Origin of the sequence: Nocardioides sp. NPDC004968, from assembly GCF_040608935.1 — a bacterium.
Taxonomy (GTDB): Bacteria; Actinomycetota; Actinomycetes; order Propionibacteriales; family Nocardioidaceae; genus Nocardioides.
Genome location: NZ_JBEXJF010000025.1, coordinates 1 through 57,671, shown reverse-complemented (window position 1 = coordinate 57,671; position 57,671 = coordinate 1). Strand labels below are relative to the sequence as shown.

50 protein-coding genes (1 of these 50 running past the window's edge) are annotated in these 57,671 nt (G+C 69.5%); 29 read left to right on the top strand and 21 right to left on the bottom strand.

The window, feature by feature from the left end; translation table 11 throughout:
* On the bottom strand, positions 1-804 hold the 5' end (the start) of the coding sequence (locus ABZU72_RS20380; protein ID WP_355020643.1) for a Tex family protein. 1,632 nt of this gene lie to the left of the window's left edge; 804 of the gene's 2,436 nt are visible here — the first part of the coding sequence; its start codon is at positions 802-804; its stop codon lies off the left edge, out of view.
* Positions 805-916: 112 nt separating this feature from the next.
* On the opposite strand from ABZU72_RS20380, the gene ndk reads away from it, so the two are divergent.
* The 8 genes from ndk to ABZU72_RS20340 all read left to right on the top strand — a co-directional run bounded on the left by ndk (position 917) and on the right by ABZU72_RS20340 (position 10,884).
* The gene (gene ndk, locus ABZU72_RS20375) at positions 917-1,321 is read left to right on the top strand and encodes a nucleoside-diphosphate kinase (RefSeq protein WP_355020642.1); all 405 of its coding nucleotides are present in this window, start codon (positions 917-919) and stop codon (positions 1,319-1,321) included.
* Between the two features lie 275 nt (positions 1,322-1,596).
* Positions 1,597-2,622 carry a rod shape-determining protein gene (locus ABZU72_RS20370; protein ID WP_160024659.1) on the top strand — a complete coding sequence of 342 codons (1,026 nt, stop codon included), beginning with the start codon at positions 1,597-1,599 and terminating at the stop codon, positions 2,620-2,622.
* A gap of 73 nt (positions 2,623-2,695) precedes the next feature.
* On the top strand, positions 2,696-3,649 hold the full coding sequence (gene mreC, locus ABZU72_RS20365) for a rod shape-determining protein MreC (protein ID WP_355020641.1): 954 nt from the start codon (positions 2,696-2,698) through the stop codon (positions 3,647-3,649).
* Positions 3,646-4,200: a rod shape-determining protein MreD gene (gene mreD / locus ABZU72_RS20360; RefSeq protein WP_355020640.1), complete on the top strand. Its 555-nt coding sequence runs from the start codon at positions 3,646-3,648 to the stop codon at positions 4,198-4,200. Before mreC ends, mreD begins: the two co-directional genes overlap by 4 nt.
* Position 4,201: 1 nt before the next feature.
* Positions 4,202-6,289, top strand: a complete 2,088-nt coding sequence (gene mrdA / locus ABZU72_RS20355) for a penicillin-binding protein 2 (RefSeq protein ID WP_355020639.1) — start codon at positions 4,202-4,204, stop codon at positions 6,287-6,289.
* An 18-nt stretch (positions 6,290-6,307) separates the two neighbouring features.
* The gene (rodA, locus tag ABZU72_RS20350; RefSeq protein WP_355020638.1) at positions 6,308-7,531 is read left to right on the top strand and encodes a rod shape-determining protein RodA; all 1,224 of its coding nucleotides are present in this window, start codon (positions 6,308-6,310) and stop codon (positions 7,529-7,531) included.
* A 92-nt stretch (positions 7,532-7,623) separates the two neighbouring features.
* Positions 7,624-9,306: a S8 family peptidase gene (locus ABZU72_RS20345; RefSeq protein WP_355020637.1), complete on the top strand. Its 1,683-nt coding sequence runs from the start codon at positions 7,624-7,626 to the stop codon at positions 9,304-9,306.
* A 360-nt stretch (positions 9,307-9,666) separates the two neighbouring features.
* Complete coding sequence (locus ABZU72_RS20340; protein ID WP_355020636.1) at positions 9,667-10,884, top strand: S8 family peptidase; 1,218 nt, start codon at positions 9,667-9,669, stop codon at positions 10,882-10,884.
* Positions 10,885-10,954: 70 nt separating this feature from the next.
* On the opposite strand, the gene ABZU72_RS20335 is transcribed toward ABZU72_RS20340, so the two are convergent.
* Positions 10,955-11,629, bottom strand: a complete 675-nt coding sequence (locus tag ABZU72_RS20335) for a class I SAM-dependent methyltransferase (protein ID WP_355020635.1) — start codon at positions 11,627-11,629, stop codon at positions 10,955-10,957.
* A gap of 97 nt (positions 11,630-11,726) precedes the next feature.
* On the opposite strand from ABZU72_RS20335, the gene ABZU72_RS20330 reads away from it, so the two are divergent.
* Complete coding sequence (locus ABZU72_RS20330; RefSeq protein ID WP_355020634.1) at positions 11,727-13,697, top strand: TIGR03960 family B12-binding radical SAM protein; 1,971 nt, start codon at positions 11,727-11,729, stop codon at positions 13,695-13,697.
* Positions 13,698-13,713: 16 nt separating this feature from the next.
* Here the strand turns inward: ABZU72_RS20330 and ABZU72_RS20325 are convergent, their stop codons facing one another.
* From ABZU72_RS20325 to ABZU72_RS20315, 3 genes are all read right to left on the bottom strand, one after another.
* Positions 13,714-14,364: a septum formation family protein gene (locus ABZU72_RS20325; RefSeq protein WP_355020633.1), complete on the bottom strand. Its 651-nt coding sequence runs from the start codon at positions 14,362-14,364 to the stop codon at positions 13,714-13,716.
* 149 nt (positions 14,365-14,513) lie between these two features.
* Entirely contained in the window at positions 14,514-14,897 is a 384-nt protein-coding gene (locus tag ABZU72_RS20320; RefSeq protein WP_355020632.1) for a RidA family protein, read from the bottom strand.
* Positions 14,898-14,948: 51 nt separating this feature from the next.
* Positions 14,949-15,371, bottom strand: coding sequence for a GNAT family N-acetyltransferase (locus tag ABZU72_RS20315; protein ID WP_355020631.1), 423 nt, complete (start codon positions 15,369-15,371; stop codon positions 14,949-14,951).
* 48 nt (positions 15,372-15,419) lie between these two features.
* Here ABZU72_RS20315 and ABZU72_RS20310 point away from each other — a divergent pair, with 48 nt between their 5' ends.
* A complete protein-coding gene (locus ABZU72_RS20310; RefSeq protein ID WP_355020630.1) occupies positions 15,420-15,788 on the top strand; it encodes a nuclear transport factor 2 family protein in 369 nt (122 codons plus the stop codon).
* A 36-nt stretch (positions 15,789-15,824) separates the two neighbouring features.
* Here the strand turns inward: ABZU72_RS20310 and ABZU72_RS20305 are convergent, their stop codons facing one another.
* A complete protein-coding gene (locus ABZU72_RS20305; protein WP_355020629.1) occupies positions 15,825-16,817 on the bottom strand; it encodes an endonuclease/exonuclease/phosphatase family protein in 993 nt (330 codons plus the stop codon).
* A 99-nt stretch (positions 16,818-16,916) separates the two neighbouring features.
* On the opposite strand from ABZU72_RS20305, the gene ABZU72_RS20300 reads away from it, so the two are divergent.
* Together ABZU72_RS20300 and ABZU72_RS20295 are read left to right on the top strand one after the other, a co-directional pair.
* Positions 16,917-17,645, top strand: a complete 729-nt coding sequence (locus ABZU72_RS20300) for a TIGR03936 family radical SAM-associated protein (RefSeq protein WP_355020628.1) — start codon at positions 16,917-16,919, stop codon at positions 17,643-17,645.
* A gap of 24 nt (positions 17,646-17,669) precedes the next feature.
* Positions 17,670-18,866, top strand: a complete 1,197-nt coding sequence (locus tag ABZU72_RS20295) for a winged helix DNA-binding domain-containing protein (RefSeq protein WP_355020627.1) — start codon at positions 17,670-17,672, stop codon at positions 18,864-18,866.
* Between the two features lie 19 nt (positions 18,867-18,885).
* Here ABZU72_RS20295 and ABZU72_RS20290 read toward each other — a convergent pair whose 3' ends face one another.
* On the bottom strand, positions 18,886-19,611 hold the full coding sequence (locus tag ABZU72_RS20290) for a hypothetical protein (protein WP_355020626.1): 726 nt from the start codon (positions 19,609-19,611) through the stop codon (positions 18,886-18,888).
* Entirely contained in the window at positions 19,608-20,504 is an 897-nt protein-coding gene (locus ABZU72_RS20285; RefSeq protein WP_355020625.1) for an ABC transporter ATP-binding protein, read from the bottom strand. Before ABZU72_RS20285 ends, ABZU72_RS20290 begins: the two co-directional genes overlap by 4 nt.
* Positions 20,505-20,985: 481 nt before the next feature.
* On the opposite strand from ABZU72_RS20285, the gene ABZU72_RS20280 reads away from it, so the two are divergent.
* Positions 20,986-24,546: an Rne/Rng family ribonuclease gene (locus ABZU72_RS20280; protein WP_355020624.1), complete on the top strand. Its 3,561-nt coding sequence runs from the start codon at positions 20,986-20,988 to the stop codon at positions 24,544-24,546.
* A gap of 109 nt (positions 24,547-24,655) precedes the next feature.
* Here the strand turns inward: ABZU72_RS20280 and ABZU72_RS20275 are convergent, their stop codons facing one another.
* From ABZU72_RS20275 to ABZU72_RS20250, 6 genes are all read right to left on the bottom strand, one after another.
* Positions 24,656-25,558 (bottom strand): DUF559 domain-containing protein, encoded by a 903-nt coding sequence (locus ABZU72_RS20275; protein ID WP_355020623.1) that lies wholly within the window; start codon positions 25,556-25,558, stop codon positions 24,656-24,658.
* Between the two features lie 123 nt (positions 25,559-25,681).
* Positions 25,682-27,112 carry a mannitol dehydrogenase family protein gene (locus ABZU72_RS20270; protein WP_355020622.1) on the bottom strand — a complete coding sequence of 477 codons (1,431 nt, stop codon included), beginning with the start codon at positions 27,110-27,112 and terminating at the stop codon, positions 25,682-25,684.
* A gap of 41 nt (positions 27,113-27,153) precedes the next feature.
* A complete protein-coding gene (locus ABZU72_RS20265; RefSeq protein ID WP_355020621.1) occupies positions 27,154-27,990 on the bottom strand; it encodes a carbohydrate ABC transporter permease in 837 nt (278 codons plus the stop codon).
* The gene (locus ABZU72_RS20260) at positions 27,990-28,940 is read right to left on the bottom strand and encodes a sugar ABC transporter permease (RefSeq protein WP_355020620.1); all 951 of its coding nucleotides are present in this window, start codon (positions 28,938-28,940) and stop codon (positions 27,990-27,992) included. Before ABZU72_RS20260 ends, ABZU72_RS20265 begins: the two co-directional genes overlap by 1 nt.
* Positions 28,940-30,316, bottom strand: coding sequence for a sugar ABC transporter substrate-binding protein (locus tag ABZU72_RS20255; RefSeq protein WP_355020619.1), 1,377 nt, complete (start codon positions 30,314-30,316; stop codon positions 28,940-28,942). The genes ABZU72_RS20260 and ABZU72_RS20255 overlap by 1 nt, the downstream gene beginning before the upstream one ends.
* 121 nt (positions 30,317-30,437) lie before the next feature.
* Positions 30,438-31,220, bottom strand: coding sequence for a DeoR/GlpR family DNA-binding transcription regulator (locus ABZU72_RS20250; protein WP_355020618.1), 783 nt, complete (start codon positions 31,218-31,220; stop codon positions 30,438-30,440).
* 299 nt (positions 31,221-31,519) lie between these two features.
* Between ABZU72_RS20250 and rplU the strand changes: the two genes are divergently transcribed.
* Positions 31,520-31,822: a 50S ribosomal protein L21 gene (gene rplU / locus ABZU72_RS20245; protein WP_160024636.1), complete on the top strand. Its 303-nt coding sequence runs from the start codon at positions 31,520-31,522 to the stop codon at positions 31,820-31,822.
* 36 nt (positions 31,823-31,858) lie between these two features.
* A complete protein-coding gene (gene rpmA / locus ABZU72_RS20240) occupies positions 31,859-32,116 on the top strand; it encodes a 50S ribosomal protein L27 (RefSeq protein ID WP_141803598.1) in 258 nt (85 codons plus the stop codon).
* A gap of 65 nt (positions 32,117-32,181) precedes the next feature.
* Here rpmA and ABZU72_RS20235 read toward each other — a convergent pair whose 3' ends face one another.
* Positions 32,182-33,036: an LLM class flavin-dependent oxidoreductase gene (locus tag ABZU72_RS20235; protein WP_355020617.1), complete on the bottom strand. Its 855-nt coding sequence runs from the start codon at positions 33,034-33,036 to the stop codon at positions 32,182-32,184.
* Between the two features lie 77 nt (positions 33,037-33,113).
* On the opposite strand from ABZU72_RS20235, the gene obgE reads away from it, so the two are divergent.
* From obgE to ABZU72_RS20220, 3 genes are all read left to right on the top strand, one after another.
* Complete coding sequence (gene obgE / locus ABZU72_RS20230; protein WP_355020616.1) at positions 33,114-34,670, top strand: GTPase ObgE; 1,557 nt, start codon at positions 33,114-33,116, stop codon at positions 34,668-34,670.
* A gap of 99 nt (positions 34,671-34,769) precedes the next feature.
* A complete protein-coding gene (gene proB / locus ABZU72_RS20225) occupies positions 34,770-35,882 on the top strand; it encodes a glutamate 5-kinase (protein ID WP_355020615.1) in 1,113 nt (370 codons plus the stop codon).
* The gene (locus ABZU72_RS20220; protein ID WP_355020614.1) at positions 35,879-36,853 is read left to right on the top strand and encodes an endonuclease/exonuclease/phosphatase family protein; all 975 of its coding nucleotides are present in this window, start codon (positions 35,879-35,881) and stop codon (positions 36,851-36,853) included. Before proB ends, ABZU72_RS20220 begins: the two co-directional genes overlap by 4 nt.
* Positions 36,854-36,865: 12 nt before the next feature.
* Here the strand turns inward: ABZU72_RS20220 and ABZU72_RS20215 are convergent, their stop codons facing one another.
* On the bottom strand, positions 36,866-37,405 hold the full coding sequence (locus ABZU72_RS20215) for a GNAT family N-acetyltransferase (RefSeq protein WP_355020613.1): 540 nt from the start codon (positions 37,403-37,405) through the stop codon (positions 36,866-36,868).
* 450 nt (positions 37,406-37,855) lie between these two features.
* Here ABZU72_RS20215 and ABZU72_RS20210 point away from each other — a divergent pair, with 450 nt between their 5' ends.
* Positions 37,856-39,118: a DUF222 domain-containing protein gene (locus tag ABZU72_RS20210; protein ID WP_355020612.1), complete on the top strand. Its 1,263-nt coding sequence runs from the start codon at positions 37,856-37,858 to the stop codon at positions 39,116-39,118.
* A 631-nt stretch (positions 39,119-39,749) separates the two neighbouring features.
* Positions 39,750-40,565, top strand: coding sequence for a phosphotransferase (locus ABZU72_RS20205; RefSeq protein ID WP_355020611.1), 816 nt, complete (start codon positions 39,750-39,752; stop codon positions 40,563-40,565).
* Positions 40,566-40,569: 4 nt separating this feature from the next.
* On the opposite strand, the gene ppk2 is transcribed toward ABZU72_RS20205, so the two are convergent.
* Positions 40,570-41,460, bottom strand: a complete 891-nt coding sequence (ppk2, locus tag ABZU72_RS20200) for a polyphosphate kinase 2 (protein WP_355020610.1) — start codon at positions 41,458-41,460, stop codon at positions 40,570-40,572.
* 81 nt (positions 41,461-41,541) lie between these two features.
* On the opposite strand from ppk2, the gene ABZU72_RS20195 reads away from it, so the two are divergent.
* Genes ABZU72_RS20195 through ABZU72_RS20180 form a run of 4 tightly spaced genes read left to right on the top strand, consistent with a single transcriptional unit; the run spans position 41,542 to position 45,963 of the window.
* Positions 41,542-42,735, top strand: coding sequence for a cysteine desulfurase family protein (locus tag ABZU72_RS20195; protein ID WP_355020609.1), 1,194 nt, complete (start codon positions 41,542-41,544; stop codon positions 42,733-42,735).
* A 25-nt stretch (positions 42,736-42,760) separates the two neighbouring features.
* Complete coding sequence (gene mnmA / locus ABZU72_RS20190; protein WP_355020608.1) at positions 42,761-43,861, top strand: tRNA 2-thiouridine(34) synthase MnmA; 1,101 nt, start codon at positions 42,761-42,763, stop codon at positions 43,859-43,861.
* Positions 43,858-44,856 carry a methionine synthase gene (locus ABZU72_RS20185; RefSeq protein WP_355020607.1) on the top strand — a complete coding sequence of 333 codons (999 nt, stop codon included), beginning with the start codon at positions 43,858-43,860 and terminating at the stop codon, positions 44,854-44,856. The genes mnmA and ABZU72_RS20185 overlap by 4 nt, the downstream gene beginning before the upstream one ends.
* Positions 44,857-44,865: 9 nt before the next feature.
* Positions 44,866-45,963 carry a hypothetical protein gene (locus tag ABZU72_RS20180; RefSeq protein ID WP_355020606.1) on the top strand — a complete coding sequence of 366 codons (1,098 nt, stop codon included), beginning with the start codon at positions 44,866-44,868 and terminating at the stop codon, positions 45,961-45,963.
* Between the two features lie 6 nt (positions 45,964-45,969).
* Here ABZU72_RS20180 and ABZU72_RS20175 read toward each other — a convergent pair whose 3' ends face one another.
* Complete coding sequence (locus tag ABZU72_RS20175) at positions 45,970-47,385, bottom strand: hypothetical protein (protein ID WP_355020605.1); 1,416 nt, start codon at positions 47,383-47,385, stop codon at positions 45,970-45,972.
* A 243-nt stretch (positions 47,386-47,628) separates the two neighbouring features.
* Here ABZU72_RS20175 and ligA point away from each other — a divergent pair, with 243 nt between their 5' ends.
* Positions 47,629-49,734, top strand: coding sequence for an NAD-dependent DNA ligase LigA (gene ligA, locus ABZU72_RS20170; protein WP_355020604.1), 2,106 nt, complete (start codon positions 47,629-47,631; stop codon positions 49,732-49,734).
* A 25-nt stretch (positions 49,735-49,759) separates the two neighbouring features.
* Positions 49,760-52,027, top strand: a complete 2,268-nt coding sequence (locus tag ABZU72_RS20165) for a glycosyltransferase (protein ID WP_355020603.1) — start codon at positions 49,760-49,762, stop codon at positions 52,025-52,027.
* A gap of 4 nt (positions 52,028-52,031) precedes the next feature.
* Here ABZU72_RS20165 and ABZU72_RS20160 read toward each other — a convergent pair whose 3' ends face one another.
* From ABZU72_RS20160 to ABZU72_RS20150, 3 genes are read right to left on the bottom strand one after another with little or no spacing between them, the layout of a single operon-like run.
* Positions 52,032-52,832 (bottom strand): hypothetical protein, encoded by an 801-nt coding sequence (locus ABZU72_RS20160; protein WP_355020602.1) that lies wholly within the window; start codon positions 52,830-52,832, stop codon positions 52,032-52,034.
* A complete protein-coding gene (locus ABZU72_RS20155) occupies positions 52,829-53,611 on the bottom strand; it encodes an ABC transporter ATP-binding protein (protein WP_355020601.1) in 783 nt (260 codons plus the stop codon). The genes ABZU72_RS20160 and ABZU72_RS20155 overlap by 4 nt, the downstream gene beginning before the upstream one ends.
* Positions 53,608-54,192, bottom strand: a complete 585-nt coding sequence (locus ABZU72_RS20150; RefSeq protein WP_355020600.1) for a TetR family transcriptional regulator — start codon at positions 54,190-54,192, stop codon at positions 53,608-53,610. Before ABZU72_RS20150 ends, ABZU72_RS20155 begins: the two co-directional genes overlap by 4 nt.
* A 90-nt stretch (positions 54,193-54,282) precedes the next feature.
* On the opposite strand from ABZU72_RS20150, the gene gatC reads away from it, so the two are divergent.
* The 3 genes from gatC to gatB are packed head-to-tail and all read left to right on the top strand — an operon-like array spanning position 54,283 to position 57,580.
* A complete protein-coding gene (gene gatC, locus ABZU72_RS20145; protein ID WP_355020599.1) occupies positions 54,283-54,582 on the top strand; it encodes an Asp-tRNA(Asn)/Glu-tRNA(Gln) amidotransferase subunit GatC in 300 nt (99 codons plus the stop codon).
* On the top strand, positions 54,579-56,075 hold the full coding sequence (gene gatA, locus ABZU72_RS20140) for an Asp-tRNA(Asn)/Glu-tRNA(Gln) amidotransferase subunit GatA (protein WP_355020598.1): 1,497 nt from the start codon (positions 54,579-54,581) through the stop codon (positions 56,073-56,075). The genes gatC and gatA overlap by 4 nt, the downstream gene beginning before the upstream one ends.
* Positions 56,072-57,580, top strand: coding sequence for an Asp-tRNA(Asn)/Glu-tRNA(Gln) amidotransferase subunit GatB (gene gatB, locus ABZU72_RS20135; protein WP_355020597.1), 1,509 nt, complete (start codon positions 56,072-56,074; stop codon positions 57,578-57,580). Before gatA ends, gatB begins: the two co-directional genes overlap by 4 nt.
* Positions 57,581-57,671: the final 91 nt, after the last annotated feature.

Sequence of the window (57,671 nt, the reverse complement as noted above, 5' to 3'; positions counted from 1 at the left end):
CGAGCGCTCGTAGTCGGTCACCTCGCCTGGCTCCGGCTCCTCGGCGTAGGGGGAGAGGGTGACGTCGAGAACCTCCTCCTTCTCCGCGCGCAGGACGGCCAGGGTGCGGTGCGACGGAAGCGAAGCGTACGCCTCGGAGAACTCGAAGTAGTCGGAGAACTTCGCCGCCGCCGGATCGTTCTCGCGACCTTCCCGGACGCGGGTGACCAGCCGGCCGGCGGTCCACATCCGCTCCCGCAGCGTGCCGATCAGGTCGGCGTCCTCGCCGAACCGCTCGACCAGGATCGCGCGGGCCCCGTCGAGCGCGGCCTTCAGGTCGGGGACGTTCTCGCCGAGGAAGCCCTCGGCCACCACGGTCGGGTCCAGCGAGGGGTCGGCCAGCAGCCCGTCGGCCAGCGGCTCGAGCCCGTTCTCGCGGGCGATCATCGCCTTGGTGCGCCGCTTCGGCTTGAACGGCAGGTAGATGTCCTCCAGCCGCGCCTTGGTGTCGGCGGCGAGGATCGAGGCCTGCAGTTCCGGGGTGAGCTTGTCCTGCTTCGCGATCTCGGCGAGCACGGCGGCACGCCGCTCCTCCAGGTCGCGCAGGTAGCCGAGTCGCTCCTCCAACGTACGCAGCTGGGCGTCGTCGAGGCCGCCGGTCACCTCCTTGCGGTAGCGCGCGATGAACGGCACCGTCGAGCCCTCGTCGAGCAGGGCGACCGCTGCGGTCACCTGCGCCGGGCGCACCCCGAGATCTTCGGCGATGCGGGCCGGGATGGCGGCCATCGAGTCTGCGAGCGTCGGAGCTGATGGGGTTGTCGTCACGGGGCGCCATCCTGCCGCATCCCACCGACATGATCTCAACGTGGCCGACAGGTGCACGGCGGCGACCGGCCCGAACGTGCCCGGACGGGCCCTCCCCGATACGCTCGGCCCCATGACGCAGCGCACGTTCGTGATCCTGAAGCCCGACGCCGTCCGCCGGGGCCTGGTGGGGGAGATCCTGTCCCGCTACGAGGCCAAGGGCCTCTCGATCGTGAAACTGGAGCACCGCACCATCGACGCCGGCATGGCCGACGAGCACTACGCCGAGCACGTCGAGCAGCCGTGGTATCCGCCGCTGCGTGACTTCGTCACCTCCGGCCCGCTCGTCGCCGCCGTCCTCGAGGGCGACGAGGCGATCGAGGTCGTCCGCGCGCTCAACGGTGCCACCGACGGCCGCAAGGCCGCCCCGGGCACCATCCGCGGCGACTTCTCCCTCTCCAACCGCGAGAACCTCGTCCACGGCTCCGACTCGTCCGAGTCGGCCGACCGCGAGATCAAGCTCTGGTTCGGCGCCTGAGACGAGGGAAAAAGCCTGACCCGAGATCGCGCCGGTACCTCTACCGGCGCGATCTCTCATTCGCCCTGGAGGCCGCTTTCGCGGGCCTCTGTGAGCCGTTCCGCAACGCCCGGTGAACGCAGGCATCCCCTGGTTCGGCGGCGTGGATGCACCCCGTATCGTTGCGGTTTCGGCGAGCCTCTCCGGATTGAGGCTCGGACCTTCGTAGCCTCGTCGGGAGGCCCGCATCCTGCAGCACAGATCCCCGACGCGGCGCCCCGGGAACGCGAGGACGCATGGCGAGCATCATTGGACGTGACATGGCGGTGGACCTCGGCACCGCAAACACACTCGTCTACGTCCGCGGCAAGGGTGTCCTTGTCGATGAGCCGAGTGTGGTCGCGCTCAACAAGAACACCGGCGAGATGGTCGCCGTCGGCCATGAGGCCAAGAAGATGCTGGGACGTACGCCCGACGACATCGTCGCGCTGCGGCCGCTGAAGGACGGCGTGATCGCCGACTTCGAGGCGACCGAGCAGATGCTCCGCTACTTCATCCATCAGGTGCACCGCCGCCGCTACTTCGCCAAGCCGCGGATGGTCATCTGCGTCCCGTCCGGGATCACCGCGGTCGAGATCCGCGCGGTGAAGGAGGCGGGCTACCAGTCAGGTGCCCGGATGGTGAACATCATCGAGGAGCCGATGGCAGCCGCGATCGGCGCCGGGCTCCCGGTGCACCTGCCGACCGGCAACATGGTCGTCGACATCGGCGGCGGCACCACCGAGGTCGCGGTGATCAGCCTCGGCGGCATCGTCACCTCGCAGTCGATCAGGACCGCCGGCCACCAGCTCGACAACGCGATCATGACCTGGCTGAAGAAGGAGCACGCGCTGCTCCTGGGCGAGCGCACCGCCGAAGAGGTCAAGATGACCCTCGGTTCGGTCTGGCCGCTGCCCAACGAGCCCGAGGCCGAGATCAGGGGACGAGACCTGGTCAGCGGGCTGCCGCGCACCGTGACCGTCTCGAGCGCCGAGGTGCGCAAGGCGATCGAGGAGCCGCTGCACGACATCTTCGACGCGGTCCGGTCCACCCTCGACCAGACGCCGCCCGAGCTGGCCGGCGACATCATGGACCGCGGCATCGTGCTGACCGGCGGCGGCGCCCTCCTTCGCGGGCTCGACGAGCGCCTGCGCCACGAGACCGGCATGCCCGTCCACGTCGCCGAGTCCCCGCTGACCTCGGTCGCGATGGGCGCCGGCCGCTGCGTCGAGGACTACGACGTGCTCCGCCCCGTCCTGGTCAACGAGAACAGGAGATGGTGACGTGTCGTTGCTGAGCCCCCGCCCCAGCGAACGTCTGCGCAAAGGGCTGGAACAACGCAAAGGCCCCAAACCCATGGTCCGTAAGCCGCGGGAGAGGCTCAACCGCCGCGGCAGCCTCGAGACCAAGGCCGGCGGCGGTGGTCCGAAACGCTCCTGGCTGATCGCGCTCATCCTGTGCTGCGCGACGCTGGCCACACTCGACCAGACCCCCGTCCTCGAGCCGGCCCGCGCCGCCGTCGGTGAGGTGATGTCCCCGCTGGAGACCGGCGCGGCGCTGGTGGCCCGCCCGTTCACCGACATCCCGGAGTGGTTCGACACCCGCGACGAGCTGCGCGACCGGGTCGCGAAGCTCGAGGCCGAGAACTCCACCCTGCGCCGCCAGGTCGAGGTCACCGACTACGGCCGTGCCAAGCTCGCCGAGTACGAGTCGATCACCCGCGCTGCCGAGGACCTCGGCTACGCCATGGTGCCGGCGAGGGTCACCGCCTACGGCCCCGCCCAGACCTTCAACCGCACCGTCACCATCGACGCCGGCAGTGCCGCCGGGATCAGGTCCGACATGTCGGTCGTGACCGGCGATGGCCTGGTCGGCCGGGTGCTGCGGGTCACCAAGACCTCGGCGACGGTCCTGCTGATCGTCGATGCCGCCTCGGTCGTCGGCGGCCGCGTCGGCGGTGCCGACCGCGGCGACAAGAAGTCCGGCCAGGTCGGCATGGTCCGGGGCTCCGGCGCGGTCGCCGGAGGCGCCAACGCCGGTCTGCTGACCCTCGACCTCGTCGACCGGTCCACCACCCCGCTCAAGGGCGACACGGTCATCACCTGGGGTGATGGCCGGGCCGCTCCGTACGTCTCCGGGCTGCCGATCGGCGAGGTGACCGACAGCACCGAGAGCGTGCGTGACTCCTCGCAGACGGTCCGGATCAAGCCGTACGTCGACTTCGGCTCGCTCGACGTCGTCGGTGTGGTGGTGCCCAACGACACCATGAGCGACCGCGCCGTCATCACACCGGAAGGGGAGCTGCGATGACTGACATGCAAGCCCGTGCCTCAGGCGCCGCTCCGGTGCTGCGCAACGTGCTGGTCGGCATGCTGGTCGTCATCGCGGTCGTCCTCCAGTTGAGCGTGGCGCCGGCCTTCGCCATCCGCGGGATCACCCCCGACCTGGCGCTCCTGGTCGTCATCGCGGTCGCGCTCACCCGTGGCGGGCAGGCCGGCCTCGTGACCGGGTTCGCCGCCGGCGTGCTCCTCGATCTGGCGCCGCCCGCCGATCACACCGCGGGCCGCTGGGCGCTGGCGCTGCTGATCGTCGGCTACGTCGCCGGCCGTGTCCGCGAAGGCAGCATCGACGAGGGCAGCATCCACGGCGGCCGGGGCCGTCCCAACGCGATGACCGTGATGGCCACGGTGGCCACCTGCGCGTTCATCGGGGTCAGCATCTTCGCGGTCAGCGGCCTGATTCTCGGTGAGGCGCCGCTGACGCTGCTGCCGACCGTGGCGATCAGCGTGGGCTACGACCTGCTGCTGGCGCCGTTGCTGATCCCGGCATTGCTGTGGCTGATCGGCAAGGGGGACATCTGACATGGCGGCGAGCCGACTCTCCACCGCGCAGGTCAGCCGGTTGCGGCTGATCGTGATCCAGGCGCTCGTCTTCTCGCTGCTGGCCACGCTCGGGGTCAGGCTCTTCTACCTGCAGGTACGCCACGGCGACGCCTATCAGGCAGCCGCGGCCTCGCAGTCCAAGCGCGAGATCGTGCGCCAGCCGGTGCGCGGCATCATCGTCGACGCCCAGGGCCGGCCGCTGGTGACCAACCGCTCCGCCTGGGTGGTCAGCCTCGACCAGGGCGTGCTCGACGGGCTCGACGACGACGACAGGAAGACGCTGATGGCCCGCGTCGCCAAGGCCGTCGAGGTGTCCCCGAAGAAGCAGAACGAGGCGATCGCCAACTGGTCCGGCACCCGCTACCAGCCGGTCCCGATCGCCACCGACGTCTCCGAGTCGACCGCGCTGCGCATCCTCGAGCAGCCCGAGGACTTCCCCGGGGTGGTCGCGGAGAAGCAGACGCTGCGCTCCTACCCGAGCCCCTTCGGCATCAACGCCGCCGGCGTGCTCGGCTATCTCTCCCCGATCACCGAGGACGAGAACGACAACGCCAAGGAGCGTGGCGACGAGTCGCTCAACATCACCTCGATGGTGGGTCGCTCCGGTGTCGAGAAGGAGTACGACCAGTGGCTGCGCGGGATGCCCGGCTACGACACCGTCACCGTCGACTCGCTCGGCCGAGAGATCGGGCGCGGCGACTCGGTCGCCTCCCAGCCCGGCGACACGCTGGTGACCAGCATCGACGCCAAGGTGCAGGGCCGTGCCGAGAAGCTGCTCGCCGAGTCGATCGAGACCGCGCGCAACACGTTCGACAAGATCTCCGGCCGCAACTTCGAGGCCGACTCTGGCTCGGTCGTTGTCATGGAGGCGCAGACCGGCCGACTGGTCGCGATGGCCAACCAGCCGACGTACGACCCCGAGGAGTGGGTCGGCGGGATCACCCAGAAGCAGCTCGACAGGCTCTACTCCGAGAAGGCGGGCTACCCGCTGCTGCCACGGGCGACGCAGGGTCAGTTCGCGCCGGGTTCGACGTGGAAGCCGTTCATGACGGTCGGCGCGCTCAACAACGGCTACAGCCGCGACACCCTGCTCAACTGTTCCAGCGGGCTCCAGGTGGGCAACCGGGTGTTCAAGAACTACGAGTCGGGCGCCTACGGGTTCATCGACTTCGCCAAGGCGCTCCAGGTCTCCTGCAACACGTTCTTCTACCAGGTCGGGGTCCACTACTGGCAGAAGTACGGCGCCAACCCCGCCGACGTCAACGCCAAGGACCCGCTGGTGGAGACCGCCAAGGCCTTTGGCTTCGGCAAGCGCACCGGCATCGACCTGCCGGGGGAGTCGACGGGCCGGATCGCGGACCGGAAGTGGAAGGCCGAGTACTACCAGGCCATGAAGGGCTACTACTGCCGGATGGACGAGAAGAAGAACGCCCCCACCGACTTCCTGCAGCTCTTCGCCCACGAGTTCTGCATCGAGGGCAACTACTACCGCACCGGCGACGCGGTGAACTTCTCCATCGGCCAGGGCGACACCATGGTCACCCCGATCCAGCTCGCTCGGGCCTACGCGTCCCTGGCCAACGGCGGCACCCTCTACGAGCCCAGGATCGGGAAGGCGGTCGTCAGCGGCGACGGGACGGTGGTCGAGAAGATCGATCCCAAGGTCGCCGGCAAGGTGAAGATGTCGGCCAAGAGCATCGACTACGTCAACGAGGCGCTGCTCGGCACTCCCCAGTCGGGCTCCCTGGCCTGGAAGTTCGGCGGGTTCCCGCTCGACGAGGTGAAGGTGCGCGGCAAGACCGGCACCGCCGAGGTCACTGGCAAGCAGACGACCGGCTGGGTCGCGACGTACAACAAGAAGTACGTAGTCATCATGACGATCTCCCAGGGCGGCACCGGCTCGGGCTCGGTGGGCGATGCCGTACGCAAGCTGTGGGAGACGCTCTACGGAGTCGAGGAGGGCGGTGCCGAGGTGCGGCCCGGCAAGGCCGCGATCCGGGGCATCGACCCGCCGAGGAACCTGCCCGCGTTCGGTGCCGACGGCTCGATCGTCGCCCCGAAGGACTGAGGGGTTGAGGGGCAGAGCATGAAGAACGACGTGATGGCCTTCGTACGCCGCATCGACCTGGTCCTCCTGGGTGCGGTGCTGGTCCTGGTGTCGCTCTCGGTGCTGCTGGTCTGGTCCGCGACCATCCACCGCGACGCGATCACCGGCGGAGACACCACCGCCTACCTGCGCAAACAGGCGATCAACGTGGCGGCCGGGCTGGTGCTGATGGTGGGCGTGGTCGCGACCAACCACCGCTGGGTCCGGCTCCTGACGCCCGTGGCCTACCTGGCCGCGGTGGTCGGGCTGGTGCTGGTGCTCGTGATGGGCTCCACGGTCAACGGCTCGAAGTCGTGGGTGAATCTCGGGCCGGTCCAGGTCCAGCCCTCGGAGCTGGCCAAGCTGGCCGTGGTCATCGCGATGGCGCTGGTCCTGGCCGAGCGCAGCGAGGGCCGCTGGCGGGCACGGGTGTCGCTGGGCGACGTGGTCGCGATGATCCTGGTCGCGGCGGTGCCGATCGTCCTGGTCCTGCTCCAGCCCGACCTCGGCACCACGCTGGTGCTCGGCGTGACGGTCTTCTGCGTCCTCGCGGCCGCGGGGACACCGCGGCGATGGCTGGCGCTGCTGGCGTTGACCGGTGTCGCGGGCGCCACGACGGTGGTCGCGACCGGGGTGCTGAAGCAGTACCAGATCAACCGGTTCATGGCGTTCACCGATCCGTCGCTGGATCCTCGCGGGGCCGGCTACAACGTCCAGCAGGCGCGGATCGCGATCGGCGACGGCGGTATCTTCGGGCAGGGTCTGTTCCAGGGCTCGCAGGCCCGTGCGGGCTTCGTCCCCGAGCAGCACACCGACTTCATCTTCACCGTCGTGGGGGAGGAGCTCGGGCTGGTCGGCTCGCTGGTGGTGATCGGGCTGTTCGGTGTCGTGCTGTGGCGCGGACTGCGGATCGCGGCGCGCACCGACGACCTCTTCGGGCGCGTGGCGGCAGCCGGGATCGTGTGCTGGCTCGGCATCCAGAGCTTCCAGAACATCGGGATGTGCCTGGGCATCATGCCGGTCACCGGGGTCCCGCTACCTTTGATTTCCTACGGCGGTTCCTCGATGATCGCGGCGCTGCTGGCAGTGGGTCTGCTGCTCGGCATCTCGGCCCGTTCGCGGCGCACCGGTCTGGACCGGTCCGGACCACTTCAGGACCTCCGCTCGCGTGATCGCCTGCAGGTTGCTGCAGTGCGAAAAGATGTCGCGTTTCATCGAAATTAAACTCGATTACGTTCCCTCCCGGTGCCCCACAGGGCATCTGTTACCCCTTGCAGCCCTCATCCCGAGGCTGCTTGACGACGGGAGCAGTAACCGTGAACAGACCCCACAAAAACCAGCGCCTCGGCGCACTGGCAGCAGCGACGGTCACCGCCGTCGGTGCGGCTACCACCATCCTGGCCATGTCCGGTCCCGCCGGCGCAGCAGACAGCCCGGCACCGCTGATCGGTGCCGAGAAGTCGACGGCCATCGACAACTCCTACATCGTCGTGATGAAGGGCAACGGTGCGGCGGCCAAGGCCAACGCCGCCGACGCCCGGGCGCTCGCCAAGGAGAAGGGTGGCTCGGTGAAGTACGCCTACGACAAGGCGGTCACCGGATTCTCCGCGACACTCGACGCCGACGCGCTCGACGCGCTCCGTAGCAACCCCGACGTGGACTACGTCGAGGCCAACCAGGTCGTCAAGGCCAGCGGCGACCAGGCCAACCCGACCTGGGGGCTCAACCGGATCGACCAGCGCAACCTGCCGCTGAACTCGAACTACCACTACGACTACACCGGCTCGGGTGTGAAGGCGTACATCATCGACACCGGCATCCGTTCCGCGCACGCGGACTTCGGCGGCCGGGTGACCTCCGGCTACACCGCCATCGGGTCCAGCACCGAGGACGAGAACGGCCACGGCACCCACGTCGCCGGAACCGTCGGCGGATCGACGTACGGTGTCGCCAAGAACGTCACCCTCGTGCCCGTCCGTGTGCTCGACGCGTCCGGGTCCGGCACCACCGCCGGCGTGATCGCGGGTGTGAACTGGGTGACCTCCAACCACACCTCCGGTCCGGCGGTCGCCAACATGTCGCTCGGTGGCGGGGTCTCCTCGACCCTCGACTCCGCGGTCTCCAGCTCGATGGCGGACGGCGTCACCTACGCCGTGGCCGCGGGCAACGACTCCGGTGCGAACGCATGCAACGGCTCGCCCGCCCGGGTGGCCGGAGCCCTGACCGTCGGCTCGACGACCAACACCGACGCCCGGTCGAGCTTCTCCAACATCGGCTCGTGCGTCGACCTGTTCGCTCCGGGCTCGTCGATCACCTCGGCGTGGCACACCTCCAACACGGCGACCAACACGATCTCCGGTACGTCGATGGCGACCCCGCACGTCGCCGGAGTGGCAGCGCTCTACCTGCAGGCGAACCCGACGGCATCGGCCTCCGCCGTCGCCTCGGCGATCAACTCCAACGCCACCACCGGCGTGGTCACCTCGCCCGGGACCGGTTCACCCAACCGCCTCCTCTACTCGCTGTGGAGCGGTGGCACCGACCCGACGGACCCGCCGACCACGGGCAACCTGCTGACCAACCCGGGCTTCGAGTCCGGCGCGACCGGCTGGAGCGCATCCTCGGGCGTGATCGACAGCTCGAGCGGCGCTCCGGCTCGTACGGGCTCTTACAAGGCGTGGCTGAACGGCTATGGCACCGCCCGCACCGACACGCTGTCGCAGTCGGTCACCCTGCCCGCGACCGGTAAGACCCTGTCGTTCTACCTGCGAGTGATCACCAACGAGACGACCACGTCGACGGCCTACGACAAGCTGACCGTCAAGGTCGGGTCGACGACGCTGGCGACGTACTCCAACCTGAACGCGAGCTCGTCGTACTCGTTGAAGTCGTTCTCGCTCGGGTCCTTCGCCGGCAGCACCGTCACGCTGACGTTCACCGGTACCGAGGACTCCTCGCTCGGGACCAGCTTCCTGATCGACGACACCTCCGTCGCCTGATCTCGGGCGCTCATCTGATGGCCTGACCTGAGGCCTGACCACGCCGGGTCGCTCGCGTAATGCGGGCGGCCCGGTGTGTTGGTTACAGCCAATTTTCCTACCTTGTTTATGGCCTGTTTACAGGCGTTCACCTTTGGTATCTGCACGTTGCTGCAATGCGAAGAGTTGGGTCGTTACGGGTCCTACGTAACGTGATTACGTGGTTGACCGAACGCTTCGGGTTGCGGCCGTAGGGAGGGCGCAGGGCGTTCGGCCGGCACGTGTGAGGTCTGCGCGTGGGACCACCTACAGGCGGTTCCCAAGTCCGGTGCAATGAATGGTTGTGGCCCCATCGGGCCGCACGATGACGGGAGTCAGTTCGTGAACCGAACCATCAAGAACCGGGCCTTCAAGGCGCCGGCAGTCATCTCCGCCGTAGCTGTTGGAGCAGCAGCCTCGGCGATCGCCTTCACCGTCCCGGCCGGTGCCGCGGACAGTCCGGCACCGCTGCGCGGCGCGGACGCCTCGACCGCAATCGAGGGTGAGTACATCGTCGTGATGGAGAAGCAGGGCCGTAGCGACGTGGCCAAGTCTGAGGCCAAGTCGGTCCGCAGCGACGCCCGCGACGCCGGTGGAGACGTACGGGAGGTCTTCAACACGGCGTTCAACGGCTTCTCGGCCTCGCTCGACAAGGACGCGCTCGAAGAGGTCCGCTCCAACCCGGACGTCGCCTACGTGCAGGCCAACCACCGCTACACCACCCAGGGTGACCAGGCCGACCCGACCTGGGGCCTCGACCGGGTCGACCAGGCCGCGCTGCCGCTCGACAAGAACTACCACTACGAGCAGACCGGTGCCGGCGTGACCGCCTACATCATCGACACCGGCGTCGCGACCGACCACTCGGAGTTCAGCGGCCGGATCGGTGAGGGTTTCGACGCGGTTGACGGCGACACCGACCCGACCGACGGCAACGGCCACGGCACCCACGTCGCGGGCACCGTCGCCGGCACCACCTACGGTCTGGCCAAGGAGGCCACGATCGTTCCGGTCCGCGTCCTCGACGACCAGGGCTCCGGCACCACCGAGGGTGTCGTCGCGGGCATCGAGTGGGTCACCGAGAACCACACCGACGGCCCGGCCGTCGCCAACATGTCGCTCGGCGGTGGCAACGACGCCGCTCTCGATGCGGCCGTCCAGGCCTCGATCGCCGACGGCGTGACCTACGCCGTCGCGGCCGGCAACGAGAGCTCCGACGCCTGCGGTTCCTCGCCGGCGGCCGTTCCGGAGGCGATCACCGTCGGTGCCACCGACGACACCGACGCCGCCGCGGACTTCTCCAACACCGGTGAGTGCCTCGACATCTTCGCCCCCGGCGTCGACATCACCTCGGCCTGGAACGACGGCGCGACCAACACCATCTCCGGTACGTCGATGGCGACCCCCCACGTCGCCGGTGCCGCCGCGCTCTTCCTCGAGGCGAACCCCTCGGCCACCCCGGCCGACGTCGCCACGGGCCTGACCGGCGCCGCCACCCCCGACCTGGTCACCAACCCGGGCACCGGTTCGCCGAACCTGCTGCTCACCACGCTGTTCTGAGCCACCGGCTCTGAGCTCAGGGTGTTGGGGCCGTCCGGGAGGGGCGGCCCCAACACCTATTTCCGCTCCGCTACGACGGCTTGGTCCACTCGATGGTGTGCCGAAACCCGAGGCGGCGGCGGATCGAGGCGCCGGGCATGATTTCTCGGACCGTCTCGCGCAGGTCGTCGAAGGGCATCGTCGGGTCCTTGATCGGGACCGGGGTGACGGGTGTGCCGTCGGTCGACGGCCATGGATGCTTGACGTAGCCGATCACCGGGTTGGTCACGGCCGACGCGAGGTCCCAGAGGTGGTCCGACGCGCTGTGCGGCGGTGCGAGGCCGACCGCCAGGAACCGCCCTCCCGGCTCCAGGAGACGGCGCACATCAGCGAGGGCGGCGGCGACGTCCAGATGATGCAGAACGGCGACCATCGTGACCAGGTCGACCGGCCCGGTGACCTCGGCCCAGGGGCGACCGTCGACGGTGACGTTGGCGAGACCTGCGCAGCGAGCGGTGGCGTGGCGCCGCATCTCCTCGTCGCGATCGTTCCCGCGGACCGCCTCGAACCGCGGCGACAGCGACGCGACGAGCTCGCCGCGGCCGCAGCCGACGTCCAGTGCGCCGCGACGCCGCGCGGGCAGGTTCGCGAGGATCCAGCTGTGGAAGTGGTCGTTGTGGCTCCAGGGATGCCGTGCGTTGAGCCTGGCCATGCCTGTTGCCACGGTCCCTCCGGCGAACTCTTCTGCCCACGTACGCAAAGCCATGCCCGGCATTCTGTCCTCGCGACGCCGGGTTTGGTAGGGGAGTCAGGAGGCGGCGTACGCTTGGGGTTGATCGTTCCCGAGCTTTGAGGTGCCCATCGTGACCGTCGCCCAGAGCGACCTCGTTCCTGAGTCTGTCTTCCCTCGGCTGGAGCCGCGCCTGGCGCTGGTGTCCAAGCCGATCCAGTACGTCGGTGGGGAGCTCAACTCGACCGTCAAGAAGTGGGACGAGGTCGAGGTGCGGTGGGCGCTGATGTACCCCGACGCCTACGAGGTCGGCCTGCCGAACCAGGGCGTCCAGATCCTCTACGAGGTGCTCAACGAGCGTGACTGGATCGCCGCCGAGCGCACCTACGCGGTGTGGCCCGACCTCGAGAAGATCATGCGCGAGGGCGACGACCAGGGGCCGATCCCGCAGTTCACCGTCGACGCCCACCGTCCGGTGAAGGCGTTCGACGTGTTCGGGCTCTCGTTCTCGACCGAGCTCGGCTACACCAACATGCTCAACGCGCTCGACCTCGCCGGGATCCCGCTGCACGCGGTCGACCGCGGCGACGACGACCCCGTGGTGCTCGCCGGCGGCCACGCCGCGTTCAACCCCGAGCCGATCGCCGACTTCCTCGATGCTGCCGTGCTCGGCGACGGCGAGGAGGTCGTGCTCAAGATCTCCGAGGTCGTGCGCGAGTGGAAGCAGGACGACCGCCCCGGCGGCCGCGACGAGCTGCTGCGGCGGCTGGCCGTCTCCGGTGCCGTCTACGTGCCGAAGTTCTACGACGTGAACTACGCCGCCGACGGCCAGATCGAGGCCGTGGTCCCCAACCGCCCCGACATCCCGTGGCGGGTGCGCAAGCACACCCTGATGGACCTCGACGCCTGGCCCTACCCGCGGAATCCCTTGGTGCCCTTGGCTGAGACCGTCCATGAGCGGTTCTCGGTGGAGATCTTCCGCGGCTGCACCCGCGGCTGCCGCTTCTGCCAGGCCGGGATGATCACCCGCCCGGTGCGCGAGCGCTCGATCACCACCATCGGCGACATGGTCGAGAACGGGATCCGGAAGTCCGGTTTCGAGGAGGTCGGCCTGCTCTCGCTGAGCTCGGCGGACCACACCGAGATCGGTGACGTCGCGACCGGCCTGGCCGACCGCTACGAGGGCACCAACGTGTCGCTCTCGCTGCCCTCGACCCGCGTCGACGCCTTCAACATCACCCTGGCCAACGAGTTCTCCCGCAACGGCCGTCGCTCCGGTCTGACCTTCGCTCCCGAGGGTGGGTCCGAGCGGATGCGCAAGGTGATCAACAAGATGGTCACCGAGGAGGACCTGATCCGCACCGTCGGTGCGGCGTACTCCCACGGCTGGCGCCAGGTGAAGCTCTACTTCATGTGCGGCCTGCCGACCGAGACCGACGAGGACGTCCTTCAGATCGCCGAGCTGGCGAAGAAGGTCATCGCCAAGGGCCGCGAGGTGTCGGGCCGCAACGACATCCGCTGCACCGTCTCGATCGGTGGCTTCGTACCCAAGCCCCACACCCCCTTCCAGTGGGCCTCCCAGCTCGACCACGAGACCACCGACGAGCGGCTGCAGAAGCTGCGCGACGCGGTTCGTGCCGACAAGAAGTTCGGCCGCGCGATCGGTTTCCGCTACCACGACGGCAAGCCCGGCATCGTCGAGGGCCTGCTGTCTCGCGGCGACCGTCGGGTCGGCCGGATCATCGAGCACGTCTGGCGCGACGGCGGCCGCTTCGACGGCTGGAGCGAGCACTTCTCCTACGACCGCTGGATGACCGCCGCCGAGACCGGTCTCGCCGGCACCGGCGTCGACCTCGACTGGTACACCACCCGCGAGCGTGAGTACGACGAGATCCTCCCCTGGGACCACCTCGACTCCGGCCTCGACAAGGACTGGCTCTGGGCCGACTGGGAGGACGCCCTCGCCGTCGCCAACGGCGAGGACATCGAGGTCGAGGACTGCCGCTGGACCCCGTGCTACGACTGCGGCGTCTGCCCGGAGATGAACACCGACATCCAGATCGGGCCCACGGGCAAGAAGCTGCTGCCGCTCTCGGTCGTGTAGCGGGTTCCCTGTCGGATCAGTCGCTGATTGAACCGGTGGAGGGAAAGACGTTGCCGGCTATGCAGGTTGCGTGGTGGTCGCCGGCATTCCATTCGTCCTTCGTGGGCGCGAAACTGTAGGTGGACAGCGAGAGTCCGTCGTTGTTGTCGGCCGTGAGCCGGATGAATGCCGCGCGACACGACTCATAGGTGCGTTCCTCGACATCGCTGTACCCAGGCCAACTGGTGCCCGGTATCGGGGCGAGCTGGTAGATCTCCCAACGGTGCTCCTGCGCACACGGGACGACGTCGACAATGCCGAGTGCGCTCTTGACACCGCCCGGCTTTGGGTCGTTGTAGCAATCCCCGACCTGTAGATCCATTGCCCAAGCCGTCCCGTTCGACGTCACCGCTCCGATGCTGTCGCGCTCGATGTTGGCACCGCTCGTGAACCACCAGGCACTACCGACGAGCCCGACGATGAGGGCAAGGCCGGAGGCTCCGATCGCGATTGCGGTGATTGCCTTCTTGGTGCCATGGTTGCGGCCCCGGCGGGACCTGATGAGCACCGCGATCGCGAGCCCAATGCCGACGATCGGTGCCAGCGGGAAGAAGATGAAGCAACACAGAATGAGGGCCACGATCGCCATCGCCTGAGAGTGCGCCGCGGGGTGCGCGTCGTTCGACATGAGCGGATGATGACATGCCCGTCAGGGCATGCGCAGGGTGCCCTGGCCGACCAACCCTCGTGAATCTCCGCGTCTCGATATCGTCGACGTGGGAGTCCCAGAGTCACCCGGTGACGTCAGGACTCCCGGGTCGAGGCACGCCGCTACGGTCAGCTGATGGCGGCGGTCGCCTCCACCTCGATGAGTACGTCGGGGCGGAAGAGGCCGGCGACCCGCACCAGCGAGCTGGCCGGCGGGTGTGCGAGGTCGACGAACTCGTCGCGTACCGACCGGATCAGCGGCAGCTCGGTGGTGTCGACGACGAAGTAGGTCAGTTTGACCACATCCGTCCAGGCTGCGCCCGCGGCGGCCAGGGCCACGCCGAGGTTGACGAAGGTCTGCCGCGTCTGCGCCTCCCAGCCGTCGGCCACAGCGCCCTCGTCGGTGACGCCGACCTGGCCCGAGGTCACGACCAGCCGGGCGCCGGGGTCGGTGATCACCGCGTGGCTGTAGCCGGCGGGTGCGGGAAGGTCTTCGGGGGTCAGGAACTCCATCCGCTGAACGTAGACCCGACTCGGTCCCTTTGGCGACCGCTTACCCGCCGCTCAGCCGACAGGGCGGACCCAGCGGCGCCACTCGGCCTGCGACTCGTAGCCCGAGCTCTTCCACAGCGACTGCCCCAGGTCGTTGCCTTCCAGGACCATCGCGTCGATCCGGCCCGCGCCGAGCGCCACGAGGCGGGTCTCGGCGTGGTCCAGGAGGCGATGGGCCAGTCCCTGGCGGCGTACGTCGGGGTGTACCGCCAGCCGGTAGAGGTGGGCGCGCCAGCCGTCCCACCCGGAGATCAACGAACCGACGACCCGGCCATCCTCGGTGACCGCGACCGTGCAGGCCCCCGGGTCGCGCGCGATCAGCGTCTCGACCTTCACCGCGGAGTCGGTCGGCCGCGAGTCGTTCTCGGCGGCCACCTCCCACAGCTCCAGAAGTGACGGGACGTCAGCAATAACCGCTGGGCGCAACTCGATCACGGCGGGAAGTCTCCCACGCGCTCGCTCGCCCACCGGTAGGTTGCCGCCATGTCGGACAACAGAACACTGGCACGTAGCTATCTCCAGCTCCTCGATGCGCGGGACTGGGACGCCTTGGCGGCTGTGCTGGACGAGGACGTCGTCTACGACATGCCGCAGACCCGTGAGCTGATCATCGGGCGCGAGTCGTTTCTCGAGTTCAACCAGACCTACCCCGGCGAATGGCGCCTCACCCCGAAGATCGTGATCGCCGACGACGATCGGGCAGTGGTCTGGTTCGACTGGAGGATGGGTGATGAGTCGGGCGAGTCGCAGACGTTCCTCGAGATCGACGCCGGGCGGATCACACGTGTCACCGACTTCTGGCCGGAGGCGTACGACCCGCCGAAGCGAGCCGTGACGGTCGAGCGCTACTGACGCGCTGGCCCGGTCGTCGTACCTGACGCTGGAGCCTCAGCAGTCCGCGGCGCCGCGCATGGCGAAGTCGATGCTGACGGCGTGGTGGTCGGAGAGGCCGGTGGGGGTGACGTTGCCGTCGCCGGCGGAGAGCCAAGAGTTGGGGAGCAGGTAGTCGACGCGGCCGCCGCCGTCGTGGCTTGAGCCCAACGAGGCGCCGGCGTCGGAGAGCGTGCCCAGGGCGGCGCCCAGGACGCTGGAGCCGTCGCCGGCGTTGAGGTCGCCGCCGAGGAGCTTGGCGCCGTCGTAGGCGTTCACCTTGGACATGACCGCACCGATCTGGGCCTGCCGCAGCGAGTCGGAGGTGTGGTCGAGGTGGGTGTTGAAGACGACCAGGCGCTGACCCTCGACGATGATGTTGGCCCGGAGTACGCCGCGCTGCTCCTTGCCGTCGCGGTTGGGCAGGTGGGTGTTGTCGTAGCCGTCGATGGGGTAGCGCGACAGGATCGCGGTGCCGTAGCCACCACGGTCGGTGAGGTAGGCGTTGGCGCCGAAGACCGACTGCATCCCCAGGTGCGAGGCGATGATCGCCGGCTGGTCGACGTTGCCGGAGCGGCGGCGGTTCTGGTCGACCTCCTGGAGGAGCACGACGTCGGCACCAGAGGCCCGGATCACGCCGGCGATGCCGCCGAGCTCACCGGGGGAGACCCGGCCACCCTTGATGTTGAAGGTCATCACGGTCAGGTTGCGCGGGACCGCGCACGGGTCGATCTTGGGCTTCTTCGGGACCTTGTCGATCGCCGGCGGTGCGTCCAGCGTCTTGAACTTCGGCAGCGGCTCCGACAATGCCGAGGCGGAGGCCGACGGGCTGGCCGCATCGGGTTCAGAGCTCGGCGAGGAGGAAGTGTCCGCGGAGGCCTGCCTGGAGTCGCTCAGCCGGGGTGCGAGGACGGTCAGCGCGGCGATGGCGCCGACCGTGAGGACCACCGCGAAGATCGGCAAAAGCTCCTTGAGGCGTACCGAGAACTTCCTGCTTCTGTGGTGGGTCACCGCGCGAGTCTCCCATTTTTGGTGTGCAAACCGTTACAGACCGTTCGCTTTCCATTCGCCGGATGGGTGATCGCGCCCCTGGACCGACATAATCGACCCGTGCGTCAACAGCCCGAACAGCAGGCCCCGCCGGTCCAGCGTCTCCGCATCCGCTACGCGAAGCGCGGCCGCCTCCGGTTCACCAGCCACCGCGACTTCAGCCGAGCCTTCGAGCGCGCGGTCGCCCGGGCCCGGATCCCGGTGGCCTACTCCTCGGGCTTCAACCCGCACCCGCGGATCTCCTACGCCGGTGCGGCTCCGACGGGAGCGGCGAGCGAGGCCGAGTACGTCGAGCTGGGACTGCGCGAGACGGTCGACCCCGCCGCGACCAAGGCTGCCCTGGACGAGGTCATGCCCGACGGTCTCGACCTGATCGACGTCGTGGACACCGCCACCTCGCCCAAGGGCGCGCTGGCCGACCTGCTCACCGGCAGCGAGTGGATCATCGACCTCCCGACGGCGCCGGAGGAGGCGGCTGCGGCGGTCGAGGCGTTCCTCGGAGCCGAGGAGGTCATCGTGTCCCGGATGACCAAGAAGGGTCTGCGCGAGTTCGATGCCCGAGGAGCGGTCGTACGCCTCGGCTCGGCGCCCCGCGAGGGTGGCTCCCGGCTGGAGCTCCTGCTCAAGCACGGCACCCCGACCGTACGTCCCGACGACGTCGTCACCGGCCTGGAGCGCATCGGCGGCCTGAGGGTCGGCCCCGAGCACGGCGGGCTGCCGCTCCTGACCCGGCTCAGCCAGGGGGTCTTCGACGAGGCTTCCGGCACGATCGGCGACCCGCTCCACTAACGTGCCTTGGGTGAGGCTCTGCCGATGAGAATGGTCACCGACCGTGAGCGCCGGGCGAGACTGGCCCGAAGGCACGGGCTCGCCCCCGACCACAGGTACGCCGACGTGGCGGCCGCGACGCAGGCGATGACCGCCTGGCACGCGACCGAGGCCGCGACCGTCCACCTCGCGCTGCATGCGCGGGTCCACGACCTCCGCGTCGAGGACGTCGAGCGGGCGCTCTACGAGGAGCGCTCGCTGGTCAAGCAGCTGGCGATGCGGCGTACGCTTTTCGCCTTCCCTCGCGACCTGCTGTCGGCCGCGCTGGGGAGCGCCTCGGCCCGGGTGGCCGCCCAGGAGGAGAAGAACCTCTACAAGTGGCTGACTGCCGGCGGCATCCACGAGGACCAGGGCGGCTGGATCGAGAAGGCGTACGCCGCGACGCTGGCCGCGCTGGCCGACGGAGAGCCGCGGACCACGACGCAGCTGCGTGAGCTGGTGCCGGAGCTCGACGCCCGCTTCCGGATGGGCACGCCCGGCAAGAAGTGGGGCGGAGAGTTTCCGATCGGGCGCTGGGTGATCGGCACCCTCGCCGCGCAGGGTCGGCTGATGCGGGCGACCAACCTCGGTCACTGGCGGCTGAACAAGCCTGCCTGGACGCTGCTTGAGTCGTGGTTGCCCGATGCGCCTGCTCCGCTTCCCGCTGACGAGGGTTATGCCGAGATCGTCCGCCGCTGGCTGGGGACCTTCGGTCCGGGCACCGAGGCCGACGTGGTCTGGTGGCTCGGGTCCACGAAGTCGGCCGTACGGGCCGCGCTCGCCGCGGTCGGTGCCGTGGAGGTCGGGCTCGAGGGCGGTGGCACGGGATGGGTCCTTCCCGACGACCCGATCGCCACCTCGCCGGAGCCCGAGATCGAGCCCTGGGCAGCGCTGCTGCCCACCCTCGATCCCACCGTCATGGGCTGGAAGGAACGCGGGTTCTATCTGGACGCCGAGGATGTGGCGTACCTCTTCGACTCCAACGGCAACGCCGGCAACACCGCCTGGTGGGACGGCCGGATCGTCGGGGCCTGGGCGCAGGACGACGAGGGCCGGGTGCACCCGATCGTGCGCCACGACATCGGCGGCGCGGGCCGGGAGGCGCTGGAGGCCGAGGCGGAGCGGTTGACCGCCTGGCTGGACGGTGTGGTGATCACCAACGTGTACGCCTCGCGGCAGATGAAGGACGCGCGGCTCCCCTAGGGACGACCGCAGGCGAGGGTCAGACGTCGCGGCGGCGCAGCACCCAGGCGGAGCCGGCGACCAGTCCGACCGCCCAGATCAGGAGTACGCCGCCGAAGAGCCAGTCACCCTGGACGAGCGCGTACCCCGCCGGTGCCGGGGTGTAGTCGATCGCGGTCTCCAGCCACGACCAGCCGAACCGCTGGGCGAGCAGCCCGAGCAGCTCCGGCATCAGCAGCAGCAGGAAGAGCACGAAGGAGAGCGCACCGGCGGTGCGGCGGAACAGGCCCCCGAAACCGAGGCCGACGGTCGCGAGCAGTGCCAGGAACACGCCGAGCCGCAGGACGAATGCGACGTCGCCGCCGGTGAGGTCGCCGAGCTCCCCGAGCCGGATCGCCGCGGCCAGCAGGCCGAGCCCGGCCACGGCCACCCCAGCCACGAGGACGCTCGTCGCCACGACCAGCGCCTTGGCGCTCAGCACCCGGGTCCGCGAAGGCGTACACGCGAAGGTGACGGTGATCGAGCGCGACGCGAACTCCGCGGTGATCGCGAGGATGCCGAAGGCGGCGGCGAGGAACTGGACGAAGTACTGCGTCGACCCGATCACCGACGCCGTGGAGGCGACGGCCGACGGATCGCCGTCGTCGGCCTGGAGCACCGAGGTCAGCAGCATGATCGCGGTTGCGCCACTGAGGAACCAGAGCGAGGAGCGTACGGTCCGGATCTTGAGCCACTCCGAGCTCACGACCCGTGCGAGGGCACTCATGCGGCACCTCCGGCGGCGTACTCGACGGCATCCGCGGTCAGCTTCACGTAGGACTCCTCCAGGGTCGGTTCGACCGGTTCGAGCAGATGCAGGAGCACCCCGGCCCGATGGGCGAGCGTGCCGACCTCCTCGGGGGACAGCACCGCCACGGTCAGCTCGTTCTCGCCGTTCCAGGTGACCTCGTGGCCGGCCAGCAGATCGGCGAGCGGACCGAGCGCGGGGCCGCGGACACGGGTGCCGCTGGGGGAGAGGAACTCGCTCATCGGTGCGTCGGCGACCAGGCGCCCGCGGCCCAGGACGACGAGCCGGTCGGCGGTCTGCTCCATCTCGCTCATCAGATGGGAGGAGACGAAGACGGTGCGGCCCTCGGCGGCGAGGCCGCGAAGCAGCGTACGAATCCAGCGCACGCCGTCGGGATCGAGGCCGTTGACCGGCTCATCGAGCATCAGCACCTTGGGATCGCCGAGGAGCGCGCCCGCGATGCCGAGGCGCTGGCTCATGCCCAGGGAGTACATCCCGGCACGGCGGCGGCCGGCAGCGGTCATGCCGGTCAGCTCCAGGACCTCGTCGACCCGGCGGTCCTCGATGCCCTGACTGCGGGCCATCGCGCGCAGGTGGTCTCGTCCCGAACGGCCCGGATGGACCGCCTTGGCGTCCAGGAGCGCGCCGATGGTGTGCGCGGGACGGTCGAGATCGGCGTACGCCTTGCCGTCGACGGTCGCAGTGCCCGACGTCGCGGCGTCGAGGCCGAGGATGAGACGCATCGTGGTCGACTTCCCGGCGCCGTTGGGGCCCAGGAAGCCGGTCACGGACCCGGGCTCGAGATCGAGGGTGAGGTCGTCCACGGCGGTCTTGTCGCCGTACCTCTTGGTGAGGTTGCGCAGTTGGATCACACGCCGAGCCTAGGCGCGCGGCCCGGCGGGCGAATCAGCCCGCGGGATGATCTGGCAGGTCCGTCCAGGGGCGTACGTTCATCCCGGATATCGATCTGTTGACAGGGTGTATGCGATACTCCGAGACGACTGCTCAAATAATCGGGCCCGCCCCGAGGAATGGACAGTCCGACGACGCCTCGCCGGCGTGGACCCTCCGGGGCCGCACTCCGGCACACAGGAGGTAGGGCGTCACCAGACCGCGACGCAGGCCTAGCAGGTCAGTGAGAGCGACTCGCCCGGGAAGGTCCCGGACGGCCGAGCGACCGCGGCAGGTGACGAACCGCCACCTGTGACGCACCGCTGCGGAGGATGCCGCCGCCCTGACAAGCTTTGCGCCGCGACGCGGCTGCTACGTGGAAAAAGTTCGATACTGCGCAGCGCCCGTTTCCCGGCACCTGACTATCCGGCACCTGTGAAGGTCCTGGATGAGGAGAACGGCATGGCCGACGAGACCACTGTCGAGAACACCGAGAACGGCGCTGAAACAGCGCAGGCTCCGGTGACCGACACCCCCACGACCGACGCGGAAGCGACCGGCGAGACCACTCCCGCGAAGAAGACCGCGGCGAAGAAGACCACGCGCAAGCGCACCACCAAGAAGGCCGCCGCGGCCCCGGCGGAGGCTGTCGAGGCCCCCGCCGCCGAGAACGCCGAGTCTGCTGAGACCACTGAGGCAGCCGAGGCCCCCGCCAAGAAGACGGCGGCGAAGAAGACGACCCGGAAGCGTACGACCAAGAAGGCTGCCGCCCCCGTGCCGGCCGAGGTCGAGACCCCCGAGGCCACCACCGCACCGGAGGGCGAGACCTCCGAGGCTCCAGAGGCTCCCGCCGAGACCGTCGAGGCTCCGGCCAAGAAGACGGCGGCGAAGAAGACCACCGCCAAGCGGACCACCGCGAAGAAGACGGCCGCCAAGAAGGCCGCCGCGCCCGTCGTCGAGCCCGTCGAGACCCCCGCCGAGGAGGTCGCCGACGAGACCCTCGAGGAGACCGACGCCGAGCAGGCCGGTCCGCCGGCCCCCGCGGTGCTGTTCCAGGCGCCGACCAAGACGACCACCCGCCGGCGTACGCGCAAGACGGCGGAGCCGAAGCCCGTCGAGGAGCCGGTCGAGGCTGCTGTCGAGGCGCCCGCCGAGGACGAGCCGCAGGCCGCTGAGCCCGCTGCCGAGCCCGCCGCCGAGATCGCGAAGGAGGAGGCGGCCCCCACCCGGACCCGCAAGCGCAGCTCGCGCAACGCGGCCCCGGTCGAGGAGAAGCCTGCCGACGAGACGCAGCCCGAGGCCGAGACCACCGAGCCCGAGACCGAGTCCGACGACAGCTCGGCCGACGACGGTGAGGGCGGCGGCAACGGCCGTCGCCGCCGCCGCCGTGGCGGCCGCCGCCGTCGCAAGGGTGCCAACGGCGACGCCGACGGCTCCGACGCGTCCGACAACGACGACAGGTCCGACGACTCCAAGGCCGAGAGTGACGACGCCGGCAAGGACGCCGACGCCGACCAGGGCGAGGGCAGCACCTCCTCGCGCCGTCGTCGTCGCCGCCGCCGGGCCGGCGAGGCCTCGGGCGACGCCGCCACCGGGGACGACCCGGAGAACACCGTCACCAAGGTTCGCCAGAGCCGCACCGGTGATGACCAGATCACCGCGCTGGCCGGCTCGACCCGCCTGGAGGCCAAGAAGCAGCGCCGCCGCGAGGGCCGCGAGGCCGGTCGTCGTCGCGCCCCGATCGTGAGCGAGGCTGAGTTCCTGGCCCGCCGCGAGTCGGTCGACCGGGTCATGGTGATCCGTGAACTCGAGGACCTCACCCAGATCGCGGTGCTCGAGGACAAGGTGCTCGTGGAGCACTACGTCGCCCGCGAGAGCCAGACCAGCCTGATCGGCAACGTCTACCTGGGCCGTGTCCAGAACGTGCTGCCGAGCATGGAGGCCGCATTCATCGACATCGGCAAGGGCCGCAACGCGGTGCTCTACGCCGGTGAGGTCAACTGGGCCTCGCTCGGCTGGAAGGAGGGCCAGCCCCGCAAGATCGAGTCGGTGCTGACCTCCGGCCAGAAGGTGCTCGTCCAGGTGACGAAGGACCCGATCGGCCACAAGGGCGCCCGCCTGACCTCGCAGATCTCGCTGGCCGGCCGCTTCCTGGTCTACGTGCCCGACGGCACCACCTCCGGCATCTCCCGCAAGCTGCCCGACACCGAGCGCAACCGCCTCAAGACCCTCCTGAAGGAGATCGTCCCCGACACGGCCGGCGTGATCGTACGCACCGCTGCCGAGGGCGCTGCCGAGGACGAGCTCACGCGTGACGTCGAGCGGCTCAAGGCGCGCTGGGAGGACATCGAGAAGAAGGCCAACGGTAACGCCCCGCAGCTGCTCTACGGCGAGCCCGACCTGACCCTCAAGGTCGTGCGCGACCTGTTCACCGAGGACTTCGCCAAGCTGGTCATCTCCGGCGACTCGTCGTGGGAGACCGTCAAGGACTACGTCCAGTCGGTGGCCCCCGACCTCGAGGAGCGGGTGGAGAAGTACGACGGCGAGGCTGACGCCTTCGCCGCGTACCGCATCGACGAGCAGATCGCGAAGGGCCTGGACCGCAAGGTCTGGCTGCCCTCGGGTGGCTCGCTGGTCATCGACCGCACCGAGGCGATGACCGTCGTCGACGTCAACACCGGCAAGTTCACCGGCTCCGGTGGCAACCTGGAGGAGACGGTCACCAAGAACAACCTCGAGGCGGCCGAGGAGATCGTGCGCCAGCTCCGGCTGCGCGACATCGGCGGCATCATCGTCGTCGACTTCATCGACATGGTCCTCGAGTCCAACCGTGACCTGGTCCTTCGTCGCCTGGTCGAGTGCCTGGGCCGCGACCGTACCCGTCACCAGGTCGCCGAGGTCACCTCGCTGGGCCTGGTTCAGATGACTCGTAAGCGGATCGGCACCGGCCTGCTCGAGGCCTTCACCGAGAACTGCGACGCCTGTGGCGGTCGTGGCCTGGTGATCCACGAGCACCCGGTCGAGGCCGGCAAGTCCTCCGGTGTCGCCCCCGACGAGCCGCGTTCGCGCCGTCGTGGTGGTCGCGGTGGCCGCGGCAAGGGCAAGGACGAGATCGGCACCGAGCAGCGCGCCGAGCCCGTCGAGGAGTCCGCCAAGACGCCCACGCCCGCCGAGTTCGCCGCCATGGCCGGACAGAGTGACAGCGTGGAGAAGGCCGACGAGCCGGCTGCCCAGGTCGTCGAGCCCGTCGAGACCCCCGCCGAGCCCGCCGAGGCACCCAAGGTCACGACCCGCACGCGTTCGCGCCGGTCCAAGGCATCGGCCCCGGCGGCCGAGCCGGTCGAGACCCCCGCTGAGTCCACGGTGGCCGAGCCCGTCGAGGCTGCGCCCGAGCCGGCGGCGGTCGAGCCTCCCAAGGTCACGACCCGCACCCGCTCGCGCCGGTCCAAGGCGTCGACCCCGGTCACCGAGCCGGCCGAGACGCCCGCCGAGACCCCGGCCGCCGAGACCCCGGCGGCCGAGACTCCGGCCGAGCCGAAGACCCCGGCCGAGCCGGAGGCCCCGAAGGTCACCACGCGTACGCGCACCCGCCGTGCCGCCACCACCGGCCGTCCGGTCCTGGCCGCCGTCGTCGGTAGCTCGACCGCGTCGAAGCCGGAGCCGGCGCCGTCCACGCCGGTTGTGTCCGAGCCGGTTGCGACCGAGCCGGTCGCCGAGGAGGAGCCCGCTCCTGTGGCCCCGGCCGTCGAGCCCGAGGTGACTGAGCCCGAGTCGAAGCCGGAGCCGATCGTGGCCGAGCCGGTTGCGGCCGAGCCGGTCGACTCCAAGCCCAAGGTGGTCACCCGGCAGCGCCGCGGCGCCCGCCGCGAGGTCGTGAGCACCGGCGAGGGCGCGGTGATGACCGCGACCAAGTCCGAGGCGCCGGTCGTCAGCAACGGCACCGCCTCGACCCCGGCGCCGAAGGTCGTGACCCGCACCCGCGGTGGCGCCAGCCGCGACACCACGCCGTCCCAGGACAGCTGACGTACGTCTCAGGAGCCCCGGTGACCGCACCAGCGGTCACCGGGGCTCCGGCGTTCCCGCTGCTCCCACCTCGTTTCGGGCGCTGCGCAGGTGGGCCGGTGACCAGCGGCTATCCGCGCGGGACGGTCTGAGGACCAAGGCGTTCGACGACTCGCTCGACCTGGCGACGTACGTAGTCAGGCCGCTGCATCACGTCCTCCCAGACGAACCGGAGGACGGTCCAGCCCCGCGCGACCAGGTCGGTATAGCGGCGGATGTCGCGTCGAAACGGCTCCTCGCCGGAGTGGTAGGCCCAGGATTCGCACTCGATGAGGAGCTTCAGGCGCGCGTCGACCAGATCGCCGTACTGCTCCGCACCCGCTTCGCTGAGTCCCAGGTCGCCTTGGGGTTCGACGGAGAGACCTGCGATCGGGAGCACGATGGCCCTGGTCACCGACTCGAACGCGTTCGCCGCTCGTGGGTCGGCGACGGCGATCACATCGAAGGCGCGCCGACGCCCGGTGCGGGGTAAGGCCGCGGCTGCGGCAACCAGGTCTTCACGGGTCAGCCCGGTGGCCAGCCCGTCGCGCAGCGCCGAGTCGGCGATGCACAACGCCTCGTCGAACGGGAGGTCTCGGGCGCAGTCGACCACGGTCTGCGCCCGAGAGGTGATGGCGCCGGTCGAGTTTGCGCCGACGGGCAGATCCCGACGGCGTACGACCACACCTGGTCGCGCCTTGCGTGAGCTGTTGCGCGGCACGGTCACCTCGATCTCGCTCGGCTCGTGCTTCAGCGACCAGCCCCACACGCGTGCGGCGCTGAGCCCGGAGACGACCCCGCCGATGGCGAGTGCCGCCGACTTGTCGTCGGGGAGCCCGGGAAGTACCACACGAGCGCCGGTGAGCGCGATGGCTGTCCCGGCAGACAGAGCCGCGTTGAGTTCGTCGCGGAGCCCCAGGTCGAGCAGCTCTTTGCGGGTGGCAGCCCCGCCGCGTACGCGGAGGACGTCTGTCAGAGCGGGCGCGGCGCACACAGTTCACCTCGAGGATCGATGTCTGGGCAGGTCGGCTGCCGGGATGGGATCAACCTGGTGCATCGATGCACACGGTTCAACCTCATATCCCCGCCGACCCGCCCGGATCGCACCAACTGTGTGTCAGGTCTCCCAGGACTCGAGAGTCTTCCGCGCGCCGACCGCGTGCAACGACGCCAGCGCCTCGGCGTACGGCTCGGTGAACTCAGGGGAGTCGACGAGGTCGCCGAAGAGGTCGGGGTCGCGGAGGAAGGCGAGCGGGTCCTCGCGCTGCGCGATCGCGCGGGCCGTCACATCGGCCCGGCGCCGGTCGATGATGTCGATCGGCGCGCCCTGCTCGTCGACGCCCTCGGCGTAGCGGGCCCAGGAGGCGACGACGAGCGCCGACCGGCGGACGGAGCCGCCCGAGGCGAGCTGGGCCGAGATGACGGGTACGAGCCACTTCGGGATCCGGTCGGAGCTCTCCGCACACAGCCGCGCCAGGGTGTCGCGGATATAGGGATTGGCGAAGCGGGAGATCAGCTCCCGCTGGTAGCCCGGCAGGTCCACCCCGGGCACCTGCGGCAGGGTCGGGGTGCCCTCCTGCGACATGTAGCCGAGCAGGAAGTCGACGAACAGCGGGTCCGTGCAGACCTCGTGGGCGTAGCGGTAGCCGGACAGATAGCCGAGGTAGCACAGCGCCTGGTGGCTGGCGTTGAGGAGCCGCAGCTTCATCAGCTCATAGGGCTCGACATCGGGCACCATCTCGACCCCGGCCTGCTCGAACGGCGGCCGTCCCTGGGGGAAGTGGTCCTCGAGCACCCACTGGGAGAACGGCTCGCTGACGACCGGCCAGGCGTCTCCGATCCCGAACCGCCAGCCGACCTCCTCGACGTCGGCGTCGGTGGTGGCCGGGGTGATCCGGTCCACCATCGAGCTCGGGAAGGCCACCTCGGACCCGATCCAGTCACCCAGCGCCGGGTCACGCAAGGACGCGAAGGAAGACAGCATCGCCCGGGCGACCTCCCCGTTTCCGGCGATGTTGTCGCAGGACATGACCGTGAACGGGGCCACCCCGGCGGCCCGGCGGCGAGCCAGCGCCTCCACGACGTAGCCGAACGCCGTCGAGGGCACCGCCCCCGGCCGCAGGTCCTCCTGGATGGCGGGATCGGAGGCGTCGAAGCCGCCGGTCGCCTGGTTGACGTGATAGCCGCCCTCGGTGATGGTCAGCGACACGATCCGGATCCGCGGGTCGGTGAGCAGCGCCAGCACGTCCGTGGGGGAGTCGGGGGCGAAGAGGTAGTCGATGATCGAGCCGATCACCCGCCCCCGCACGCCCCCGTCCGGCGCCCGCTCGACGAGCGTGTAGAGATGGTCCTGCGCTGCGAGAGCATCCCGCATGCGTACGTCCTGAGGCATCAGCCCCACCCCGACGATGCCCCAGTCGCGGACGCCCGAGGCGAGCAGGTCGTCGACGTAGCGCGCCTGGTGGGCGCGGTGGAAGCCACCGACCCCGAGATGCACGATCCCGGGCGTGACGGCGGAGCGGTCGTAGGCAGGGACGGCAACGGACACGGAGAGCTCGCCGAGTCGGCCTGTCGTGAGTCGCGGATAGATCACTTGACCGCCCCGAGGGAGAGTCCCTGCACCAGCTTGTCCTGAGCGGCGAACCCGGCGATGAGCACGGGCAGCGAGATCAGCGTCGCCCCGGCGGCCAGTTCGGCGAGGTAGGCGTGCTCGGTCTGGATCAGGGTGTTCACGTAGACCGGTCCGGTCTGGGCGGCGACGCTGGTGAGCACCTTGGCGTAGAGCTGCTCGTTCCAGGCGAAGATGAAGCAGATCAACGAGGTGGCCGCGACGCCGGGCATGGCGATCGGGGCCACGATGCGGGTCAGGATGCGGAACGTGCTGGCGCCGTCGATCGAGGCCGCCTCGATGATCGCGGGCGGCACCTCGACCAGGAAAGAGCGCATCATCCAGACCGCGATCGGCAGGTTCATCGCGGTGTAGATCAGGATCAGGACGATCACGTTGTCGGGCATGTTGATGACCTTCGTCGTGAACAGGTAGAGCGGCAGGATGCCCGCGACCATCGGCAGCATCTTGGTCGAGAGGAAGAAGAACATCACGTCCGACCACTTCCTCACCGGCCTGATCGCCAGGGCGTACGCGGCGGGGATGGCCAGGGCGAGCACGAGCAGCGTCGAGATCACGCTGGTGATCACCGAGTTGATCAGCGCCGGGGTGATCGGGTTCGCGGAGGTGAACAGGCCGGTGTAGTTGTCCAGCGTCAGCGGGGCACCCCAGCTGGGCGGGTACGTCTGAGCGTCCTGCGGTGCGTGCAGCGACGTCAGGACCATGTAGAGGATCGGGATCACGAAGATGATGCCGACCAGCCACGCTGCGATCGGGATGACGATCTTCGCCACCCGTTGCCGGTTCCAGGTGTTCATCAGCTCTCCTCCTCGAGCAGGGACGACACGACGCGCAGCGCGAAGGTCGCGATGATCAGTGAGCCGATGACCACGACGACGCCCAGTGCGGAGGCGACGCCGTAGTCCTTGGCCGAGTAGAACGTCTCGTAGACGGCGTACGGGATGTTGGTGGAGTTCAGCCCACCGGTCATGCCGAGGACCGAGTCGAAGTTCTGGACGATGAAGATCGTGCCGAGCACGATCGAGAGCTCGAGGTAGCGGCGTACGTGGGGGAGCGTCATGTGCACGAACGTCTGCCACCCGCTGCAGCCGTCGATACTCGCCGCCTCTAGCACCTCAGGATCCTGCGACTGCAGGCCGGCGAGCAGGATCAGCATCATGAACGGCGTCCACTGCCAGATCAGCTCGATCTCGATGGCGAGCTTCGGATGGTCGGTGAGGAACGCGATGTCCTGCGCACCCGGCACCCCGAGCTGACCGAGCACACCGTCGACCAGGCCGAACCCGGTCATCAGGATGCCGTTGCCCCAGAAGACCGCGGCCGCGATCGGCACGATCAGGAACGGCGCGATCATCATCGTGCGCACCAGACCGCGGCCGATGAAGGCGTGGTTGAGCAGCATCGCGATCCCGAGGGCGAGCACGGCGCTGACGCCGACGACGACCACGGTCATCTCGATCGTGTTCAGGACGGCCGTACGGTAGGCCGGCGTCGTGAACACGGTCTTGAAGTTGTCGAGGCCGGCGAAGCTGCGCTCCGGCGCGTCGGGCTGAGCGCTCCAGTTCATGAACGACATCACCAGCGTCGCCACGAACGGCAGCTGCGTCACCACGATCAGGAAGATCAGCGCGGGCAGCAGTGGCGCGCGCAGTTTCCACGACTCCCGGCCCCATTTCTTGTACGCCGCGGGCGGCCGGGTCGCCGTCGGCTCGGTCGTTTCACGGAGTGGTGCGGTCACGGTGGCCATCACTGCTTCTCCTTCTGGACGTCGCCGTACGCCTGGGCGAGCGACTGACAGCGGTCGAGTGCCGCGTCGGTGGTCTTCGAGCCGGAGATGGCGCTGCTGAGCTGCTTGGCGCACTCGGTGCCGAAGCCGGTGAAGCTCGGAACCCCGACGAACTGGATGCCGTTGTAGGGCCGCTTCTGGACGCCGGGGTTGTCGGCCTGGGCATTCTTGATCGCGTTCACGGTCGGGGTCGCGAAGGAGCCGGCTACCTCGAGGTAGTCGGGGTCCGCATAGGTCGAGGCACGCTTGCCCGCGGGAACGTTGGTCGGCCCGCCGGTGTCGTTCTCGGTGTCGGCCATCACCAGCTGCTCGTACTCCTTGCTGGAGGCCCAGGCGACGAACTTCTTGGCGTCCTCCTGGTGCCGTGACGCCTTCTGGATCGCCCACGCCCAGGTGTAGAGCCAGCCGGCGTTCTCGGTCTGGTCGTGCGGGGCGGCGACGTAGCCGACCTTGCCCTTGACCGGCGAGTCCTCTGCCTCCAGCGACCCGGCACCGGAGGTGGCGTCGTACCACATCGCGACCTTGCCCTGCTGCATGGCGTTGAGGCACTGCGGGAAGCTGAAGGTCGCGGCGCCGGCCTCGCCGTGCTCGCGGACCAGGTCGACATAGAAGTTGGCCGCCTTCTTGAAGCCGCCCTTGTTGACCTGGGCGTTCCAGTCCTCGTCGAACCAGGTGCCGCCCATGGTGTTGACCACCGTCGTGATCGAGGCGAGGTTGTCGCCCCAGCCGGCCAGGCCACGCAGGCAGATGCCGCGCATGTCGGCCTCGGCCTCGTTGATCTGGGCGGCGAAGCCGGCGACCTGCTCCCAGGTCGGGTTGGCCGGCATCTCGATGCCGTGCTTCTCGAACAGGTCCTTGCGGTACATCAGGAACGAGGACTCGCCGTAGAACGGCTGGCCGTAGACCTTGCCGTTGGCCGAGAGCGCCTCGGTCATGGGCGGCAGGATGTCGTCCTGGTCGAACTCGGGGTCGTTCGCGATGCTCTCCATGTCCGAGATCCAGCCGGCCTCGGCGTAGTAAGGGATCTCGAAGTTGGACAGCGTCGCCACGTCATAGATCCCGGACTGGTTGGCGAACTCGGTGCTCGCGGTGTCGCGCATGTCCTGCTCGACCTTGACCACGAAGTTCACCTCGATCCCGGTCTCCTCGGTGAAGTGCTCCGCGGTGAGCTCCTGGAGCTCGAGCATCTGGGGATTGTTGACCATCAGCACCGTGATGCTGTGCTCGCCCGCGCTCGTCCCGCCGGCGCCCAGTCCGCCGGTCCCGCATGCCGTCAACAAAACGGTGGTCAATGAGAGCGCTGTCAGCGCTGCGGAGGTCCGTCTCCGTACCCGCATCGATCTGCCTCCTCGCAGTGTGACTGTCGTCACGGACCACGATGGCGTAATTCGGGCCAGACCCCCTAGCCCGGTCGGTGCGCCCGAAGCGCCCGGTTGCTGCCCGTTCTCAGCCCTCGTCTCAGGCGCGTACGACCCGGGGTCCGAGGGCTGAGAACCGGCGGGCCTCGGAGGCCGGCAGCTCAGTGCCGGTGATGAGCAGCTCGAAGTCGCGTACGCCGGCGAAACGACACAGGCTGGAGGCCCCGAACTTGGTGTGGGCGCCGAAGAAGATCCGCCGCCTCGATCGCTCGATGGCGGTCCGCTTCACCGCGGCCACCGAGGGGTCCTGAGTGGTCAGGCCCTGCTCCCGGGAGATCCCGTTGGCGCCGATGTAGGCGAGGTCGATCACCAGGTCGGCGAGCATCCGGGTCGCCCACTGGTCCACGACGCCCCGGGTGATGGTGCGGACCCGCCCGCCCAGGACGATCACGGTGAGGTCCGGGTCCGCGGAGAGACGGGTGGCCACCGGGAGCGAGGGGGTGATGATCGTCGCGGGTCCCTGACCGAGGATCTCCTCGGCGAGGAACTGCGGCATCGTGCCCTCGTCGATGTAGATCGTCTCCGCGCCGTGCCGGTGCTGGAGGGCGGCCCGGGCGATCCGGTGCTTCTCGTCGACGTCGCGGCCCGCGCGGAACTCGAGGGAGGTCTCGAAGCTGCCGCTCTCCAGGGCGACCGCGCCACCGTAGACCCGCTCCACGACGCCGCGGTCGGCGAGCACCTTGAGGTCGCGCCGGATCGTCTCGACGCTCACCCCGAGATCGGGTGCGAGATCGGCCACCGACACCCGGCCGGTCGTGCGTGCGCGCGCCAGGATCTCCTCCTGCCGGGCCTCGTTCGCGAGCGACGGTTCGGTGGACGTCATGGGCGCCATCATGCCCGGAATCGTGCCCGGTTCGTAGGGGTTGCCGCCGAACCGGGCGCCCGGTTGGTGTGATTGCGGGGTTCTGAGGCACCATGGCGCCGGCACTTCGTGTCGACACTGTCGGGCGGACGGTGCCGCGGCGTTTTGCGGCTACCTCGCCGCGTACGTAAGATTGAATCTCGGCGTGCGCAGTGCGCCGTTCCTGCAGGCATCTGCTGGCACCTATCGCTTCGGGGTCCGGTCTGCCTTGCCGCGGGTCGACACAAGACTTTGAGTTCGGAGCAATGAAGGAGACCGCGGTGTACGCGATCGTGAAGGCTGGCAGCAAGCAGCAGAAGGTCGTTGTCGGCGACGTCATCGAGATCGACCGCCTCGACGGTGAGAACGGCTCGGCCGTCTCGCTGCCCGTGGTCCTCCTGGTCGACGGCGAGAACGTGACCTCGACCGGCCTCGACAAGGCTTCGGTTGCTGCTGAGATCGTCGGTGCCTCCAAGGGCCCGAAGATCATCATCCAGAAGTACAAGAACAAGACCGGCTACAAGAAGCGCCAGGGTCACCGTCAGAAGTACACCCAGGTCAAGGTCACCGCGATCAACGCCTGATTCCGGCGTTCTAGAGACACTTAAAGGACTGAGAAGATGGCACACAAGAAGGGTGCGGCAAGCACCAAGAACGGTCGCGACTCCAACGCCCAGCGCCTCGGCGTGAAGCGCTTCGGCGGCCAGGTCGTCAGCGCCGGCGAGATCATCGTCCGCCAGCGTGGCACCCACTTCCACCCCGGCACCAACGTCGGCCGTGGCGGCGACGACACCCTGTTCGCCCTGCAGCCCGGCGCGGTCGAGTTCGGCAAGCGCCGCGGCCGCCGCGTGATCAACATCGTTCCGGCTGACGCCTGATTCGATAGCACTTCTTCGAAAGGGCGCTCCCCGCTGGGGGAGCGCCCTTTCGGGTTTTGGTGGTCTCAGATCTCCGTCGCGCGCTGTGCGATCGCCTCGAAGGTGTCCCACGGGACCTCCCAGCGGGTCCCGGCACGCGGCCAGTGGATCGCGATGTCGGTGATCCCGATCTCGGCGTAGGAGCCGGCGAGGTCCTCGAACGCGTCGGCCGACTCGGTCCACGGCTCGTCGGTGAAGCCGGACATGAAGAGCTTCGGCATCGCGTCGAAGTCCCGGCCGGCCTTCTCGCAGGCCGTACGGAGCATGTCGAGCCGCTGGGCGACGTACGCCTTCGGGTCGTCGCTCTGCGGATTGGCGATCCACCCGTCGCCGACCTCGGCCGCGAGCCGGATCCCGCGCGGGCCGTTGCCGGCCAGCCACAGCGGGGTGCGGGGCTGCTGCACCTGACCGGGGGAGACGGTGACCTCGTGGGTCTGCCAGTGCTCGCCGTCGATGGTCACCGGCGAGTCGCGCAGCAGCTGGTCGACGGTGCGGGTCCACTCCGCGAACCGGTCGGCGCGCTCGCGAGGCGTGAACTCCCGCCCGAGCACGTCCCCGTCGGAGGTGTGGTCGTCGCCGCCCGCGCCGATGCCGATCGTCACGCGCCCACCGGAGATCCGGTCGAGGCTGCGGATCGCCGCGGCGGTCGGGATCGGCGTACGGAAGTTCGGGGTGGTGACCAGCGTGCCCAGCCGGATCGAGGAGGTCAGGGCGGCCGCGGCCGCCATCGACGTGAACGCCTCCTCCCACGGGCTGTGCCCGCGCCAGGCCAGGTGGTCGTAGACCCACGCCGTCTCGAACCCGAGCTGCTCGGCCTGCACCCAACGCTCGCCCATCGCCGGCCAGTCCTCGATCGGCCACATCACTGTTCCCACACGCATGCGCACAGTCTGCACCCGAGGCTGCGACGCGTCGCGCGGATAACAGGTGTGGGGCGTGCCGTCGGTAGGCTGGAGACATGGCTGTACCCACCTTCGTCGACCGCGTCACCCTCCACGTCGAGGCCGGTCGCGGCGGACACGGGGTGGCGTCGGTTCACCGCGAGAAGTTCAAGCCGCTGGGCGGTCCCGACGGCGGCAACGGCGGCCCTGGCGGGTCGATCATCCTGCGCGTCGACCCCGATGTGACCACCCTGATCGACTACCACCACAGTCCCAAGCGCAAGGCTCCCAACGGCGGGCAGGGCGCCGGTGACCACAAGAACGGCGCCCACGGCGAGGACATGGTGCTCTCCGTCCCCGACGGCACCGTGGTGACCGACATGAACGGCAACGTCCTCGCCGACCTGGTCGGCCCGGGCTCCGAGCTGGTCATCGCCGAGGGCGGCCGTGGCGGGCTCGGCAACGCGGCACTGGCCTCCTCCAAGCGCAAGGCTCCTGGCTTCGCGCTCCTTGGCGAGCCGGGTGAGGCGCGAGAGATCGGGCTGGAGCTCAAGGTCGTCGCCGACATCGGCCTGGTCGGGTTCCCGAGCGCCGGCAAGTCGTCCCTGATCGCGGCGATCTCGCGCGCCAGGCCGAAGATCGCCGACTACCCGTTCACGACCCTGGTGCCCAACCTCGGCGTCGTGAAGGGCGGCGAGATCACCTTCACCGTCGCCGACGTGCCGGGCCTGATCGAGGGTGCCGCCGACGGTCGCGGGCTCGGTCACGAGTTCCTGCGCCACATCGAGCGCTGTGCCGCGCTCGTCCACGTCATCGACACCGCGAGCATCGAGCCGGGCCGCAACCCGGTCGACGACCTCGACGTCATCGAGAACGAGCTCTCCCGCCACGGCGGCCTCGAGGACCGGCCCCGGCTGGTCGCGCTGAACAAGGTCGACGTCCCCGACGGCCGCGAGATCGCCGAGATGACCATCGGCGAGTTCGAGAAGCGCGGGATGAAGGTCTTCGAGATCTCCGCCGCCTCCGGCGAGGGCACCCAGCAGCTGATCTACGCGATGGCCGAGATCGTCGCTGACTCCCGCAAGGACGTCGCGGTGGCGCCGCCGACCCGGATCGTGCTGCGCCCCGAGGGCGTGGAGGGCAAGAACGGGTTCACGGTCAAGGTGTCGAAGAACGGCGAATTCCTCGTACGCGGCCCGCAGCCCGAGCGCTGGGTGCGGCAGACCGACTTCGAGAACGAGGAGGCCGTCGGCTATCTCGCCGACCGCCTCAACCGGCTCGGCGTCGAGAAGCGCCTGGTCGAGCTCGGGGCCGAGGAGGGCGACACCGTCATCATCGGCGACCCGGCGAACTCGGTCGTCTTCGACTTCCGTCCCTCGATCGACACCGGTGCCGAGATGCTCGGCCGCCGCGGTGAGGACCAGCGCTTCTACGAGGAGCGGCCCGCTGCTTCCAGGCGGCGCGAGATCGACGCCGGGATGGAGACCAAGGAAGAGTACGAAGCCCGCGCCGACGTCGCCCGCCGGCTGCGCGACGGGGCCGGCCCGGTGGCGTACGAGATCGGCGGGGAGGACGACCCGGACTGGGCCGAGGACGACCCGTCGGCGGACTCAAGAACACGCTCGGGGGAGTAGCGGCCCCGCCCGACCAGCGGAAAGCGGCGGATCGAGCGGCGTCGGCGCCGGTAGGATCCGGCGCAGCGGAGAGCACAGGCTGACGTACGAGGGGGATCGGTGCAGCGCGAGGTCGTGACCGGGGCACGCCGGGTGGTGGTCAAGGTCGGATCGTCGTCGCTGACGACGGCCGCAGGGGGCATCGACCCCGACCGGGTGAGCGCCTTGGTCGACGTGCTCGCCAAGACCCGGGCCACCGGCGCCGAGGTCGTGCTGGTCTCCTCCGGGGCGATCGCGGCCGGGCTGTCGCCGTTGGGACTGGCCAAGCGTCCGCGGGCGCTGGCCAAGCAGCAGGCGGCGGCGAGCGTGGGGCAGGGGCTGCTCGTTCACCGCTACACAGACGAGCTCGCCCGACACGGCATCATCGCAGGTCAGGTGCTGCTCACGGTCGATGACCTGAACCGGCGGGCCCACTATCGCAACGCCGACGCGACGCTGTCGAAGCTGCTCGACCTGGGTGTGCTCCCGATCGTCAACGAGAACGACACCGTGGCCACCTCCGAGATCCGGTTCGGCGACAACGACAGGCTTGCGGCACTGGTGGCCCACTTGGTCAAGGCCGACCTGCTGGTGCTGCTCAGCGACGTCGACGCGCTCTACGACGCGCCGCCGTCCCAGCCCGGCTCGCGGCGGATCGACGAGGTCGCCTCGCTGGCCGACCTCGACGGCGTGACCATCGGCAAGGCCGGTGCCGCCGGAGTCGGCACAGGGGGCATGGTGACCAAGCTGGAGGCCGCCCGGATCGCTGTCGACGACGGCGTCCCGGTCGTGCTGACCTCGGCCGCTCAGGCAGAGGCTGCGCTCGCGGGCGAGGCCGTCGGCACCCTGTTCCATGCCGTCGGCAAACGACGCCCCGCGCGTCTGCTGTGGCTTCAGCACGCGACCGAGCCGGTCGGCTCGATCACCGTCGACGCCGGTGCGGTCGCCGCGATCAGTCGCCGCGGCGCCTCGCTGCTCGCCGCGGGGGTCACCGGCTACTCCGGCGCGTTCCATGCCGGCGACCCGGTCGACGTCGTCGACCCGTCGGGCGTGGCCGTCGCGCGCGGCCTGGTGAACTACGACGCCGACGAGATCCCGAGGCTGGCCGGGCGGTCCTCCGGCTATCTCGAGGCCAATCTCGGGGCTGCGTACGCTCGGGAGGTCATCCACCGCGACGACCTGGTCGTGTTGTGAGCAGAGCACGGTGGGTTCCCTTGGCGCTGGCGTGGGGAGTGCTCGTCCTCTGTGGCCTGCCAGCGTTGGCGATCACGTTCTCCCGGGCGCTGGCGAGCACCGACCTGCGGGCAGTGCGCCTGGCCGCGTTCGCGCCCTTCGGGGTCGGGTTGTACGCCCTGTGCCTGGTCGCGGTCCTGGTCCTGGTCTGGCTGGCCACCGGTCCCGGCCGGATCCGGCTCGCGGTCGTCGCCGGGGTCGTCGCGCTGTTGTTGGCCGTGCACGTGGCCTGGCAGGCGCCGCTCTATGCGGGATCCCGCGCGACCAGCGCCGGTGAGCCGTTGACCGTGATGACCACCAACCTTCTCGAGGGCAAGGGCGACACCGACGTCGTGGTCGAGACGGTGCGTGCGCACAAGGTCAACGTGCTCGCCATCCAGGAGATCACCCCGGAGGCGTTCGCGAAGCTGTCTAGGACGCTGCGCGACCAGCTGCCCTACCGGATCGGCGAGGCCGCACCCGGCACCATGGGCACGATGATCTTCGCCGACCAGCCGATCACCAAGTCGCGCCGGATCGACACGGCGATGGGGTCGTGGGTCGCCGACGTGGGGGAGTGGCGGGTCGTCGTCGCGCACCCGGCGCCGCCCACGCTCGCAACCTGGCCTGCCGAGCAGGAGCTGATGATCGAGGAGGCGGCCGCGGAGAAGCCCGACCTCGTCCTGGGCGACCTGAACGCCTCGCTCGACCACCACACGGTCCGGCGACTCCTCGGCGACGCAGACCTGCAGGACGCGGCCCGGGCCAGCAACGCCGGATGGCAGCCCACCTGGCCGACCGAGGGTTTCGCCGGCGTACCTCTTCCACCTTCGACCGCGATCGACCATGTCCTGATCGGGGATGACCTGGTCGCGCTGGCGACGAAGACGGTCGAGGTCCCGGGCTCCGACCACCTGGCGCTGGTCGCCTACCTCGGTACTCCCGAGGAGTGAGGCTCCGCCGGGCTAGCCGGTCTTGAGGGCCCCGAACCACTGCTTTGCGCCGTAGGCCTCGAACCGCTCCACCTCGACGAACCCGAGCCTGCGGGCCAGGCGCAGGGAGCGTCCGTTGGCCACCTGGGTGGTGAGGACGACCGGCTCGCCCGGGAGCGTCTTCTCGATCCAGCCGAGGGCGGCTCTGGTCGCTTCTGTCGCGATGCCTGCGCCCCACGATGTTGGAAGAAACTCATAGCCGAGCTCGACCTCGTCGCCCTCCTCGCGTACGTGGTGTGCCCACGCCCGATCGCGGCGCTGGATCGTGATCCTTCCGATGAACTCGCCCGCGTGCTCGACGGCGAAGATTCCGGGCCTGGTGTTCGGATCCTCCGGGATCAGCTGCTCCAGCTGTTCTCGGGTGTGCTGCGGGCCGCCGAGGTAGGCCTGTACTTCCTCGTCCGAGAGAAGCTTGGCCAGACCTGGTCTGTCTTCCGTCCTGGTCTCTCGGAGGATCAGGCGCTCGGTGACGATCGGGTCTGGGGGCCAGGGGACGTCGCCCAGGGGTTTCATGCTCTTGGACGGTAGCTGGGTTCGGGGTTGGTCAGGGGCCTTTTGGGTTGTACGTGGGTGGTTCTGGTTCGTCGGGTGCTGTGCTTCTTGGTTGGGGTGGGCCGCCGACCCTTTCTTTGAGGGTCTTCTCGACGGTCCCCGGAGTAAAGGACGGCCTTCGGCCGCCGGCTTCGCCGGCCGCTTCGCGGTCCTTGACACCGGGGCCCGTCGAGAAAAGATTTGGCTGGCTATCGGGGCGGCGGCCCGGGTGTGGCGCGGAGAGAATCTTTGCTTGAAAGGTTGGCGTCGAGGGGTGTGAGGGTGGCCCTTCGGGCCACTTACCATCCACAGGTGCTAGGCCGTACGCTCACCGCAAAAACAGCGTTTGAACTGGGAAAATAGATGGCTATGGAAGGGTTGTAGGCGTAGAATCAGACCCATCACAACACCTCTTTGAAGGGAGGGGCGGCGATGAGTCTCGGCCGCGACATCAACCCCTGGGGCACCAACCCCGGCGACGCGATCGACGCTGCATTGAAGGCCATCGAGACCGCCCTCCAAGACCTGCTGGCAACAGATCCCGCCTACTGGCGCACCGGGCAGAAGAAAGACCTCCTCGAGCGGCTGGAGATGCTCCAAGCCCAACAGGCCGCCCTGAAGCTCCGGGTGCTCGCCACGGCCGGCGACATCGCCGAGGAGACCGGCGCCAAGGATGCGTCGGGGTGGATGCGGACCGAGCTGTTGGTTGACAAGGGCGTCGCTCGCTCGCAGGTGAAACTCGCGGCTGCGGTGAGCAAGTACGAACTCGTTGCCGCCGGCCTCGCTGAGGGTGTTGTGTCCCAGGACAAGGCACGGGTGATCACCCAAGCCCTCGACCAGATCGAGACAGATCCGGCCGCCAGCGGCGAGGACCTGGTTCTCGCTGAGAAGCTGCTGGTTGACTACGCGACCCAGTTGACGGCGAACGAGTTGAAGATCGTCGGGCGACGGATCCTGAGCGAGATCGACCCAGAACGGTTCGAAGCCGCCGAAGCCAAGGCGTTGCAGCGCGAGGAAGAGCACGCCCAGCGGCGTACGTTCTTCTCGTCCCGTGACAACGGCGACGGCACAGTCGACATCCACGCCCGTGTCTCCCGTGCGGTCGGGATGCGGCTGCGCACGTTGTTGGACTCGTTGGCGCAACCGAGGAAGCTGTCGGCCGAGGACAAGGGCCGCAAAGTGCCCTATGACCGGCTGCTGGGTCAGGCGTTTGCCCGGGTGGTCGAGACCTACGACGTCGACCAGCTGCCCCGCCATGGCGGCCATGGCACCACGGTGTTCATCACGATGAGCGTCGAGGACCTCCGCAAGGACCTCGGCACCGCAGCCCTGGGCTTCGATGGTGACAAGATCACCGCCGCCGAAGCCCGCCGGATGGCCTGCAACGCAGACCTCGTCCCTGTCGTCCTCGGCACTGACTCCGAGATTCTCGACTTCGGTCGAACAGCGAGGTTGGCTTATCCGGTCCAACACCGTGCACTTCGACTAAGAGATAGGTGTTGTCAGGCCGAGGACTGCGACGCCCCAGCCGCGTGGACCGAGGCTCATCACTTGAAACCTTGGTCCGAAGGCGGACTCACCAACTTGGCGAACATGGTCTTGTTGTGTGCGAGTGATCATCGCCGGATCCATGACCCGAACTACGGATATGAGCGGCTTCCGGATGGTCGGATCCGGTTCACCCGGCGCACCTGACTCGGTCTCGCCGGCGCCGCCGCGCCCGTATTCGTCCACCACCCGACACTTGCTGATCTGTCCTCGCGCGCCGTCGTGTCGTGCCACTGCTGCGGGGCAGCCGCTTGGTCTGTGACTTCTTCGGTAGTCCAGGCTCATTTAGGCCGCTGCATTTGGCGGTGCTGCCAGTCCATGGCGTACTCGTCGCCAGCAGATGACCCAGCCCATTCGCCCCGTGGGAGCGTCTAAGAGCGGCTTGGGTCAGTCAGCTGAGGCGGCATCTTGTGGCGTGCCTGGCCTGCCCCGCTCAGGGCAAACCTTGTGAAGCGTTCACAAAGTGTCATCGTCTTGTAAAAGCACGAGGAGGCCCTCCGCCGCCAGGAGCCACCGGCCAGAGATCCCGGGCCCGCACGCAACCAATCGAATCCGCGCCAAACCCCGCCGCCGACCCGATATACAGCCAAAATTCTCGACGGAGCCCGGTGTCAAGGACCGCGAAGCGGCCGGCGAAGCCGGCGGCCGAAGGCCGTCCTTTACTCCGGGAGCCGTTGAGAACACCCTCCCCGAAAGGGTCGGCGGCCCCAGCCAATCGAAGATTGAGCACCACGCGAAACCCAATGGCGGCCAGGCCCCGCCTGCTTGACTGCGACCCATGACCGAAGCCGAAGAACTGACGAAGATCAGCATGCTCTGGGAGTCGGCCGATCCAGATGCCGCGCTGACCGAGCGGTTCGGCTTCGCTTCCCCGGCCGAGGCGACGGACTGGGTGACCGGCGTACTGGCCGAGCACTGGGGGCTGAAGCTGACCGCCTGCGAGCGGTTGGTGATCAGCGATGCCAACTGTCTGGCGTGGATCACCGTCGACGGCTGTCGGATGATCGCCAAGTGGTCGATGCGGCCACGCGTGTTTGCGCGCTTGGCGGCGATCGCACGACTCACGGCGTGGCTGGGGGAGCGTGGGATACCTGTGTCGATGCCGCAGGCGGCTCGGGACGGCAGGGTCCAGGTGGAGGTCGACGGGTTCTCGCTCGGGCTGCAGCGGGTGGTCGATGGTGAGCTGTTGGACATCACCGATCCCGACCAGGTCAGGGCTGCGGGCGAGATGCTCGCGAGGATGCATGCGGCGATGGCCGACTACCCGGAGCTGATCCCCACCGACGAGCCGCCGGCACCGGGCGCCCAGCTGGTCGGCAACGACTTCAGGTCGGCCAACATCCTCTGGTCAGGAGGCAAGATCGCGGCGGTCCTGGATCTGGAGGAGACCACGTACCGCCGCCGGGTGGACGACCTCGCTCAGGCCGCTGTCCTGCTCGGCACGCGCTACCACCACTGGCGTCCGACACCGGCGGATGTGCGCGGGGCGTTCGTCGCGGCGTACAAGTCGGTTCTTCCGTTGGCGGAGGACGACGCCGGTGCGCTCGAGGACAGCATCGAGGCGCACTTGCGGCGCATCCCGTGGCCGGGCTGATCGGTCAGTCGCCGACGGCGTCGATGCCTCGCTGGACGATGAGGGGGTCGGGGGTGCCGACGACTTCTGGGTCCTTCTCGTCGTAGTCGTGGTGGGCGAGGAAGTAGCGCATCGCATTGAGGCGGGCGCGCTTCTTGTCGTTGGAGCGGATCGTGGTCCAGGGTGCCCAGTCGGTGTCGGTGCGGCGGAACATCTCCTCCTTGGCGGATGTGTAGGAGTCCCACTTGTCCAACGACTGCACGTCGATCGGGGAGAGCTTCCACTGCCGTACCGGGTCGATCTGGCGGATGATGAAGCGGGTCCGCTGCTCCGATCGTCCCACCGAGAACCAGAACTTCGTGAGCGTGATGCCTGAGTCGACGAGCATCTGCTCGAAGAGCGGCACCTGGTGCATGAACTGCTCGTACTGGTCGTCGGAGGCGAAGCCCATGACCCGCTCGACGCCGGCGCGGTTGTACCAGGAGCGGTCGAAGAGGACCATCTCGCCGGCGGTGGGCAGGTGCTGGACGTACCGCTGGAAGAACCACTGCTGCGACTCACGGTCCGACGGCTTGGACAGCGCGACCGTGCGGGCGTAGCGAGGGTTGAGGTGCTCCATGAACCGCTTGATCGTGCCGCCCTTGCCGGCCGCGTCCCGGCCTTCGAAGAGCAGCACGTGCTTGCCGCCGACGCGGTCGTTCCAGCGCTGGAACTTCAGCAGCTCGACCTGGAGAAGGTACTTCTGCTCGTCGTAGACCTCGCGCGCGATCCGCTCGGTGTAGGGATAGTTCTCGCGCCAGGTGTCGACTGCCTTGCCGGCCGGGTCCAGGAGTACGGGGTCGTCATCGTGATCCTCGCCGATCGTGTGACCCTCGGTGATCAGGTTGTCGATGTACTCGCGGAATCCCTGGGACATGCATACGACCTTAGGCAGGGGAGGTGAACGGGCGTCGACGTTTCAGCAAGCATCGCCATAGGGCCGTAACCTTGGTAGACGATGAATGCCCGGACCGTCTATCTGGACCACGCCGCCACCACTCCCATGGCCTCGGCGGCGATCGAGGCGATGACCGCGGAGCTGGCGCTGGTCGGCAATGCGAGCTCGCTGCACGCATCGGGTCGCCGCGCCCGCCGGGTGCTGGAGGAGTCCCGAGAACGGATCGCGGCGGCGCTCGGGTCCCGGCCGGGTGAGGTCGTCTTCACCTCCGGTGGCACCGAGGCGGACAACCTGGCGCTCAAGGGTGCCTATTGGGCACGCCGCGGCCAGGACCCGGCGCGCACCCGCATCCTGGCCTCCACCGTCGAGCACCACGCCGTGCTCGACCCGCTGCACTGGCTGGAGTCGACCGAGGGAGCCCAGGTCGAGCTCGTCGCGTGTGACGCGACCGGCCTCATCGACCTCGCCGCGATGAAAGAAGCCATCCAGCGCGATCCCGCCTCGGTCGCGCTCATCTCGGTGATGTGGGCCAACAACGAGGTCGGCACGCTGCAGCCCGTCGCCGAGATCGCCGAGATCGCCGCCGAGTACGGCATCCCGGTCCACTCCGACGCCGTCCAGGCGGTCGGCTCGGTGCCGGTCGACTTCGCGACCAGCGGCGTCGACGCGCTCTCGCTGACCGGCCACAAGCTCGGCGGCCCGGTGGGCGCCGGGGCGCTCGTCGTACGCCGCGAGCTCGAGCTGACGGCGCTGGTCCACGGGGGCGGCCAGGAGCGAGACGTACGCAGCGGCACCCACGCCACCGCGGCCATCGTCGGCTTCGCGGCCGCCGTCGAGCTCGCGGTCAAGGAGCAGGAGGCGTACGCGACCAGGGTCGGCGTCCTGCGCGACCAGCTGGTCGAGCAGGTGCTGGCGGTCGTGCCGAACTCCCACCTCAACGGCCCGGCCCTCGCGCCGCTCGGCCGCCACCGGCTGCCCAACAACGCCCAGATCGCGTTCCCGGGATGCGAGGGCGACTCGCTGCTGATGCTGCTCGACGCCGCCGGGGTCGAGTGCTCGACCGGTGCGGCCTGCTCGGCCGGCGTACCTCAGGCCTCTCACGTGCTCCTGGCCATGGGTCAGTCGGACGAGCAGGCGCGCTCCTCGCTGCGCTTCTCGCTCGGGCACACCACGACCGCCGAGGACGTGGACCGGCTGGTCGCGGCCATCGGGCCTGCGGTCGAGCGCGGCCGGGCTGCGGGGTTGCAGCGCTGATGGGACTCTGCTGATGGGAACGGGGATGAGAGTCGTAGCCGCGATGTCCGGAGGAGTGGACTCCGCCGTCGCCGCCGCCCGCGCGAAGGAGGCCGGCCACGACGTCACCGGCGTCCACCTGGCGCTCTCGCGCAACCCGGCGTCCTACCGCACCGGCGCCCGCGGGTGCTGCACGATCGAGGACTCCAACGACGCCCGCCGTGCCGCGGACGTGATCGGGATCCCGTTCTACGTCTGGGACCTCTCCGACCGCTTCCACGAGGACGTGGTCGAGGACTTCATGTCGGAGTACGCCGAAGGGCGCACCCCCAACCCCTGCCTGCGCTGCAACGAGAAGATCAAGTTCGCCGCCGTGCTGGACCGGGCGCTCGCGCTCGGCTTCGACGCGGTCGCGACCGGCCACTACGCGACGCTTCGCAACGGCGCCGACGGGCTCGTCGAGCTGCACCGCGCCGTCGACGCCGGCAAGGACCAGTCCTACGTGCTCGGCGTGCTCGACCAGGCCCAGCTCGAGCACTCGCTGTTCCCGCTCGGCGACACCCCCAAGCCGCTGGTGCGTGAGGAGGCGGCTCGCCGTGGCCTGCTCGTCGCCGACAAGCCCGACTCCCACGACATCTGCTTCGTCGCCGACGGCGACAACGCCGGCTGGCTGCGCGAGAAGCTGGGCGACCGGGCGCCCAACGAGTCCGGGCCCATCGTCGATGAGACGGGTGAGGTCCTGGGCGAGCACCAGGGGACGTACGCCTACACGATCGGGCAGCGCAAGGGCCTCCGCCTCGGCAAGCCGGCGCCGGACGGGAAGCCGCGGTTCGTGCTCGACATCGAGCCGGTCTCCGGCACGGTCACCGTCGGGCCCCGAGAGCACCTGGCCGTCGACGGCCTCTCCGGGATCCGGCCACGGTGGGCCGGGCGTGCGCCCGAGGGCGTCCTCGAGGGCACCGTCCAGCTGCGCGCGCACGGCGACGAGCACCGGGCCCGGGTGACCGTGGTCCCCGAGGGGGCCGAGATCGAGCTGCTCGACCCCGCCTACGGCATCGCGCCCGGCCAGGCAGCGGTCATCTACGAAGGCACCCGAGTCGTCGGCTCGGTCACCATCTCCAACACCCGCCGGGTGGCTCTCGCGTGAGAGCTACCGGAGTCGGGTCGCTGCCTGGTGAGGACTACGCAGAGGCCTGCCGCGTCGTGCTCGGCGAGCTCACCGACCTGCCGCACCTTCCCGAGCTGCCCGCGCGTGGCGCGATCGCGAACATGACCGGCCGGGCGCTGGCGGTCCTCGAGGGGCTCGACGCCGACCTGCAGCCCGCGGGCTGGCGCCTGACCGGCACCTCCGGCTCCGCCGGGGTCGACCACCGGCGTGCCCGCAGCCTGCTCGCCCAGGACCTCGACACCGTCGAGGAGCTGGTCCAGGACTCTCCGCTCACCTCCGGCGGCGGCGCGTTCAAGATCCAGGTCGCCGGACCCTGGACCCTCGCCGCCACCGTCGAGCGGCCGCGTGGTGACAAGCTGCTCGCCGACCACGGCGCCCGGCGTGACCTGGCGCAGGCGCTGGCCGACGGCGTACGCACCCACATCCGCGACGTACGCCGTCGCCTCCCGGGCGCGGACACGCTGGTCGTCCAGGTCGACGAGCCGGCGCTGAGCGCCGTGCTCAACGCCCAGGTGCCGACCGCCTCGGGGTTCGGCAAGCACCGCAGCATCGACCTTCCCGAGGCCTCCCAGGCATTGGAGTGGGTCCTCGGCGCGATCGCCGAGGAGGGGGCGATCCCGTGGGTGCACTCGTGCGCACCCGGGACCCCGCTGGGCCTGCTCCGCAACGCCGGGGCGACGGGGATCAGCGTCGATCTGACCCAGCTCACCGCCGCCGACCACGACGAGCTGGCCACGGCCCTGGAGGCGGGCGACACGGTCGCGCTCGGCGTGGTCCCTTCGATCGCTCCTGCGGGTGCCGCGCCCACCGACAAGTCGGTCACCGAGACCGTGGAGCGCTGGCTCGACATGCTCGGCCTGGATGCTGCCCACGACATCGTGCTGACGCCCGCGTGCGGCCTCGCCGGCGCCGACGGGCGATGGGCTCGCACCGTCCTGCGAATCCTCACCGAAAGCGCGCGTCACCTGGCGTAGATTCCCCTCATGCAAAAACGGGGGACGGCACTTCTGGCCGCGGCTCTTCTGCTCGCCGGCTGTGGCAATGAGGTGCGCCAGGCGGACGACGCGGACGAGAAGCCCAGGCCTACGCAAGCAGCGAGCATCGACCCGGCCGATCTGAGGCCCGGAAACCAGCCGGCGACCCCCGAGGCGATCGCGGCGATCACGCTCCAGCGCGTGCCCGTACAGCCGGAGGCGTTCGAGGGCGGCGACGTCTACTTCGAGCAGGACGAGGTCGGCACCGTGCTCCTGTGGGGAGCCGACCACTCGTTGGAGGTCAAGGCCGGCGCGGTCGACGACGACCTGCTCTCGACCTGGTGCCACGACGGCATGTCGGGCTGTGTCGAGATGAAGGCCGCTACCGGCACCTCGACTGTCGCCTGGGACCTCGCCACCGACGACGGCACCCCCGGTCAGCTGATGGTCTCGCATGCGTCTGGGGGAGTGGAGCGCCGGGCCGCGTACGTTGGCGAGAAGATCACCGGCGACCCCCGCAAGCTCGATCTCGAGGTGAGCGTGGACGATCTGGTCGCTCTGGTCACCGACCCGCGCCTCGGCACGAAGACGACCATGAAGATGACGAAGGCGCAGGTCAGCGGCTTTCCCTCGGAGGGTGCCAACGGCACCGACGAGGTCGCTCTGACTGCCGGGGCGATCGCGGCGGGACTGCTCGAGACCAAGGCGTACGCCGACATCGACTCCTTCGAGAAGGCCGACGTCTCGGCCTACGGCAAGGGTGCCTTCGGCGTCGTCGGCACCACCCCCGGCGGCGGCACCGTCACGGCGGTCCATGCCCCGAACCTGCCCGCCGGGAAGCGGAAGTGCCCCTCGACCCTCACCTGTTCCAAGGGCGACACCGACGGCTACGACGGCTGGACCGATGGGTCGGCCGAGACCGTCCGCTGCCATGAGGCGGAGGGTGACCTGCCCGCCTTCTGTGCGGTCGTACGCCAGCAGGCGCCCGCACCGTTCCCCGGCGACGACCTCGACCCGGTCCTGTCCGGGCTCGAGGTGGCGTTGGAGACGCTGTGGCCGACGGTTGCGGCCGAGACCGCCAGCCGGGGTGAGTCGCTGGTCGGCTGAGCGCGCTCAGCGTCCGGCGACCCGCTGGCCCTCGTAGGTCGGGCTGTCGTAGGCCTGACCCCGCTGGCTCGGCGGTGCGAACGACTCGGGCGGCCGCGGCTGGCGATGAGCGGGCTGGCGAGGATCGGGCTGGCGCGGGCCTGGCTGGCGCGGACCTTGCTGGCGCCGGATCGGCTCCTGGCCCTCGGGTAGCCGGCGCGGGAGCGGAGGCTCGGGTCGGGACTGGGGCTGCCGGCGAGGGTGGGCCGGGTAGGGCCCCGATGCCTGTCGCGGGTCAGCGGGATACCGCGGGGCCTGCGCGTAGGCCGGCTCGTCCCACTCCTGCTCGCGCTTGCGGCGTCCGGAGAGCATCGCGACGGCACCGGCCACGAGCGCGAGAACGATCATCGAGGCCACGATGATCCAGGTGAGCGGGCCGACGCCGCCCTCTTCGGCCGGTGCGGCCAGCTTGACAGCCTCTGTCTTCGGGGCGCAGTCGCTCTGGACGCACTCGCCGTCGCTCGGGGTGCCGGTCACGACGAAGGAGATCCCGCGGTTCACCGAGCCCTGGAAGGTGAGGGTGTGCTTGCCGAGGCCGATGTCCTTGGGAAGCCGGCCGGACCACTTCGCGACGCCGTGACCGTTGGCCTTGACGCTGGTCGAGAGCACCAGCGGGGTCGAGTAGACGACGACCCTGATGCCGGTCTCGTTGGGCTTGAAGCCGGAGGCCTCGGCATGGATCACGTCCTCGGCGTCCACGGAGGCGTCGTCGATCCCGGTCAGGTTCAGGCCCTTGACCGTCGGCGGCTCCTCGGGCGCGGTCCAGGGCTTCTTGGAGGCCTTCTTCGTCGGCTTCTCGCCGGAGCCGGCACCGGCCCCGTCGCCGGAGTCGCCACCTGTGGTCCGGCCCGAGGACGTACCGCCACCCGAGCCCGTGCCCGAGCCCGTGCCCGAGCCGTCCGAGGACCCCGTGTCGTCCGAAGGCTCCTCCGGGGTCGGTGAGCTGCTGGGCTGAGTGAGCGCATCGAAGTCGAAGGGGACGCCCACCGCCCGCGAATCGGCAGAGTCGTAGAGGTCGCGGCCACCGCCGCGCATCGTCATGATCTGGTAGTCGGTGCCGGGGTCGAGGTCGGCGACCTGTGCGGCGTCGAGAGTGAACGCGTAGGTCCAGTCGTCGGGGTTGTCGGGATTGATCACGACTGACTTGACGAAGGTGCTCCTCGTGCCCGATCCGCGGTAGCCGACCGGGTTGAGCGCGATCTCGATGCCCGGATCCTTGCCGGTGTAGTCGGTGCCGTGGACATTGAGCACCACGCCGTCCTTCGACTGCTCGATGATCGACACCTCGACCTCTGCGTCGGAGAACACGCTCCCCAGCCCGAGCGCGTGCGTAGCGCCGACCGGAGCCAGCAGAAGCGCGAGCGCCGTCAACAGCGTCACCACGAGCCGAGAAAACACCGCAGACCTCACAAGGCGGTCACTTGGGGGATTGATGTCGGCCCGCCTCTCCCGACGGGGGTGGAAGGTAGCCTGCTTTACCCTCCATCGTGAGCCGCGTCACCCAGGTGTTGACGGGTTGCGTCGATATTGAGGGCGTTGAGAGTCGTTTGGGCTGGTGAAACGCCGAAAACGCCCGGGTGGGTATGTGGTCGGAAATTGTCGGCGGGACCAGGCAAGATGGTGCCCGTGAACGATGACGTGACCGACGCCGGCCCTGAGCAGAAGAACGAGCACCAGGAGCTCGCCGAGCAGATCGAGGACGCTCGCTACCGCTACTACGTGCTCGACGACCCGACGCTCTCCGACGCCGACTTCGACCAGAAGTGGCGCCGGATCAACGAGCTCGAGGAGCAGTTCCCCGAGCTGCGTACCCCCGACTCGCCGACCCAGAAGGTCGGTGGCACGTTCTCGACGGAGTTCACCGCGGTCGACCACCTGCAGCGGATGGAGTCGCTCGACAACGTCTTCTCGTTCGACGAGCTCACCGGCTGGCATGCCCGGATCGCCAAGGACGGCGCCGGCCAGGCCGAGCTGCTGTGCGAGCTCAAGGTCGACGGGCTGGCGATCAACCTGCTCTACGAGAAGGGCCGCCTGGTGCGGGCGCTGACCCGCGGCGACGGCCGCACGGGCGAGGACGTCACCCCGAACGTACGCACCATCAAGTCCATCCCGCACCGGCTCACCGGCACCGACGAGTTCCCGGTGCCCGACCTGGTCGAGGTGCGCGGCGAGGTCTTCTTGTCGATCGAGGCCTTCGACAAGCTCAACGCCTCCCTCGTCGACGCGGGCAAGCCGATGTTCGCCAACCCGCGAAACTCCGCCGCCGGCTCGCTGCGCCAGAAGGACCCGCGCGTGACCGCGACCCGCGAGCTCGGGATGGTCTGCCACGGCATCGGCGCCCGGCAGGGCTTCCGACCGGTCGCCCAGTCGCATGCGTACGAAGCCCTGAAGGCCTGGGGGCTGCCCACCTCCAAGCGGGTCAAGGTGCTCAAGAGCCTCGCCGAGGTCGAGGACTTCATCAGCTACTTCGGCGAGCACCGACACGACGTCACCGAGCACGAGATCGACGGTGTCGTGATCAAGGTCGACGACATCTCGCTGCAGCGCCGCCTCGGCTCGACCAGCCGCGCGCCACGGTGGGCGATCGCCTACAAGTACCCGCCGGAGGAGGTCAACGCCAAGCTGCTCGCGATCGACGTCGGCGTGGGCCGCACCGGCCGGGTCACGCCCTTCGGCGTCATGGAGCCGACCAAGGTCGCCGGCTCGACCGTCGAGCGCGCGACGCTGCACAACGCCCACGAGGTGAAGCGGAAGGACGTACGCCCCGGCGACACCATCATTCTGCGCAAGGCAGGCGACGTGATCCCGGAGATCCTCGGCCCGGTGCTGCCGCTGCGACCCGAGGGGTTGCCGGAGTGGGTGATGCCCACCGAGTGCCCCGCGTGCGGCACCACGCTCGCCGAGCAGAAGGAGGGCGACAAGGACCTGCGCTGCCCCAACCACCGCGGCTGCCCCGCGCAGGTGCGGGAGCGGGTCTTCTTCGCCTCCGGAAGAGGTGCCTTCGACATCGAGGGGATGGGCTACGAGGCGGCGGACGCGCTGCTGGCCGCCGAGGTGATCACCAACGAGGGCGACATCTTCTCGCTCGACGAGGCCAAGCTCGCCACCACGGCGTTCTTCACCCGGGCCGCGAAGAAGGCCGAGAAGGAGGCCGGGGCCGGCGACCGGGTGCTCAACGCCAACGCGCTGGGACTGCTGCGCAACCTGGAGGAGCGCAAGCAGGTCCCGCTGTGGCGGGTGCTGGTCGCGCTCTCCATCCGCCACGTCGGCCCGTCCGCAGCCCGGGCGCTGGCCACCGAGTTCGGCTCGCTGGACACCATCTGGGCGGCCTCCCAGGAGGAGCTGGCCGCCACCGAGGGCGTCGGCGGGATCATCGCAGAGGCCATCGTCGAGTGGCGTCAGGTCGACTGGCACCAGGAGATCGTGGAGAAGTGGCGTACGGCCGGGGTCTCCCTCGAAGACGAGCGCGACGCGTCGGTGGCGCGCACCCTCGAGGGCCTGACCATCGTCGTCACCGGGTCGTTGGAGGACTTCTCCCGCGACGGCGCCAAGGAGGCGATCATCAGCCGTGGCGGCAAGGCCGCGGGGTCGGTCTCGAAGAAGACCGACTACGTCGTGGTCGGTGAGAGCGCGGGCTCCAAGGCGGCCAAGGCCGAGGAGCTCGGCCTGCCGATCCTCGACGAGGCGGCGTTCAAGGTTCTGCTGGAGGCCGGACCCGCTGGACTCGGCTAGAAAATACCCCCCATAGTGTGGCCTCGTGCTCGAGGCCCTTCCCCCACTCCTCACGGTCGCCGCGGTCCTCCTGGTCCCGGCGACCGTGCTTCTGTTCACGATCCGTATGCCGCGTACCGGCTCGCTCTCCGCGGGCACGGCGGTCCTCGCGGCGACCCTCACCTCGGCGGTCGCCCTCGGGGCCGGCCTGCTGCTCGGCCAGGACGCCGTCCGGGCCGCGATCGGGGGCGTCGTCCTCGGCGCCTCCCTGCCGGCCTGGTTGCCCGCGGCGCGGGACTGGGACGTACGCGGCCTGGTCGCCTGGGCGCTCACCATCGACGTCGGTCTGCTCTACCTGACCTATGTGGGGCTGTGGACGGTCACGGTCCACCCCGGAGCGTGGACGACGACGCTGTCGAGCCTGTTGTGGCTGCTGGAAGTCTTCGTCTTCGTGATCGGCGTGGGCTACCTGTGGGAGATGGTCGACGTGCTCGCCCGGCGCCGTTGGCGTGGGTGGCCGACGCGTGGCGAGCACCACCCCGGCTGGGGCCGGCCCTTCGTGAGCCTGCACGTCCCGACCCACAACGAGCCGCCCGAGATGGTCATCGAGACCCTCGAGCGGATGCTCGAGCTGGACTACGACGCGTACGAGATCCTGGTCATCGACAACAACACCGACGACCCCGCGCTGTGGCGGCCGGTGCAGGACTTCTGCGAGCAGTACGACGGCGTCACCTTCATCCACCTGGCCAACTGGCCGGGGTTCAAGTCCGGGGCGCTCAACTACGCGCTGACCCGGATGAACCCGCGCACCGAGGTCGTCGGGATCGTCGACGCCGACTACCACGTCGCTCCTGACTTCCTGGCCCACAACGCCCCGCTGTTCAGCGACGAGTCGGTGGCCTTCGTGCAGACGCCGCAGGACTACCGGGACTGGGACGTCTCGGCGTACTTCCGCCGGCTCTACCACTCCTACGGCTACTTCTTCGACGTCAGCCAGGTGTCTCGCAACGAGCGCAACGGCGCCATCTTCGGCGGCACCATGGGACTGATCCGGGCCTCGGCCCTGGTCCGATCCGGCGGCTGGGACGAGTGGTGCATCACCGAGGACGCCGAGCTGTCGCTGCGACTGCTGAAGATGGGCTACAACGGCATGCACGTCGACCGCTCCTACGGCCGCGGCGTGATGCCGCTGACCTTCGAGACGCTCAAGAAGCAGCGGTTCCGGTGGTGCTTCGGCGGCATCCAGATCCTGCGCATGCACTGGCGCTCACTGATGCCCGGGCGTCGCACCGAGGACAACCAGATGACCCTGGCGCAGCGCTGGGCCTACCTCGTCGGCGGGCTGCAGTGGTTCGGCGACCTCGCCGGAGCCCTGTTCACCTTCTTCCTGATCTCGGGCGCTCTCGACCTGATGCTGGGCGGGGGACTTGTCGTACGCCGCCTCTCGGGGCTCCTCCTGTTCGCCGCCGTCGCGCTGGTGCTCTTCGGCGCGGCCCGCTCGATCGCACTGGTCCGCCTGCGCAGCGGGGCCTCCTGGCGCGACGCGATCGGTGCCTTCGGGCTGTGGCTGGCGCTCGGGGCGACCGTCGCACGTGCCTCCTGGCTCGGGCTGGTCTCGCGCGAGGGCACGTTCCTGCGTACGCCGAAGATCAAGGGGCAGCCGCGGGTGCGAGACGTGGTTCGGGGCAACCTGGTGGAGACCTTCGCCGCGGTCGCCTGCCTAGCCATGGCGGTCCTGGTCGGCGCACTCGGCGGGGCGACCGGGCTCGCCATCGCGGCGCTGCTCGGCTTCCAGGGGATCGGCTACGGGCTGGCCCCGATCAACAGCTGGGCGGCGATCCACAGCGACCTGCCCGCCGACCTGCGACGCCGTCGCGAGCGGATCTGGGCATGGAGCGCCGCCGCGGCTCCCGCTGCTCGGCGTGGGGGACTGGTGCTCGCCTTCAGCTCGGTGATGCTCGCCGGACTGGTCGCGCTCGCGGCGCCCGTGGGCAGCCCGGACGTACCCGAGGTCGGCGACGTCCACGGTGCGCTGGAGAAGAAGTCGCGCGACGCCGCGAAGGACGAGCCGGATCCTTCGCCGAGCCCGACTCCTGCGTCGACCGCAGAACCGACCCCGACACCTGGAGACACGCCGACCCAGGCCACCACCACGCCCGATGACCGGCCGACTCAGGCCGCCGAGCCCACTCCGGCCACCGATCCCACCCAGGCAGCCGACCCGACCCATGCCCCGTCCACCCGGCCCGGCACCGGAGGCAGGCCGACGGACAAGCCGTCCAACGGCGGTGGCCAGAACAAGACGTCCTAGGCCGCTACACGTCGGTGAGGCGTTGCCAGGCGTGTACGACGGCGACCACCGCGACCGGGCCGACGGCAGCGGTCAGCGCCAGCTGCGGCAGGCCGACGGCCGCGGCGGCTTCCGGCCCGCCCATGCCGGTCCACAGCGACGACGCGGCGTAGGGGAACCAGGAGCCGGCGCCCAGGAGGACGATCACCTGCGTGGCGGCGATCACGGCGATCAGTACGCCGACGGTGCCGAACGCGCTCCGGATGACCGTCGCGACCCAGGCGAACGGGAGCGCCAGTCCGATGCCGAGCATCCCGGCGGCGAACGCGGTGACGGTCGCCTGGCCGAGTCCCGACGAGGTGCTCGGCGGTCCCGTCGCGAGGGTCGCGCCGGCCAGCGCAGCGAGGGCCAGTCCGACGAACGTCGCGGCGAGCACGACCACCGCCAGGCTCGCGAGGATCACCAGGCAGCGGGCCAGCGCGATGGTGGTGCGCGGCACCGTCAGACCGAAGGACGCACCGGCGGTGCCGTCGGCGAAGGGCTGCCCGAATGCCCATGCCGTCGCGAACCCGCCGGCGGTGAGCACCGCGACGCTGAGGATCTGGGCGAGCGCCACCATCACGGTGGTTTCCGGGTCGCCGGTGGCGTACGGGGCCAGCTTCGCCGCGGTGGCGCCGACCCCGTAGTCGGAGCGCGCCAGGGCCACGGCGCCGAAGCTGCCGCACGGGACGAGCACGACCAGCACCGGTACGGCGATCCGGAGGACCACCGACCGGCGCAGCAGCAGTGCCTCGACCTGCAGGGCTGCTCGTAGGCCGGAAATCATGCTTCTCCTCTGCTGGAGGCTCGGGGCTCCTCGCGCTCGGCTGCGAGCACGCTCGCGAAGAAGCGCGACTCGAGATCGGGGCCGCTGGGGTCGAAGGTGTCGACCACTCGGCCGGCGTGGACCGCCACGATGCGGTCGGCGATCCGGGACACCTCGTCGAGATGGTGGCTGCTGACCAGGACGGCCGCGCCCTGTGCCGCCAGGTCCCGCACCAGCTCCCGCACGATCACCACCCCACGCGGGTCCAGGGCGCTGGTGGGCTCGTCGAGCACCAGCGCGCGCGGTGTGTGGATCGTGGCGCCCCCGATGCCGAGACGCTGCCGGTTGCCCTGGGAGAGAGCGCGTGCGCGGACGTCGGCCCACGCATCCAGACCGAGGCGGTTCCTGGCGGCGGTGGCCAGCTCCTCGACCCGGTCGGCGTGACAACCGTGCAGGCGCGCAGCGGCCCGAAGGTTCTCCGTCACGGTGAGATCCGCGAAGACGAGTGGTGCGTCGACCACGTGCCCGAACCGTGCCGCGACGCTACGGGGCAGGTCTGCAGCTTCGTGACCGAGGATCTCCGCGGTGCCGGAGTCGGGGCGGAGCCTGCCGGCGAGCGCGCGCAGCGCGGTCGTCTTGCCGGCACCGTTGAGGCCGATCATCGCGACCACCTCGCCGTGATCCACGTGGAGGGAGAGAGCGTCCAGCGCCAAGCGTGCCCCGCCCGTGCGGTGCCTGGCCCACGGGGCCGGGTGGGCCAGGAAGGAGTGGCTGACGGAGTCGAGGCGTAGCGCGGTCATGGTCGTTCGCCGGGCGCCGGCGTGAGCTGGTCCAGGGCGTGACGTACGAGATCCTCGAGCGAAGAATCGTCCTCGAGGGCGACGCTGTCAGGGTCTGCCCACGACATCAGCGCCGCCGTCACCGCGCCGAGGACGGCCGCGGTCGTGATGACGGCGTCGAGGCGCGGAGCGCCGTCAGCGGTCAGCCGCTCGACGATCGCGTCCTGGGTGTCTTGGGTGGACACGGCGACGGCCGCACGCAGGCTCGGGTGGCGAGCGACGATCGCGACGCGCCGACGGGCAGTGGCGTCCTCGACCTCGGCGATCCCGGCGAGGGCGCTGAGGAAGCCGCCTCGGACCCGGTGGAGCGGCGGTAGCCCGAGCGGCTGTGCCCCGACCGCCTCGGCGATGAGTGGGTCGTACGGGTCGGTGACCAGCACCGCGTCCTTTGTGGGGAAGTGGCGGAAGAAGGTCATCTGCGTGATGCCAGCGGCCTCGGCGATCTGGCTCACGGTCGTCGCGTCGTACCCCTGGCGCTCGAACAGATCCAGGGCGACATCGAGGATGCGTGCCCTGGTTCGGAGCGTCTTGGAAGTGACCACTCCATAATGTTAGTCACTAACATTATGGAGTGGCAACTGCCACGGCTTACCGACGTGAGAGTTGGGGCCGTTGACACCTAGGATGTGCGCATGCCAGAAATCACCCGCGACGAGGTCGCGCACCTGGCCGACCTCGCCCGCATCGACCTCAGCGACGCCGAGCTCGATCACCTTGCCCCGCAGCTTCAGGTGATCCTCGAGTCCGTCGCCTCGATCCAGGGGCTTGCCGGCGACGACGTGCCTGCCACCTCCCACCCGCTTCCGCTGACCAACGTCTTCCGTGAGGACGTCGTGACCCCGTGCCTGACGCCGGAGCAGGCGCTCTCCGGGGCGCCTGCCGTCGAGGACCAGCGATTCTCGGTGCCGCGGATCCTGGGGGACGAGCAGTGAGTGACCTCATTCTGAAGTCGGCCGCCGACCTGGCCGACTCCCTTGCCGCCGGTGAGACCACCTCGGTCGAGCTGACCCAGGCCCACCTCGACCGGATCGCCGCGGTCGACGGCGACGTCCACGCCTTCTTGCACATCGACGCCGAGGGCGCGCTGTCCCAGGCCGCCGCCTCCGACGCGCGCCGGGCCAACGGTGACGCGCTGCATGCCCTCGACGGCGTACCGATCGCGGTCAAGGACGTGCTGACCACCACCGGCCTGCCGACGACCTGCGGCTCCAAGATCCTCGAGGGCTGGGTCCCGCCCTACGACGCGACCGTGGTCAAGAAGATCAAGGCAGCCGGTCTGCCGATCCTGGGCAAGACCAACATGGACGAGTTCGCGATGGGCTCCTCCACCGAGCACTCCGCGTACGGCCCGACGAAGAACCCCTGGAAGCTCGACCGGATCCCCGGCGGCTCCGGTGGTGGCTCGGCCGCGGCCGTCGCCGCCTTTGAGGCGCCGCTGGCGCTCGGCACTGACACCGGCGGCTCGATCCGCCAGCCGGGTGCCGTCACCGGCACCGTCGGCGTGAAGCCGACCTACGGGTCCGTCTCCCGCTACGGCCTGGTCGCCCTGGCCAACTCGCTGGACCAGGTCGGTCCGGTGACCCGCACGGTCCTCGACAGCGCCCTGCTGCACGAGCTCATCGGCGGCCACGACCCGCTCGACTCCACGTCGACGACCACCCCGGTGACCGGGCTCGTCGACGCGGCCCGTGCCGGCGCGACCGGTGACCTCAAGGGCGTCAAGGTCGGCGTCATCAAGGAGCTCGCCGGCGAGGGCTGGGCGCCCGACGTGATGCGCAAGTTCAACGAGTCCGTCGACCTGCTCACCAAGCTGGGTGCCGACGTCGTCGAGGTCTCCACGCCGAGCTTCGAGCACGCGATGGCGGCCTACTACCTGATCCTGCCGGCGGAGTGCTCCTCCAACCTGGCCAAGTTCGACGCGATGCGTTACGGCCTGCGGGTCACTCCTGACGGCGACCCGAGCGCCGAGGACGTCATGAAGGCGTCCCGCGACGCCGGGTTCGGCGACGAGGTCAAGCGCCGCATCATCCTCGGCACCTATGCGCTGAGCAGCGGCTACTACGACGCCTACTACGGTCAGGCGCAGAAGATCCGCACGCTGATCATCGAGGACTTCAAGAAGGCCTTCGAGCAGGTCGACGTGCTGGTCTCGCCGACGTCCCCGAGCACCGCGTTCCCGCTGGGCGCCAAGCTCGACGACCCGCTGGCCATGTACATGCAGGACCTGGCCACCATCCCGGCCAACCTGGCCGGCACGCCCGGCATCTCCGTCCCGGCCGGGGTCTCCGACGTGGACGGGCTGCCCGTCGGCGTACAGCTCCTGGCCCCGGTCCTGGAGGACGCCCGTCTCTACCGCGTCGGTGCCGCGCTCGAGGGCGCCATCGGTCCGGTGCTCTCGATCGACAAGCTGGAGGTGGCCCGATGACCGCTGTGCCTGATTCTTTGGGTCTTGTCGGTTTCGACGAGGTGCTGGAGCGCTACGACCCGGCCTTCGGGCTCGAGGTGCACGTCGAGCTCAACACCAACACCAAGATGTTCTGCGGCTGCCCGGCGACGTTCGGCGGCGAGCCCAACTCCCAGGTCTGCCCGACCTGCCTCGGTCTGCCCGGCTCGATGCCGGTCGTGAACGCCAAGGCCGTGGAGAGCGCGATCCGGATCGGCCTCGCGCTCAACGGCTCGATCGCGGAGTGGTGCCGGTTCGCCCGGAAGAACTACTTCTACCCGGACATGCCGAAGAACTTCCAGACGAGCCAGTACGACGAGCCGATCGTCTACGACGGCTACCTCGACGTCGAGGTCGAGGGGGAGATCTACCGAGTCGACATCGAGCGCGCCCACATGGAGGAGGACACCGGCAAGACCACCCACATCGGTGGCGCGACCGGCCGCATCCACGGCGCCGACTACTCGCTGGTCGACTACAACCGTGCGGGCATCCCCCTGATCGAGATCGTCACCCGCCCGATCCTCGGCACTGGTGCCAAGGCACCGCTGGTCGCGAAGGCCTACGTCGCCGCGCTGCGCGAGATCCTGCTGGGTCTGGGTGTCTCCGACGTACGCATGGACCAGGGCTCGATGCGCTGCGACGTGAACCTGTCGCTGTCGCCCAAGGGCTCCGGGACGTTGGGCACCCGCACCGAGACGAAGAACGTCAACTCGCTGCGCTCGGTCGAACGGGCCGTACGTTTCGAGATGTCGCGCCACGCCGGGATCCTCGACGCGGGGGAGGCGATCTTCCAGGAGACCCGCCACTTCCACGAGGACACCGGCACCACCTCGGCCGGCCGGCCGAAGTCGGACGCCGACGACTACCGCTACTTCCCCGAGCCCGACCTCGTCCCGGTGGCGCCGTCGCGCGAGTGGGTCGAGGAGCTGCGGGCGAGCCTGCCGGAGCGCACCGCTGACAAGCGGGCCCGCCTGCAGGTCGAGTGGGGCTACTCCGACTTGGAGATGCGCGACGTCTGGGCCGCCGGTGCTCTGTCGCTGATCGAGGCGACGGTCGCCGAAGGAGCCTCCGCACAGGCCGCCCGTAAGTGGTGGATGGCCGAGCTCTCCCGCAGCGCCAACGACCGTGGCGTCGAGCTCGCCGAGCTCGATGTCACTCCGGTGCAGGTCGCCGAGGTGCAGAAGCTGGTCGACGCCAAGACGCTGACCGACAAGCTGGCCCGCCAGGTCTTCGAGGGTCTTCTCGCAGGTGAGGGCACGGTTTCGGAGATCATCGACGCCCGTGGTCTCGCCGTTGTCTCCGACGACGGTGCGCTCGGCGCCGCCGTGGACGAGGCCATCGCCGCCCAGCCCGCGGTCGCCGACAAGATCCGCGGCGGCAACCAGGCCGCGGCCGGTGCCCTCATCGGCGCGGTCATGAAGTCGACCGGCGGCAAGGCCGACGCCAAGCGCGTCCGCGAGCTGATCCTGGAGAAGCTCGCCTAGGACCCACGTGACCTCGACCATGTCGTCGGTCGTGACCAGCTTGCCGGCGATGCGCATCGCCTCGCGCCGCACCGGCGGCCTCACCGTCGCG

Excerpts from the sequence above, each read along its gene's own strand:
- ndk (WP_355020642.1), top strand. The coding sequence starts at position 917 with ATGACGCAGCGCACGTTCGTGATCCTGAAGCCCGACGCCGTCCGCCGG.
- ABZU72_RS20370 (WP_160024659.1), top strand. The coding sequence starts at position 1,597 with ATGGCGAGCATCATTGGACGTGACATGGCGGTGGACCTCGGCACCGCA.
- mreC (WP_355020641.1), top strand. The coding sequence starts at position 2,696 with ATGGTCCGTAAGCCGCGGGAGAGGCTCAACCGCCGCGGCAGCCTCGAG.
- mreD (WP_355020640.1), top strand. The coding sequence starts at position 3,646 with ATGACTGACATGCAAGCCCGTGCCTCAGGCGCCGCTCCGGTGCTGCGC.
- mrdA (WP_355020639.1), top strand. The coding sequence starts at position 4,202 with ATGGCGGCGAGCCGACTCTCCACCGCGCAGGTCAGCCGGTTGCGGCTG.
- rodA (WP_355020638.1), top strand. The coding sequence starts at position 6,308 with ATGAAGAACGACGTGATGGCCTTCGTACGCCGCATCGACCTGGTCCTC.
- ABZU72_RS20335 (WP_355020635.1), bottom strand. The coding sequence starts at position 11,629 with ATGGCTTTGCGTACGTGGGCAGAAGAGTTCGCCGGAGGGACCGTGGCA.
- ABZU72_RS20325 (WP_355020633.1), bottom strand. The coding sequence starts at position 14,364 with ATGTCGAACGACGCGCACCCCGCGGCGCACTCTCAGGCGATGGCGATC.
- ABZU72_RS20320 (WP_355020632.1), bottom strand. The coding sequence starts at position 14,897 with ATGGAGTTCCTGACCCCCGAAGACCTTCCCGCACCCGCCGGCTACAGC.
- ABZU72_RS20310 (WP_355020630.1), top strand. The coding sequence starts at position 15,420 with ATGTCGGACAACAGAACACTGGCACGTAGCTATCTCCAGCTCCTCGAT.
- ABZU72_RS20295 (WP_355020627.1), top strand. The coding sequence starts at position 17,670 with ATGAGAATGGTCACCGACCGTGAGCGCCGGGCGAGACTGGCCCGAAGG.
- ABZU72_RS20290 (WP_355020626.1), bottom strand. The coding sequence starts at position 19,611 with ATGAGTGCCCTCGCACGGGTCGTGAGCTCGGAGTGGCTCAAGATCCGG.
- ABZU72_RS20280 (WP_355020624.1), top strand. The coding sequence starts at position 20,986 with ATGGCCGACGAGACCACTGTCGAGAACACCGAGAACGGCGCTGAAACA.
- ABZU72_RS20265 (WP_355020621.1), bottom strand. The coding sequence starts at position 27,990 with ATGAACACCTGGAACCGGCAACGGGTGGCGAAGATCGTCATCCCGATC.
- ABZU72_RS20260 (WP_355020620.1), bottom strand. The coding sequence starts at position 28,940 with ATGGCCACCGTGACCGCACCACTCCGTGAAACGACCGAGCCGACGGCG.
- ABZU72_RS20255 (WP_355020619.1), bottom strand. The coding sequence starts at position 30,316 with ATGCGGGTACGGAGACGGACCTCCGCAGCGCTGACAGCGCTCTCATTG.
- ABZU72_RS20250 (WP_355020618.1), bottom strand. The coding sequence starts at position 31,220 with ATGACGTCCACCGAACCGTCGCTCGCGAACGAGGCCCGGCAGGAGGAG.
- rpmA (WP_141803598.1), top strand. The coding sequence starts at position 31,859 with ATGGCACACAAGAAGGGTGCGGCAAGCACCAAGAACGGTCGCGACTCC.
- ABZU72_RS20235 (WP_355020617.1), bottom strand. The coding sequence starts at position 33,036 with ATGCGTGTGGGAACAGTGATGTGGCCGATCGAGGACTGGCCGGCGATG.
- obgE (WP_355020616.1), top strand. The coding sequence starts at position 33,114 with ATGGCTGTACCCACCTTCGTCGACCGCGTCACCCTCCACGTCGAGGCC.
- ABZU72_RS20215 (WP_355020613.1), bottom strand. The coding sequence starts at position 37,405 with ATGAAACCCCTGGGCGACGTCCCCTGGCCCCCAGACCCGATCGTCACC.
- ABZU72_RS20210 (WP_355020612.1), top strand. The coding sequence starts at position 37,856 with ATGAGTCTCGGCCGCGACATCAACCCCTGGGGCACCAACCCCGGCGAC.
- ABZU72_RS20205 (WP_355020611.1), top strand. The coding sequence starts at position 39,750 with ATGACCGAAGCCGAAGAACTGACGAAGATCAGCATGCTCTGGGAGTCG.
- ppk2 (WP_355020610.1), bottom strand. The coding sequence starts at position 41,460 with ATGTCCCAGGGATTCCGCGAGTACATCGACAACCTGATCACCGAGGGT.
- ABZU72_RS20195 (WP_355020609.1), top strand. The coding sequence starts at position 41,542 with ATGAATGCCCGGACCGTCTATCTGGACCACGCCGCCACCACTCCCATG.
- mnmA (WP_355020608.1), top strand. The coding sequence starts at position 42,761 with ATGAGAGTCGTAGCCGCGATGTCCGGAGGAGTGGACTCCGCCGTCGCC.
- ABZU72_RS20180 (WP_355020606.1), top strand. The coding sequence starts at position 44,866 with ATGCAAAAACGGGGGACGGCACTTCTGGCCGCGGCTCTTCTGCTCGCC.
- ABZU72_RS20160 (WP_355020602.1), bottom strand. The coding sequence starts at position 52,832 with ATGATTTCCGGCCTACGAGCAGCCCTGCAGGTCGAGGCACTGCTGCTG.
- ABZU72_RS20155 (WP_355020601.1), bottom strand. The coding sequence starts at position 53,611 with ATGACCGCGCTACGCCTCGACTCCGTCAGCCACTCCTTCCTGGCCCAC.
- gatC (WP_355020599.1), top strand. The coding sequence starts at position 54,283 with ATGCCAGAAATCACCCGCGACGAGGTCGCGCACCTGGCCGACCTCGCC.
- gatB (WP_355020597.1), top strand. The coding sequence starts at position 56,072 with ATGACCGCTGTGCCTGATTCTTTGGGTCTTGTCGGTTTCGACGAGGTG.